This is a genomic window from Mycolicibacterium sp. CBM1 (assembly GCF_054073305.1).
Genome location: NZ_JBSXPP010000019.1, coordinates 55,495 through 111,568, shown reverse-complemented (window position 1 = coordinate 111,568; position 56,074 = coordinate 55,495). Strand labels below are relative to the sequence as shown.

At 67.9% G+C, this 56,074-nt stretch carries 51 protein-coding genes and 4 pseudogenes (2 of these 55 running past the window's edge); 16 read left to right on the top strand and 39 right to left on the bottom strand.

The window, feature by feature from the left end; translation table 11 throughout:
• Positions 1 to 595: the 5' portion of a LysR family substrate-binding domain-containing protein gene (locus ACXDF8_RS22500; protein ID WP_457225490.1), read on the bottom strand. The gene continues 119 nt to the left of window position 1, outside the view; 595 of the gene's 714 nt are visible here — the first part of the coding sequence; the start codon lies at positions 593 to 595; the stop codon falls past the left edge of the window.
• Between the two features lie 29 nt (positions 596 to 624).
• Between ACXDF8_RS22500 and ACXDF8_RS22495 the strand changes: the two genes are divergently transcribed.
• On the top strand, positions 625 to 1,011 hold the full coding sequence (locus ACXDF8_RS22495) for a DUF5997 family protein (RefSeq protein WP_457225489.1): 387 nt from the start codon (positions 625 to 627) through the stop codon (positions 1,009 to 1,011).
• Between the two features lie 75 nt (positions 1,012 to 1,086).
• On the opposite strand, the gene ACXDF8_RS22490 is transcribed toward ACXDF8_RS22495, so the two are convergent.
• The 5 genes from ACXDF8_RS22490 to ACXDF8_RS22470 all read right to left on the bottom strand — a co-directional run bounded on the left by ACXDF8_RS22490 (position 1,087) and on the right by ACXDF8_RS22470 (position 5,550).
• Positions 1,087 to 1,578 carry a nuclear transport factor 2 family protein gene (locus ACXDF8_RS22490; protein WP_457225488.1) on the bottom strand — a complete coding sequence of 164 codons (492 nt, stop codon included), beginning with the start codon at positions 1,576 to 1,578 and terminating at the stop codon, positions 1,087 to 1,089.
• A gap of 96 nt (positions 1,579 to 1,674) precedes the next feature.
• The gene (gene nrdE / locus ACXDF8_RS22485) at positions 1,675 to 3,792 is read right to left on the bottom strand and encodes a class 1b ribonucleoside-diphosphate reductase subunit alpha (RefSeq protein ID WP_457225497.1); all 2,118 of its coding nucleotides are present in this window, start codon (positions 3,790 to 3,792) and stop codon (positions 1,675 to 1,677) included.
• A 14-nt stretch (positions 3,793 to 3,806) separates the two neighbouring features.
• Positions 3,807 to 4,289, bottom strand: a complete 483-nt coding sequence (gene nrdI / locus ACXDF8_RS22480) for a class Ib ribonucleoside-diphosphate reductase assembly flavoprotein NrdI (RefSeq protein ID WP_457225487.1) — start codon at positions 4,287 to 4,289, stop codon at positions 3,807 to 3,809.
• Between the two features lie 27 nt (positions 4,290 to 4,316).
• A complete protein-coding gene (locus tag ACXDF8_RS22475; protein ID WP_457225486.1) occupies positions 4,317 to 4,559 on the bottom strand; it encodes a redoxin NrdH in 243 nt (80 codons plus the stop codon).
• A 448-nt stretch (positions 4,560 to 5,007) separates the two neighbouring features.
• A complete protein-coding gene (locus ACXDF8_RS22470) occupies positions 5,008 to 5,550 on the bottom strand; it encodes an NADPH-dependent FMN reductase (protein ID WP_457225485.1) in 543 nt (180 codons plus the stop codon).
• 87 nt (positions 5,551 to 5,637) lie between these two features.
• Here ACXDF8_RS22470 and ACXDF8_RS22465 point away from each other — a divergent pair, with 87 nt between their 5' ends.
• Both ACXDF8_RS22465 and ACXDF8_RS22460 read left to right on the top strand, forming a co-directional pair.
• Complete coding sequence (locus ACXDF8_RS22465; protein WP_457225484.1) at positions 5,638 to 6,240, top strand: TetR/AcrR family transcriptional regulator; 603 nt, start codon at positions 5,638 to 5,640, stop codon at positions 6,238 to 6,240.
• Positions 6,228 to 7,229, top strand: a pseudogene (locus ACXDF8_RS22460) (DNA polymerase IV). The gene ACXDF8_RS22465 and the pseudogene ACXDF8_RS22460 overlap by 13 nt, the downstream one beginning before the upstream one ends.
• A gap of 1 nt (position 7,230) precedes the next feature.
• On the opposite strand, the gene ACXDF8_RS22455 reads toward ACXDF8_RS22460, so the two are convergent.
• Entirely contained in the window at positions 7,231 to 8,100 is an 870-nt protein-coding gene (locus tag ACXDF8_RS22455; protein WP_457225483.1) for an SDR family oxidoreductase, read from the bottom strand.
• Between the two features lie 4 nt (positions 8,101 to 8,104).
• On the bottom strand, positions 8,105 to 8,740 hold the full coding sequence (locus ACXDF8_RS22450) for a TetR/AcrR family transcriptional regulator (RefSeq protein ID WP_457225482.1): 636 nt from the start codon (positions 8,738 to 8,740) through the stop codon (positions 8,105 to 8,107).
• 139 nt (positions 8,741 to 8,879) lie between these two features.
• On the opposite strand from ACXDF8_RS22450, the gene ACXDF8_RS22445 reads away from it, so the two are divergent.
• Entirely contained in the window at positions 8,880 to 10,361 is a 1,482-nt protein-coding gene (locus ACXDF8_RS22445; protein ID WP_457225481.1) for a cytochrome P450, read from the top strand.
• A 13-nt stretch (positions 10,362 to 10,374) separates the two neighbouring features.
• Here ACXDF8_RS22445 and ACXDF8_RS22440 read toward each other — a convergent pair whose 3' ends face one another.
• From ACXDF8_RS22440 to ACXDF8_RS22405, 8 genes are all read right to left on the bottom strand, one after another.
• Positions 10,375 to 10,854, bottom strand: a complete 480-nt coding sequence (locus ACXDF8_RS22440) for a 2-isopropylmalate synthase (RefSeq protein ID WP_457225480.1) — start codon at positions 10,852 to 10,854, stop codon at positions 10,375 to 10,377.
• 127 nt (positions 10,855 to 10,981) lie between these two features.
• Positions 10,982 to 11,794: a gamma-glutamyl-gamma-aminobutyrate hydrolase family protein gene (locus ACXDF8_RS22435; RefSeq protein WP_457225479.1), complete on the bottom strand. Its 813-nt coding sequence runs from the start codon at positions 11,792 to 11,794 to the stop codon at positions 10,982 to 10,984.
• Positions 11,791 to 12,510, bottom strand: coding sequence for a gamma-glutamyl-gamma-aminobutyrate hydrolase family protein (locus ACXDF8_RS22430; RefSeq protein ID WP_457225478.1), 720 nt, complete (start codon positions 12,508 to 12,510; stop codon positions 11,791 to 11,793). Before ACXDF8_RS22430 ends, ACXDF8_RS22435 begins: the two co-directional genes overlap by 4 nt.
• Positions 12,507 to 13,211: an ABC transporter substrate-binding protein gene (locus ACXDF8_RS22425; protein WP_457225477.1), complete on the bottom strand. Its 705-nt coding sequence runs from the start codon at positions 13,209 to 13,211 to the stop codon at positions 12,507 to 12,509. Before ACXDF8_RS22425 ends, ACXDF8_RS22430 begins: the two co-directional genes overlap by 4 nt.
• Positions 13,208 to 14,593: a glutamine synthetase family protein gene (locus ACXDF8_RS22420; RefSeq protein WP_457225476.1), complete on the bottom strand. Its 1,386-nt coding sequence runs from the start codon at positions 14,591 to 14,593 to the stop codon at positions 13,208 to 13,210. Before ACXDF8_RS22420 ends, ACXDF8_RS22425 begins: the two co-directional genes overlap by 4 nt.
• Positions 14,594 to 14,622: 29 nt before the next feature.
• A complete protein-coding gene (locus ACXDF8_RS22415) occupies positions 14,623 to 15,825 on the bottom strand; it encodes a cytochrome P450 (protein WP_457225475.1) in 1,203 nt (400 codons plus the stop codon).
• Between the two features lie 109 nt (positions 15,826 to 15,934).
• Positions 15,935 to 16,663, bottom strand: coding sequence for a PDC sensor domain-containing protein (locus ACXDF8_RS22410; RefSeq protein ID WP_457225474.1), 729 nt, complete (start codon positions 16,661 to 16,663; stop codon positions 15,935 to 15,937).
• The gene (locus ACXDF8_RS22405; protein ID WP_457225473.1) at positions 16,660 to 17,400 is read right to left on the bottom strand and encodes a FadR/GntR family transcriptional regulator; all 741 of its coding nucleotides are present in this window, start codon (positions 17,398 to 17,400) and stop codon (positions 16,660 to 16,662) included. The genes ACXDF8_RS22410 and ACXDF8_RS22405 overlap by 4 nt, the downstream gene beginning before the upstream one ends.
• A gap of 145 nt (positions 17,401 to 17,545) precedes the next feature.
• Here ACXDF8_RS22405 and ACXDF8_RS22400 point away from each other — a divergent pair, with 145 nt between their 5' ends.
• Entirely contained in the window at positions 17,546 to 19,045 is a 1,500-nt protein-coding gene (locus tag ACXDF8_RS22400) for an APC family permease (RefSeq protein WP_457225472.1), read from the top strand.
• A 123-nt stretch (positions 19,046 to 19,168) separates the two neighbouring features.
• A pseudogene (locus ACXDF8_RS22395) lies at positions 19,169 to 19,820 on the top strand (DUF305 domain-containing protein).
• A 4-nt stretch (positions 19,821 to 19,824) separates the two neighbouring features.
• On the opposite strand, the gene ACXDF8_RS22390 reads toward ACXDF8_RS22395, so the two are convergent.
• Genes ACXDF8_RS22390 through ACXDF8_RS22375 form a run of 4 tightly spaced genes read right to left on the bottom strand, consistent with a single transcriptional unit; the run spans position 19,825 to position 22,358 of the window.
• Positions 19,825 to 20,937 carry a sensor histidine kinase gene (locus tag ACXDF8_RS22390; RefSeq protein ID WP_457225471.1) on the bottom strand — a complete coding sequence of 371 codons (1,113 nt, stop codon included), beginning with the start codon at positions 20,935 to 20,937 and terminating at the stop codon, positions 19,825 to 19,827.
• Complete coding sequence (locus ACXDF8_RS22385) at positions 20,934 to 21,674, bottom strand: response regulator (protein ID WP_457225470.1); 741 nt, start codon at positions 21,672 to 21,674, stop codon at positions 20,934 to 20,936. The genes ACXDF8_RS22390 and ACXDF8_RS22385 overlap by 4 nt, the downstream gene beginning before the upstream one ends.
• Positions 21,664 to 22,071 (bottom strand): DUF302 domain-containing protein, encoded by a 408-nt coding sequence (locus ACXDF8_RS22380; RefSeq protein WP_457225469.1) that lies wholly within the window; start codon positions 22,069 to 22,071, stop codon positions 21,664 to 21,666. The genes ACXDF8_RS22385 and ACXDF8_RS22380 overlap by 11 nt, the downstream gene beginning before the upstream one ends.
• Before the next feature lie 17 nt (positions 22,072 to 22,088).
• Positions 22,089 to 22,358, bottom strand: a complete 270-nt coding sequence (locus tag ACXDF8_RS22375) for a metal-sensitive transcriptional regulator (RefSeq protein WP_457225468.1) — start codon at positions 22,356 to 22,358, stop codon at positions 22,089 to 22,091.
• A 287-nt stretch (positions 22,359 to 22,645) separates the two neighbouring features.
• Between ACXDF8_RS22375 and ACXDF8_RS22370 the strand changes: the two genes are divergently transcribed.
• A complete protein-coding gene (locus ACXDF8_RS22370) occupies positions 22,646 to 24,025 on the top strand; it encodes a rhodanese-like domain-containing protein (protein WP_457225467.1) in 1,380 nt (459 codons plus the stop codon).
• A 29-nt stretch (positions 24,026 to 24,054) separates the two neighbouring features.
• Positions 24,055 to 24,429 (top strand): thioredoxin, encoded by a 375-nt coding sequence (trxA, locus tag ACXDF8_RS22365; protein ID WP_457225466.1) that lies wholly within the window; start codon positions 24,055 to 24,057, stop codon positions 24,427 to 24,429.
• A 182-nt stretch (positions 24,430 to 24,611) separates the two neighbouring features.
• On the opposite strand, the gene ACXDF8_RS22360 is transcribed toward trxA, so the two are convergent.
• The gene (locus ACXDF8_RS22360; RefSeq protein WP_457225465.1) at positions 24,612 to 25,424 is read right to left on the bottom strand and encodes a Fic/DOC family protein; all 813 of its coding nucleotides are present in this window, start codon (positions 25,422 to 25,424) and stop codon (positions 24,612 to 24,614) included.
• A gap of 10 nt (positions 25,425 to 25,434) precedes the next feature.
• Positions 25,435 to 26,484, bottom strand: a complete 1,050-nt coding sequence (locus ACXDF8_RS22355) for a putative nucleotidyltransferase substrate binding domain-containing protein (RefSeq protein ID WP_457225464.1) — start codon at positions 26,482 to 26,484, stop codon at positions 25,435 to 25,437.
• A gap of 172 nt (positions 26,485 to 26,656) precedes the next feature.
• On the opposite strand from ACXDF8_RS22355, the gene ACXDF8_RS22350 reads away from it, so the two are divergent.
• Positions 26,657 to 28,189, top strand: a complete 1,533-nt coding sequence (locus ACXDF8_RS22350) for an amino acid permease (protein WP_457225463.1) — start codon at positions 26,657 to 26,659, stop codon at positions 28,187 to 28,189.
• An 81-nt stretch (positions 28,190 to 28,270) separates the two neighbouring features.
• Here the strand turns inward: ACXDF8_RS22350 and ACXDF8_RS22345 are convergent.
• The 5 genes and pseudogenes from ACXDF8_RS22345 to hypF form a co-directional block, all read right to left on the bottom strand.
• Positions 28,271 to 28,913, bottom strand: a pseudogene (locus tag ACXDF8_RS22345) (hypothetical protein).
• Positions 28,914 to 28,943: 30 nt separating this feature from the next.
• Complete coding sequence (hypE, locus tag ACXDF8_RS22340; RefSeq protein ID WP_457225462.1) at positions 28,944 to 30,059, bottom strand: hydrogenase expression/formation protein HypE; 1,116 nt, start codon at positions 30,057 to 30,059, stop codon at positions 28,944 to 28,946.
• The gene (gene hypD, locus ACXDF8_RS22335) at positions 30,052 to 31,155 is read right to left on the bottom strand and encodes a hydrogenase formation protein HypD (RefSeq protein ID WP_457225461.1); all 1,104 of its coding nucleotides are present in this window, start codon (positions 31,153 to 31,155) and stop codon (positions 30,052 to 30,054) included. Before hypD ends, hypE begins: the two co-directional genes overlap by 8 nt.
• Positions 31,152 to 31,427, bottom strand: a complete 276-nt coding sequence (locus ACXDF8_RS22330) for a HypC/HybG/HupF family hydrogenase formation chaperone (RefSeq protein WP_457225460.1) — start codon at positions 31,425 to 31,427, stop codon at positions 31,152 to 31,154. Before ACXDF8_RS22330 ends, hypD begins: the two co-directional genes overlap by 4 nt.
• On the bottom strand, positions 31,400 to 33,781 hold the full coding sequence (gene hypF / locus ACXDF8_RS22325; RefSeq protein WP_457225459.1) for a carbamoyltransferase HypF: 2,382 nt from the start codon (positions 33,779 to 33,781) through the stop codon (positions 31,400 to 31,402). The genes ACXDF8_RS22330 and hypF overlap by 28 nt, the downstream gene beginning before the upstream one ends.
• A gap of 287 nt (positions 33,782 to 34,068) precedes the next feature.
• Here hypF and ACXDF8_RS22320 point away from each other — a divergent pair, with 287 nt between their 5' ends.
• The gene (locus ACXDF8_RS22320) at positions 34,069 to 34,404 is read left to right on the top strand and encodes a hydrogenase maturation nickel metallochaperone HypA (RefSeq protein ID WP_457225458.1); all 336 of its coding nucleotides are present in this window, start codon (positions 34,069 to 34,071) and stop codon (positions 34,402 to 34,404) included.
• 22 nt (positions 34,405 to 34,426) lie between these two features.
• The gene (gene hypB, locus ACXDF8_RS22315) at positions 34,427 to 35,218 is read left to right on the top strand and encodes a hydrogenase nickel incorporation protein HypB (protein ID WP_457225457.1); all 792 of its coding nucleotides are present in this window, start codon (positions 34,427 to 34,429) and stop codon (positions 35,216 to 35,218) included.
• Positions 35,219 to 35,228: 10 nt separating this feature from the next.
• Here hypB and ACXDF8_RS22310 read toward each other — a convergent pair whose 3' ends face one another.
• A complete protein-coding gene (locus tag ACXDF8_RS22310) occupies positions 35,229 to 37,361 on the bottom strand; it encodes a SpoIIE family protein phosphatase (protein ID WP_457225456.1) in 2,133 nt (710 codons plus the stop codon).
• 210 nt (positions 37,362 to 37,571) lie between these two features.
• Positions 37,572 to 38,585, bottom strand: coding sequence for an NAD-dependent epimerase/dehydratase family protein (locus ACXDF8_RS22305; protein ID WP_457225455.1), 1,014 nt, complete (start codon positions 38,583 to 38,585; stop codon positions 37,572 to 37,574).
• 120 nt (positions 38,586 to 38,705) lie between these two features.
• Here ACXDF8_RS22305 and ACXDF8_RS22300 point away from each other — a divergent pair, with 120 nt between their 5' ends.
• From ACXDF8_RS22300 to ACXDF8_RS22290, 3 genes and pseudogenes are all read left to right on the top strand, one after another.
• Entirely contained in the window at positions 38,706 to 39,116 is a 411-nt protein-coding gene (locus ACXDF8_RS22300; RefSeq protein WP_457225454.1) for a hypothetical protein, read from the top strand.
• Positions 39,117 to 39,141: 25 nt separating this feature from the next.
• Positions 39,142 to 40,089 carry a thiolase C-terminal domain-containing protein gene (locus tag ACXDF8_RS22295; protein WP_457225453.1) on the top strand — a complete coding sequence of 316 codons (948 nt, stop codon included), beginning with the start codon at positions 39,142 to 39,144 and terminating at the stop codon, positions 40,087 to 40,089.
• A gap of 28 nt (positions 40,090 to 40,117) precedes the next feature.
• Positions 40,118 to 41,519: pseudogene (locus ACXDF8_RS22290) on the top strand (class I adenylate-forming enzyme family protein).
• A gap of 32 nt (positions 41,520 to 41,551) precedes the next feature.
• Here the strand turns inward: ACXDF8_RS22290 and ACXDF8_RS22285 are convergent.
• Both ACXDF8_RS22285 and ACXDF8_RS22280 read right to left on the bottom strand, forming a co-directional pair.
• Positions 41,552 to 43,708 (bottom strand): acyl-CoA dehydrogenase family protein, encoded by a 2,157-nt coding sequence (locus tag ACXDF8_RS22285; RefSeq protein WP_457225452.1) that lies wholly within the window; start codon positions 43,706 to 43,708, stop codon positions 41,552 to 41,554.
• Positions 43,709 to 43,784: 76 nt separating this feature from the next.
• Positions 43,785 to 44,552 carry an SDR family NAD(P)-dependent oxidoreductase gene (locus ACXDF8_RS22280; protein WP_457225451.1) on the bottom strand — a complete coding sequence of 256 codons (768 nt, stop codon included), beginning with the start codon at positions 44,550 to 44,552 and terminating at the stop codon, positions 43,785 to 43,787.
• Positions 44,553 to 44,669: 117 nt separating this feature from the next.
• Between ACXDF8_RS22280 and ACXDF8_RS22275 the strand changes: the two genes are divergently transcribed.
• The gene (locus ACXDF8_RS22275; RefSeq protein WP_457225450.1) at positions 44,670 to 46,211 is read left to right on the top strand and encodes a molybdopterin-dependent oxidoreductase; all 1,542 of its coding nucleotides are present in this window, start codon (positions 44,670 to 44,672) and stop codon (positions 46,209 to 46,211) included.
• Positions 46,212 to 46,299: 88 nt separating this feature from the next.
• Entirely contained in the window at positions 46,300 to 47,835 is a 1,536-nt protein-coding gene (locus tag ACXDF8_RS22270; protein ID WP_457225449.1) for an ATP-dependent DNA ligase, read from the top strand.
• A gap of 6 nt (positions 47,836 to 47,841) precedes the next feature.
• On the opposite strand, the gene ACXDF8_RS22265 is transcribed toward ACXDF8_RS22270, so the two are convergent.
• The 8 genes from ACXDF8_RS22265 to ACXDF8_RS22230 form a co-directional block, all read right to left on the bottom strand.
• Positions 47,842 to 49,119: an ATP-binding protein gene (locus tag ACXDF8_RS22265; protein ID WP_457225448.1), complete on the bottom strand. Its 1,278-nt coding sequence runs from the start codon at positions 49,117 to 49,119 to the stop codon at positions 47,842 to 47,844.
• Positions 49,120 to 49,431: 312 nt separating this feature from the next.
• Positions 49,432 to 50,058: a nucleoside/nucleotide kinase family protein gene (locus ACXDF8_RS22260; protein WP_457225447.1), complete on the bottom strand. Its 627-nt coding sequence runs from the start codon at positions 50,056 to 50,058 to the stop codon at positions 49,432 to 49,434.
• Between the two features lie 135 nt (positions 50,059 to 50,193).
• Complete coding sequence (gene derI1, locus ACXDF8_RS22255) at positions 50,194 to 50,661, bottom strand: D-erythrulose 4-phosphate isomerase DerI1 (protein WP_457225446.1); 468 nt, start codon at positions 50,659 to 50,661, stop codon at positions 50,194 to 50,196.
• Complete coding sequence (locus ACXDF8_RS22250; protein WP_457225445.1) at positions 50,658 to 52,406, bottom strand: dihydroxyacetone kinase family protein; 1,749 nt, start codon at positions 52,404 to 52,406, stop codon at positions 50,658 to 50,660. Before ACXDF8_RS22250 ends, derI1 begins: the two co-directional genes overlap by 4 nt.
• Positions 52,403 to 53,551, bottom strand: a complete 1,149-nt coding sequence (locus ACXDF8_RS22245; RefSeq protein ID WP_457225496.1) for an ABC transporter ATP-binding protein — start codon at positions 53,549 to 53,551, stop codon at positions 52,403 to 52,405. Before ACXDF8_RS22245 ends, ACXDF8_RS22250 begins: the two co-directional genes overlap by 4 nt.
• Before the next feature lie 2 nt (positions 53,552 to 53,553).
• Positions 53,554 to 54,690, bottom strand: a complete 1,137-nt coding sequence (locus ACXDF8_RS22240; RefSeq protein WP_457225444.1) for an ABC transporter ATP-binding protein — start codon at positions 54,688 to 54,690, stop codon at positions 53,554 to 53,556.
• Positions 54,690 to 55,568: a carbohydrate ABC transporter permease gene (locus ACXDF8_RS22235; protein WP_457225443.1), complete on the bottom strand. Its 879-nt coding sequence runs from the start codon at positions 55,566 to 55,568 to the stop codon at positions 54,690 to 54,692. Before ACXDF8_RS22235 ends, ACXDF8_RS22240 begins: the two co-directional genes overlap by 1 nt.
• Before the next feature lie 3 nt (positions 55,569 to 55,571).
• Positions 55,572 to 56,074 carry the 3' portion of a carbohydrate ABC transporter permease gene (locus tag ACXDF8_RS22230; RefSeq protein ID WP_457225442.1) on the bottom strand. 454 nt of this gene lie beyond the right edge of the window, so only the last 503 of its 957 coding nucleotides appear in the window; its start codon lies off the right edge, out of view; its stop codon occupies positions 55,572 to 55,574.

Genomic DNA, 56,074 nt, shown 5'->3' with positions numbered 1-56,074 from the left:
GTCCTCGTGACGAACCGGGCTTGCGGCCGCGGACGATGCCGATGAACTCCTCGACCAGTGTCGTCGGCTGTCCCTCCGGGAAGGCCAGCGCCACTGCACACATCGGCGCGTCGATGATCGGTCGATACGTGAGGTCCCTTCGGTGATGGAGTCGGGCCAGCGACTGCGGCACGATGAGCGCACCCAATCCGGCGGCGACGAGTTCGATTGCGTCGCCGGTGGTTTCGGGCCGGTGCTCGATCGGTTTGCCGGGAGCCTGTGACCAGGCGACGACGTCGTCGAGTGGCAGCAGGATCGGCTCGTCGTTGAGGTCGGCGGCGGAGATCTCGTCGGCGGCGGTGAGCAGGTGCTCGGTCGGCACCACCGCCACCGTGGTCTCCTCGTAGAGCGGGATGACCGCCAGCGCCGAGGTGTCCGTCGGTAACCTCAGCAAGGCCATGTCGACGGTCCCGTCCCGCAGGTCGGCGGCCGCGTCCGCAGCGGCGGCGGTGCGCAACCGTAGCGGGACATCGGGGTGCCGGTCGGCCCAGATCCGGGCCCACTTCGCCGGCGTCGCCCCGGGGACATACCCGAGGGTGAGCGAGGGCCGGATCATCGCCTCAGGCTACCGATAAGCTCATCGGCATGAGCAGGCCCAATGCGCAGTCCATGAAACCCGCGACGGCGGCCAAGAAGCTGGACGTGTACCTGCCTGCGACCCCGGTGGAGTTCCAGGAGAACGCGATCACCCGCGACGAGCTGGCCGCTCTGCAGGCGGATCCGCCGCAGTGGCTGCAGGATCTGCGCAAGAGCGGGCCGCACCCGAAGAACCTGGTGGCCGCCAAGCTGGGTGTCTCGATCTCGGGCCTCACCCGCGGCGGCATCACCGAGGCGCTGACCACCGAGCAGATCGAAGCACTGCTCGCCGAGAAGCCCGCCTGGCTGGTCGCCGAACGGGAGAACTACCAGAATGTGCTCAGCGAGGAGCGGCGGCTGAAGGCGCTGCGCGCAGAGGAAGCGCGCAAGGGCTGACGTGCCGGGGCCGGGAGCCGCCGCGTCACAGCGGTGCACCGACTTTCCGCTCCATCGGCGTCAAGCCGGTCGGGCCTACAAGACTCCGTCGGGAAAGTCGTGCCAGCGGCTGATCTTCCAGACGCCGTCCTGCTTGACGAACCAACCCTCGTAGTTCAGTGCTGCTACGGTCGCGAACGTAGTTCCGTTCGCGGTATTGGCCAGCAGTCCCACCACACTGGCTCGGGCTGTTGTCACCGTCTGCTCGAGGAAGACGATGTTGGACATCAGGTGGCGCCGCTGATTGCCACTGGTGCGGAAGTCGGATATCCGGTCGCGCCAGAAGCTGCGGAATTCCTCCCCGCGCTGCTCAGCGGGCGGCTGCCCGGGCAGGCCGACGACGAAGACCGCGTCGTCGGCGAACAGATCGAACCATGTCTGTGCCTGATAATTGTCGTAGGCCAACGCGTAGGTATCGACCAGATTCTTGATGGCGAGCCTGTCCGGGGCGTCGAAGTCGGTGCGGCCGGCCGGACCGGTGGCCGTGAAGGAACGCAGCGGCTCAGGGGCCGACGAATGGGTGGTCACTGTGGTCACGTTACGCGCGGCTAAGCGGCGAATGGCCAGTTGATACACACTTTTTCGCGATGCGCGTGCAACAACTGGCCACTGGCCTTCAGACCGCTACAACATGCAGGACACGCAACCCTCGACCTCGGTGCCTTCCAGTGCCATCTGACGAAGCCGGATGTAGTACAGCGTCTTGATTCCCCTGCGCCAGGCGTAGATCTGCGCCTTGTTGACGTCACGCGTGGTGGCGGTGTCCTTGAAGAACAGCGTCAGCGACAGGCCTTGGTCCACGTGCTGGGTGGCCGCGGCGTAGGTGTCGATGATCTTCTCGTAGCCGATCTCGTACGCGTCCTGGTAGTACTCCAGGTTGTCGTTCGTCAGGTACGGCGCCGGGTAGTAGACGCGGCCGATCTTGCCTTCCTTGCGGATCTCGATCTTGCTCGCCACCGGGTGGATCGAGCTGGTCGAGTGGTTGATGTAGGAGATCGAACCGGTCGGCGGAACTGCCTGCAGGTTCTGGTTGTAGATGCCGTGGGTCTGCACCGACTCCTTGAGCCGCTGCCAGTCGTCCTGATTCGGAATGCGGATCCCGGCATTGGCGAAGATCTCCCGCACCCGCTCGGTCGCCGGCTCCCACACCTGATCGGTGTACTTGTCGAAGAACTCGCCGCTGGCGTACTTCGACTTCTCGAAACCCTTGAACGTGGTGCCGCGCTCTATTGCGATCTTGTTCGACGCCCGCAGCGCGTGGTAGAGCACCGTGTAGAAGTACATGTTGGTGAAGTCGATGCCTTCTTCGGAGCCGTAGTAGATCCGCTCCCGCGCAAGGTATCCGTGCAGGTTCATCTGCCCGAGGCCGATGGCGTGCGCGTCATTGTTGCCCTGCTGGATCGACGGCACCGAGGTGATGTCGGTCTGGTCGCTGACGGCGGTCAGCGCCCGGATCGCCACCTCGATGGTCTGACCGAAGTCCGGTGAGTCCATCGCCTTGGCGATGTTCAGCGAACCCAGGTTGCACGAAATGTCCTTGCCCACCTTCGAATACGACAGATCGTCGTTGAACTCCGACGGCGTGGAGACCTGCAGGATCTCCGAGCACAGGTTCGAGTGCGTGATCTTGCCATCAATAGGATTAGCTCTGTTGACCGTATCCTCGTACATGATGTACGGGTAGCCCGACTCGAACTGCAGCTCGGCCAGCGTCTGGAAGAACTCGCGGGCCTTGATCTTGGTCTTGCGGATCCGCGCGTCGTCGACCATCTCGTAGTACTTCTCGGTCACCGAGATGTCAGCGAAGGGAACCCCGTACACCCGCTCCACGTCGTAGGGCGAGAACAGGTACATGTCCTCATTCTTCTTCGCCAGCTCGAAGGTGATGTCCGGGATGACCACACCCAGTGACAGCGTCTTGATGCGGATCTTCTCGTCGGCGTTCTCGCGCTTGGTGTCGAGGAAGCGGTAGATGTCGGGGTGGTGGGCGTGCAGGTAGACCGCGCCCGCTCCCTGCCGCGCTCCGAGCTGATTGGCGTAGGAGAACGAATCCTCGAGCAGCTTCATGATCGGGATGACGCCCGAGCTCTGGTTCTCGATGTTCTTGATCGGCGCGCCGTGCTCACGAATGTTGGTAAGCAGCAACGCAACCCCGCCGCCGCGCTTGGACAGCTGCAGTGCGGAGTTGATCGAGCGCCCGATGGACTCCATGTTGTCCTCGATGCGCAGCAGAAAGCAGCTCACCGGCTCGCCGCGCTGCTTCTTGCCCGAGTTGAGGAAGGTCGGGGTGGCCGGCTGGAAACGGCCGTCGATGATCTCGTCGACCAGCTTCTCGGCCAGCGTGGTATCACCGGCGGCCAGCGTCAGCGCCACCATCACCACACGGTCCTCGAAACGCTCCAGGTAGCGCTTCCCGTCGAACGTCTTCAGCGTGTAGGAGGTGTAGTACTTGAACGCGCCCAGGAAAGTCGGGAACCGGAACTTCTTGGCGTAGGCGCGATCCAGCAGCGTCTTGACGAAATTGCGGGAGTACTGGTCGAGCACCTCGCGCTCGTAGTAGTCCTTCTGGATCAGGTAGTCGAGCTTCTCGTCCTGGTTGTGGAAGAAGACGGTGTTCTGGTTGACGTGCTGCAAGAAGTACTCGCGCGCCGCCAGCACGTCCTTGTCGAACTGAATCTTGCCGTCTTTGTCGTACAGATTCAGCATCGCGTTGAGCGCGTGGTAGTCAGTCTCCCCCGGCAACGCGTGCGTCGAGGTTACCGGCTCTGCAGCTGTGGCCGTTGGTGACACGTGTCCTCGTCCTTCCAGAATTCCGTCAATTCCGCACGAACGGCTTCCACGTCCTCTGCGGTTCCCATCATTTCGAAGCGATACAGATACGGCACCCGGCATTTGTGCGAAACCATCGCTGCCGCAAAGCAATACTCAGCGCCGAACTGGGTGTTGCCGGCTCCGATCACGCCCCGGATCAAAGACCGGTTGTGCGGGTCGTTCAAGAACCTGATGACCTGCTTGGGGACGTATCCCTTGGCGTCATAGGTCGGGCCGTCGCCCTTGCCCCTGCCATACGTCGGCAGCAGCAGCACATACGGCTCGTGTACCTCGACGCGGTCGTGCAGCGGAATCCGGATGGCCGGCACCCCGAGCCTCTGCACGAAGCGGTGGGTGTTCTCCGAAACGCTGGAGAAGTACACCAACCGCACCGGGCGGTGGAGGCTCAGGTCGCCATCCGGATTCATCGCGTTCCCCCAGAGGCGCCTGGGCCGCTAGGCGCTCAGGACGGCGGCGCCGGCGAGGGCCTTGATCCGGTCCGGCCGGAAGCCGGACCAGTGCTCACCGCCTGCAACCACGACCGGCGCCTGCAGGTAGCCCATCGCCATCACGTAGTCGCGGGCCTCGGCGTCCTCGCTGATGTCGACGACGTCGTAGGTCAGGCCTTGGCTGTCCAGGGCCTTGTAGGTCATGTTGCACTGCACGCAGGCGGGCTTGGTGTACACGGTGATGGTCATCTGCGGTATGGCTCCTCAGCGAAACATGAAGGTGGACTCAAGTCGGTCACAGAACGGGCTGTGCGCAGGCACTCACGAACTTCCAGCGAGCTTCCGGACGTCGAAATTCCTGGGCGACGGATCCGCTCGAAACGACATCTCAGCCTCGTTTTCGGCGATCCGGCGGACCTGTGACTCTCGGGTCTGTCGGCGTCTCAGACACTACACCTAGTGGCCGACAGGGTGAAGAGATACAACATGTTCTGAATAACATTTCTGAAATTCCCTGGTCGTAAGCCCCCGACGGATGGCGTCCCGGCGTGTCGCACGTCACAACACGCCGGTGGAGCGCCTCTGCACCCAGGTCTATCAGTAGGCACCGACATCGCCGCCGCACCCGCAGCGGCGTCCCGTAAAAGCACAAACCGCCGGCGCATCAGCACCGGCGGCTTGGTGGGGCCAACCCCTGTCAGCCGACTTCGGCGGCGAGCTTGCCGACCACGTCGGCAACCGCGGCGGCCACTTCGGCGTTCTCCCTGGGATGCTTGCCGTCCAGCGCCGTGGCGGGCAGCGACAGCTTCACGTCCTCCACGACGCGCGGGCCGGCGATCCCGAACGACTTGCGCGTCTCGTCGTGCGCCCACACGCCGCCGTATTGGCCGAGCGCGGCCCCGATCACGGCCAGCGGCTTGCCCTTGAGCGCGCCGTTGCCGTACGGCCGCGACAGCCAGTCGATGGCGTTCTTGAGCACCCCAGGGATGCTCCCGTTGTATTCCGGCGTCACGACCAGCGCCGCATCAGCCTCGGCCGCCGCGGCGCGCAGGGCCACCACCACCGGCGGGGCATCGTCGGTGTCGATGTCCTCGTTGTAGAACGGCAGCTCGCCCAGCCCTTCGTAGAGCACCACATTGACCCCGTCCGGGGCGGATTCCACCGCGAGTTCGGCCAGCTGGCGGTTGATCGACGCCGCCCGAAGGCTTCCTACCAGCGTCAGCACCGTGATCCCTGCCATGTCCACAATCCTTCCGTCGTTCGACATCTTCTCACCACCCAACCGGACCGCAGTCCGATTTATTTCGCCCTGAGTTAAAGTAAGGGTGTGAGCGCCATCGACCGGGCTAGCCTGCTGCCGGTCTCTGCGCCGCAGGAGCGCGGCGACGCGGCCCGAAACCGTGCTCTGCTGTTCGAGGCGGCCCGCACTCTGATCGCCGAGCGTGGCGCCGACGCCGTCTCGATGGACGATATCGCGGCCGCCGCCGGCGTCGGCAAGGGCACGTTGTTCCGCCGCTTCGGCAGCCGCGCCGCCCTGATGATGGTGCTGCTCGACGAGGACGAGATCGCCCTCCAGCAGGCGTTTCTGTTCGGGCCACCGCCGCTGGGCCCGGACGCTCCGCCGCTCGATCGCCTAGTGGCCTTCGGGCGCGAGCGGTTGCGATTCGTCCAGACCCACCGCGCCCTGCTCTGCGAGGTCAGCCGCGACCACGACACCCGTTACGGCCCGCCGTTCGCGGTGCAGCACACCCACATTCGGGTACTGCTGTCCAGCGCAGGGACCACCGGGGATCTCGACGCCCAAACCGATGCGCTGCTGGCCCTGCTCGACGCCGACTACGTCACCCACCAGCTCGTCGATCGCGGCCAGAGCCCGGACAGTCTCGGCGACGCGTGGGAAAGCCTGGCGCGCAAGCTGTGCGGGAAGTGAGCACCGGCCAACTTCGCGACTGGGTCCTACATGTGGACCTCGATCAGTTTCTTGCCTCGGTCGAATTGCGCCGCCGCCCCGAGCTGATCGGGCTTCCGGTGATCGTCGGCGGCAGTGGAGATCCCACCGAAGCGCGCAAGGTGGTGACGTGCGCGTCGTACGAGGCCCGCGGGTTCGGTGTGCGCGCGGGGATGCCGCTGCGTCACGCCGCCCGGCGGTGTCCGGAGGCGCGTTCCTGCCCTCGGACCCGCCCGCCTACGACGAGGCGTCGGACCAGGTGATGGGCCTGCTTCGCGATCTCGGCCATCCGGTGGAGGTCTGGGGGTGGGATGAAGCGTACGTCGGTGCCCACGTGGCCGACCCGGTGGAACTGGCCGAGCGGATCCGGACCGTCGTCGCGGCCGAGACCGGACTGACGTGCTCGGTCGGCATCAGTGACAACAAACAGCGCGCCAAGATGGCTGGAACTCATGGGCAACCGCGGGGTGGACGCCCTGTGGAGCGTGGGGCCGAAAACGGCGAAAAAGCTTGCGGCCCTGGATATCACCACCGTGCGAGAACTCGCGGTCACCGATGCCGAATCGCTCACCGAGGCATTCGGGCCACGCACCGGGCTGTGGCTGCTCCTCCTGGCCAAGGGCGGCGGCGACGCCACCGTGAGCGCACAGCCGTGGATCCCCCGCTCGCGCAGCCATGTGACGACGTTCCCGAAGGATCTTACCGACCGCGCCGACATGGACGCGGCCGTCGCCGAACTCAGCCACCGTGCTCTGGCCGACGTTGTCGCGCAGACGCGGGTGGTCACCCGGGTGGCGGTCACGGTGCGCACCGACACCTTCTACACCCGTGCCAAGATCCGTAAGCTGCCGCAGCCCGGCACCGATGCAGCGGTCGTCACCGGCGCGGCCCTTCAGGTGCTGGATCTGTTCGAGCTCGACCGGCCGGTGCGCCTGCTGGGCGTGCGGCTGGAACTCGCGCCGCCGGACTGACTCAGCCCGGCGGGATGACGGTCGCGCCGCGCGGGCGCAGGGCGCGCGTGAAGAACACGTTCACTCGCGTCATCGCCACGCTGTAGGGCCACCAGGCCAGTCGCTTGGCGGCGTAGAGGGCCCGGATGTCCGGCGAGGTGTAGATCAAGTACCGGTTCTTGACGACACCGGCCAGGATCTTGTCGGCGACCTTCTCCGGGGTCACCGCATGGCCACTGAACAGTTTGACCCAGCGCTGCACCTTGGGGTGGTCGCGGTCGACCCCGGCGATCTGCACGGTCTGCACCAGCGGGGTGTCCACCGCCCCGGGCACCACCAGCGACACCCCGATACCGTGCCGGGCGAGGTCGAAACGCAACACCTCCGAGAGCCCCCGCAGCCCGAACTTGCTGGCGCTATAGGCCGCATGCCATGGCAGCGCCACCAGGCCCGCGGCGGACGACACGTTGACCAGCTGACCGCCGCGGCCGGCGGCGACCATCGGCGGCAAGAACGTCTCGATGACGTGGATGGGACCCATCAGGTTCACCTCGATCATCGACCGCCAGTGCTGGTGGGTCAGGTGTTCGACGGTTCCCCACGCCGAGATGCCGGCCACGTTCATGACGATGTCCATAGCGCCGTGGCGGGTGTGGATGTCGGCAGCGAAATGCGCGACGGCGTCGTAATCCGCGATGTCCAGGGCCCGGTGCTCGGGCACCCGGGCGCCCTCGGCCTTCGCGTCGTCGACAGTGCGGTCCAGCCCCTCGGCGTTGAGGTCGGTCAGGTACAACTCGGCGCCGCGACGGGCCAGGCGAAGGGCGGTGGCCCGGCCGATCCCGCTTGCCGCGCCGGTGATAAACACCCTCTTGCCCGCGAAGTCGTCGGCCATCGGATCAGTCGACCCGTCCGCCCCAGAGCGCGTGCAGCCACAGCTTCTCCAGAATCCGGACTGCGCGGTCGAGGTCGCCGCCGGGGCCGAGGAACGCACTTTCGCTGCACAGCGTGAAGGCGGTCGTCGCGGCCAGGGTGCGAACCAGGCCCTGGAGGTCGTCGGTGATCGGGTCGGCCGTACCGTTGCGGATTTCGGCCTCGACGATCGGCACGATCTGGTCGACGGTCTTGTCGATGAATCCGTCGAGCAGATCCCGGATCTCGGCATCGGTGTGCCGCGCGGCGTTGCACGCGGACATCACCGGATCGTTGTGGGCGTAGACAGCCGCCGCGCTGCGCACCATCCGCTGGGCGAATGCCCTGGGCGTCTCCTCGGGACCGCGCGGAGCGAACGAGTGCGTGAGCTCCTCGAGTTCCTGGCCGGCCTCACCCATGATCTGGGCGAGTACCGAGTACTTGGAGTCAAAGTAGAAGTAGAAGCCCGAGCGCGCCACCCCGGCCCGGTCGCTGATCGTGCTGACCGACAGCTCGGCGAAGGGCCGCTCCACCAACAGTTCGCGGACGGCCTGGACGATGGCATGCCGCTGTTTGTCGCCGCGGCGGCGGGGCGCCTCGACGGAATCCTGATGCGCGGTCACCCGTTTACCTTGCACCACGCCGCAGCCGAAAGGAAAACTTGACATGCGTCAAGTGGGATGGTGAGGATGGAGGTACCTGTGGTACCGGCCACACGCCGGGCCGCCCCGGATGCCTTTACCGTTTGCCCGAGGAGCGTCGATGGCCACCATCAGTACCCCGAACTACCTCCTGGACCAGGCCCGCCGCCGGTTCACCCCGACCCTGAACACCATCCCCGGGATGGGTGCGGTCGAGAAACGGCTGCGTGAGCGGGACTGGCCGCAGTTCGTGCTGGCCGAACCCCCGGCGGGTAGTGGCCTCAAAGCGGTCATGGGTGACTCGGGGCTGCCCCTGCTCGGCCACATGGTCGAGACGTTCCGTGGCGGTCCGGACTATCTGATGCAGGTCTACCGCAAATACGGTCCGCTGCACTACGCGTACTCCCCCGCCCTGCCCGCGATAACCGCGCTGGGACCCGACGCCACCCAGGCGGTGTTCTCCAACAAGAACAAGGACTTCTCGCAGAAGGGCTGGCACCCGGTAATCGGGCCGTTCTTCAACCGCGGCCTGATGATGCTCGACTTCGAAGAGCACATGTACCACCGGCGCATCATGCAGGAGGCCTTCACCCGCACTCGCCTCTCGGGCTACGTCGAGCACATCGACCGGGTGGCCTCGCAGGTGATCGCCGAGGACTGGGTGGCCAACGATCCGCGCTTCCTGTTCCACCCCGCGGTCAAGGAACTGACCCTCGATATCGCCTCGGTGGTGTTCATGGGCCACGAACCCGGCTCCGACCACGAACTGGTCACCAAGGTCAACCAGGCGTTCACCATGACCACCCGGGCCGGCGGCGCGATCATCCGTACCTCCGTCCCGCCGTTCAAATGGTGGCGTGGGCTGCAGGCCCGCAAGGTGCTCGAGGATTACTTCAGCGAGCGGCTCAAGGAACGCCGGCTTGCCGAGGGCACCGACATGCTGACGGTGTTGTGCCACACGGCCGACGACGAGGGCAACAAGTTCACCGACGACGACATCGTCAACCACATGATCTTCCTGATGATGGCCGCCCACGACACCTCGACATCGACGCTGACGACGATGGCCAACCAGCTGGCCGCCAACCCGGAGTGGCAGGAGCGCTGCCGCGACGAGTGTGCGCGGCTGGGCGACGGCCCGCTGGATATCGAGGCGCTGGAGAAGCTCGAGACGCTGGACCTGGTGATCAACGAGGCGCTGCGGATGGTCACCCCGCTGCCGTTCAATGTCCGCCAGGCCGTGCGCGACACCGAGCTGCTTGGCCACTTCATTCCGGCCGGCACCAACGTCAACGTCTGGCCCGGCCTCAACCACCGGCTGCCCGAGCTGTGGACGGACCCCGAGAAATTCGACCCGGACCGCTTCGCCGAGCCCCGCTCCGAGCACAAGCGGCACCGCTACGCGTTCGCACCGTTCGGCGGCGGTGCGCACAAGTGCATCGGCATGGTGTTCGGTCAGCTGGAGATCAAGACCGTCATGCACCGGCTGCTGCGCAAGTACCGGTTGGAGCTGGCCCATCCGGGTTATCAGCCACGCTACGACTACGCCGGCATGCCGGTGCCGATGGACGGTATGCCGATCGTGCTGCGCCCGCTGCGCTGATCGCGCCGCGGCGTCAGTTCGCCAGCAGCCGATTGGCGCAGGAGATCATCGCGCGCAGCGCCGACTCGGTGGGGTCCTCAGACCAGCCCATCGCCCATTCGCGCTGAAAGCCGTTGCAGCCCTGCATGAATGTGGCGGTGTGCCGACCCGACGTCAGCTGGTGAAAACGGATCATCTCCACGCCAATACCCCGCTCGTAGAGCATCGCGGTCAGTGCGGCGAGCGGCCCGCTGGCGTGGGCGATCGCGGTCTCGATGCGGTCGCCGATCGCCAGGGTCGCCCGGAAGCGGCGCGGCTGCGGGCCGATCCGGCTTGCGGCGCGGTCGGCGTCGTCGCACTCCCAGGAGCCCAGGCGCACCGGCCCTCCGGTGGCGCTGTACCTCGCGGTGAATGCCGACCACGGCATGGTCTCGCAGTGTTCGCGCAGTTCAGCCGGCAGCGGGCCGCGAAAGCGCGGCAGTGGTTCGGCGATAGTAGTGCTGTGCGGGGTCATGATTCGGTCTTCTCGTCGAGCGGGAGGTGACCGACGTCGTAGCTTCGACCCACAGCGGGGGGTCGGCCTGGATCAGACCCCGCTGCGGGTAGCTACTACGACGAGCGCACTGTGCACGATGGCGATGCTAGACCTCGTCACCGAGGCGCTGCAAGTGAGTTCGCGACTGCTGAGCCGCGGTGAGGAAGGCATCGAAAAGGAGCAGCCGATCGGCTTGCGGCCCGTCGTCGTCCTCGGGATGCCATTGCACGCCGAGATAGAAGCGTTCGGGGTCCTCCACGGCCTCGGTGATGCCGTCGAGTGCCCTGGCCGCGACCACCAGCCCGCGCCCGACCGTGTCAACGGCCTGGTGATGGCCTGATCGACCGGTCACCCGCGTGGCACAGAGAATCGACGCGAGCCCGGTGCCCGGCACGATGTCGATCGGCTCGTCGACGAACTCCGGTTCCCCGGGGGCGCCGTGGTGCAGCGCGAAGTCGACGATGTCGGGAATGATTGTGCCGCCGCGGGCGACGTTGAGTAGCTGCGAGCCCCGGCAGATGCCGAAGATCGGGCGGCCTGCCGCCTCCGCCGCCGCGATCGCGTCCAGCGCGTCCCGGTCCGCGCGGACGTCGACGCCATAGGTGGTCGGGTTGGGCACGGTGGCCCCGTAACAGCTCCCGTCGACGTCGCCCCCGCCGAGCAGCAGCAGACCGTCGAACTCAGCTGCGGCGGAAGGATCTTCAAGTGCCAATCCGGTGTCCCAGAGCTCGAAGGACGCACCCAGATCAACCAGTGTGGCCAGCGCCACGCGAGTGAACCTGCGGATGAGGTCGACGGCTGCGGCGCTGACGTCGGGATAGTTCAGCGAGCCGAGCACACAGATGTGCGCCCGGGGAGTCGGTGGCATCGCCAGATCGGGCATGACGTCCTCGCGACGCACCCGGCAGTCGGTGGTCATCGTTCCTGCTTTCGTTGAGCGGCCCGCTCGACGAGGTCACCGAAGATCGCGGCGTCGGTGGCCGAGACGGTATGGCGGTCTTCGGGATGCCACTGGACGGCCAGCACGTCGGCGTCGCAATGCTCGACGGCCTCCACGACACCGTCGTCGGCTGTCGCACTGACTCTCAGGCCGCGCCCCAGCCGTCCGAGCGCCTGATGGTGATAGGACGACACCTCGATGCGCGACGCGCCGACGATGCTGTACAACCGTGAGGCCTTGTCAACGTTCACCTTATGGATCGAATTATGGTGTGCAGTACTCATTTCCGCGATATGCTGCACCAGCGTGCCAGTGAGCATGACGTTGAGGACCTGCATCCCCCGGCAGATGGCGAGGGTCGGTGTGCCCAAGTCCAGCACCGCGGCGATGACGCCCAGGTCGAACTCGTCCTGGAACGCCAATCCGGCCCGGGTCTGCGGCAGCGGCTCGGCACCGTAGCGCTGGGGCTCGACGTCGGCCCCGCCGGGCAGCACCACACCGTCGAAACGCGACAGCCGGTGCGGCAGGTCGACGCATGGATCGGCGGCCGGGCCGTGCAGCACCATTGGTTCCCCGCCGGCCGCCCACACCGCTTCGCAGATCGCCTCGGCGGCAACGGTTGCCGAGAACCGCAGGATCGGCACCTGCGTGCAGCGCTGCCCGACCACGGCAACCAGTGGCCGTGGCTCCCTCACTGCCCGAACGGATAGTCGAGGGTCGGCAGCCAGGTGGTCCACACCTCGCGCAGCGCACCGGAGTCGATCAGCCGGCCGAGCGCGCCGTCGAGTTCGGCCAGCGTGTCCGGCCGGTCCTTGGCCACCGCGATCCCCCACTTGTTCGCTGTCTGCACGGTGAACGCAAGTTCGTAGTCCGGGTGGGTGGCACCAAGCGGGACGAACACGACGTCGTCGTCGATGACGGCGTCGACCTCACCGGCGCGCAACGCGGCGAGCATGTCGGCGTAGACGTCTTCGGATCCCGCGCCGAACGCCACCGGGATCGCCCCGGCGAGGGTCTGCGCCAGCGTCATGTTGGTGCTGTTCTCGATGGCCGCCACCTTGCGGTCCACCAGGTCCTGCGGGCTGTGGATGCCCGCACCGCGGCGCACCAGCACGCCTTCGTGGAAGACCGCGTACGGCCGGGTGAAATCAACCTCGGTCAGCCGCTCTGCGGTGATGCCCTGGCCGCACAGCACGGCGTCGGCGTCCCCGCGCTGCACCGCCGGGATCATGTCGACCCACGGCACCCGCACCCATTCCACCGGCCTGCCCAGTTCGGCGCCGAGCGCTTCGGCCACGCCAGGCTCATAGCCGGTGCGGCCGCGTTCCGGTGTCCACAGCGAAAACAGCGGCGGTGCTTCGGCATCCAGGCAGGCCAGCCGCAAGGGCGCGGTCACGGTGTGTCATCCCAGTACATATCTCGCTCCCAATCGGTGACGTATCCACAGAATCGGGCCCACTCGTCGGTGTGGAAGTCGACGAGCAACTCAGACAGCGCCGGCCCGAAGATTGAGGTCAGCAGGTCGTCGGTCCGGAACGCCTCGATCGCCTCGCCGAGGGTCAGCGGCAGCGCGGGGAACCGGTCGTCCTGCGCAGTGTCGTACGAGGATCCCTGCGTCGGCGGCCCGGGATCGATGGCGTTCTTCATCCCGTCCTCGCAGGCTGCCAGGATGACCGCGTGGGACAGGTAGGGGTTGACGGCGGCGTCGGGCAGCTTGTATTCCAGCCGCCCGACGGTGGACAGCCGCACCGTGCAGGTCTTGTTGTCCAGACCCCAGTCGATCCGGGACGGTGCGAATTGCCCGACGTCCCAATAGCGTTTGTAGGAGTTGACCGTCGAGCCGTTGATGAGCATCGCGCCGGCGGTGTGCGCCAGCAGACCGCCCAGGGCGTGCTTGCCGATCTCGGACAGGTGCAGGTCGCGGCGGCCCGGTTCGGCCAACACGTTCACGTCGTCACGCCAGAGGCTGAAGTTGTGGTGACAACCGTTGCCCATCATGCCCGTTCGCGGTTTGGGCATGAAGCTCGCCTGGATGCCGAGCTCCCGGGCGACCTGCTTGCAGATCTGCCGGTAAGTGGTGAGCCGGTCGGCGGTGAGGTCGGCGCGGTCGTACATGAAGTTGAGCTCCACCTGGAACTCGTCCTCGTAGTCGCCTTCGACCATGTCAAGACCGAGCGCCTGGGCGTACTCGATGACCTTCTTGACGATCGGACGGTTCCGCTCGAGATGCTCGATGTGGTAGGCCGGGCTGGATCCCGGCCGGAACTGGGCTTCTAAACCCTCACCCTGCCAAGTCATCTCGGGTTCGCATCCGGTCCGCAGCTCCAGGCCGGTCCGGTCGGTGAACCCGGCATGCAGCCGGCGCAGCAGTCCCCTGGTGTCCGACACGAACTCCGCGCCCGCACCCTCGGGCAGATGGTCGGGTTCGTAGAGCCGGCAGAACACCCGGGCGAAGCTGGTGTCCCACGGCAGAACCGCGAAGGTGTCCAGGTCCGGCAGTGCGGTGTACTCGGGGGCGTTCACCCCGCCGGCGAGCAGGATCCCCTCCCGCGTACCTTGCAGATTGGCCACAGCGGTCTGATGCTGCTGCACGCCTTTGACGGCGAGCCGTTCGAAGTGCCGGCCCGGGGCCACCTTGCCGACGACGCGGCCGGTGATGGTGATCGCTTGGAAGTAGACGAACTCCACGCCTCGCTCGGAGATGGTCTCCAGTGCGGCGGCCAGGTCGGGGCTGACGGCGTTGGCCTGGCGGTGGGCGTCCAGCGCGGTGGTGCTCATCGGGATCCTTTCGGTGCCGGATCGGGTGGTCAGGAGCCGGGGGTGAACCCGATGGGAAGCGTGTTGGGCCCGGTGTTGCCGGAATCCGGTAGCCAGCTGGCACCCGGTAGCTCGTGGGGGTCGCGCATCCGGCGGGCCAGCAGCGGCAGCGCCTCGCTCATGTCGGCGCGTGCGACGAAATGTCCGAGGCAGTAGTGCACCCCGCCACCGAAACCGAAGTGCGGCTTACGGTCTGCGGTGAGGTCGAAGCCCGGCGCGAAGACCCGGGGGTCGGTGCCTGCCGATTCGGCGTACAGATGCACGGTAGTTCCGGCCTTCAACAGCACGCCCTCGTACTCGAAGTCCTCGATGACCTCACGGGTCACCCAGCGGGTGGTGGGATTGACCCGCATGACCTCCTCGACCGCCCTGGCTCCCAGTTCGGGTCGCTGCCCGAGCAGCTGCCACTGGTCGGGATGAGCCAGGAACGTCTGCATGGCCAGTCCGAGTTGGTTGCGGGTGGTGTCGAAGCCGCCGAAGATCAACAACACCAGAGCATCTCGTAGTTCTTCATCGCTGAGCCGGCCCTCCTCGGGAGATGAGGCGTTGACCAGAGCCGTGACGAAGTCGTTGCGCGGGTTGGCCCGGCGCTCGGCGACCACCTGGTCGCAATAGGCATACAACCGGGCCAGCGCGTCGGAAATCTTGGGTAGATCCTGTTTGAGGGTCACCCCCATCGCCAGACCCAGCGTCGCGGATTCGGTGGCGATGACCTCCCACTCCGGCTCGGGAAGTCCGAGCATGATCGCGATGACGCGGGCCGAGTAGGGCTCGGCGAACTCGCTGACGAATTCACAGCGGTCGGGTTCGGCGAAATTGTCGACGAGTTCGCCTGCCAGCGCCTGGAATCGGGGCACGAGGCTGACTATGAGCTGCTGGGAGAACGCCGGGGTCATCAGCCGGCGCAGCCGCCGATGCTCCTCGCCCTCCTTGTTGAGCAGCCAGCTCGACCACCACCGGGCGAAGGGGCCGTCGGTCACGCCGTTGTGGGCCGGCCAGGCAATCGAGCCCTGACGCAGCTGCCTACTTTTCAACAGCTTGTTCATCTGCTCGTAGCGCAGCACGGCGATGCCGTAGGGAGTGGTCGCATACCAACTGCGCTCGCGAGCCTGGTGGACGACCTCAGAACTGATGGAAAACGCCGGGTCGGCGACGTCGAAGGCGGGTACCGGGTCGACAGCGGCAGACGACATGCAGATCACCTCAGGCAGCGGGGCGGGGAAACGTCGTTAAATACTCTAAAACTGTATGGTTAAAGTCAATGGCGAAACACGATCGGCTCACGCCGGTAACGGGAAGTTTTCAGACCGTCGTTTCCGGCCAGGCGATGGCCACGACCCACTCGGTGCCCAACGGCATCTCCGCAACGGCGCGGAAGCCGGTCGCAGCGCCCTCCGGACCCGGTTTCGGCATCGACGCAAGCAATGACCCGACGATCCAGCGCGGGGTGTTGGCGGCGATCACCCGCCGCTCGGTATTGACCACCACGGCGTCTTCCGCAGTCTGCCGCAGCACCTCGATGAGTGCGCGCTCCACCTCGCCGACGGACAGGTCGGCGCCCGCGACCCCGAGGAACATGCCGTCGGCGACCACCGGGATGGTCGCGGTGATGGTGTAGAGATCCGAACCGCTGTAGTCCACGTAAGGGCCGTAAGCGACCCGCTCCTGCCCCCGCTGGGCCAGTTGGTACCAGTCCATCTGGAGGTAGTCGTACACGTCGATACTGGTGGGGTCGAAGTTCAGCCGAAGCCGCGCCACCCGCTGGTGGTTGCGTTGCCACCAGGCCATGTACCGCTCACGACCGTCCACCACGGAAGGCGCGGCGACGAACCCCATTCCCCAGATCGCCTGCTCGTGGGTGAGCAGCTCGGCGAGCAGGCGTTGCAGGTCGCTGAAGTGCGCCTCGGTCAGGGCCGCGCGGGCCGGCCGGCTGCGTAGCACCTCGGTGGCGACCCGGCCCAGCAGGCCATAGATGGGTTCGAGGGCTCGCGAGGCCTGCGCGGCCAGATCGCGTGCCAGCGCGTCGCTCATCGGACCGCCCCCTCGGTCGACAGCTCGAGATTGATCCTGGTCAGACGGGCCAGTTGACCCATGACGTGGTCCTCGGCGAGCCGACGCGCCTCCATGGGGTTCTCCGAGGCCACCGCGGCGGCGATGTCGTGCTGCTGCTCGACGTGCGCGGCGACGTCGACGGGCTGGCCGATCGGCAGCCAGATCAATCCCGCCACCTCCGCCTGCAGGTTCGCCTCCCGACGGGCAAGCCTGGCCGACTGCGACGCAACCGCGACCTGGATGTGGAATCGACTGTCGGCCCGGATCCGGTCTCCCAGCGTCGCGGCCAACCCCAGTTGATCGGTCAGGGCGAACAGCCGCCGCACCGCATAGGACGCGGCGCGCTCGGCAGCCAGCCGCGCCGCCTGACCCGCGATGGCGGTGTGCTCGTCGAACAGATCACGCAGATCCGACGCACTCATCGCGGCCAAGCGCGCGGTGAGTTGGTCGACCGGCGGACCGGAGGGCCGCCGTACGAACGAGCCGCCGCTGCGACCCCGTCGCGTTTCGACGAGGTCTTGCTCGCGCAGTGTTGCCAGCGCCTCCCGCACGGTCATCGGCGCCACGCCGAACTGAGCTGCCAGGTCGACTTCGACGGGTAGCCGTTCACCGTCGTCGAGCAGCCCCAAGTGGATCGCTTCGGTGATCCGCTGCACGATCTCGTCGGCCCGGCTCACCGAGGTTTCCGGCGTGACGAGCGGCGACAGTGACGACATCGACCCCTCCTCAGCGCACGCCCGACGACGGGCCCGTCGTCGGCAACTTACCTGATCTTCGCCGATTTCCGCCGTTCCTGTTGCCGCCTAAACAATAGTTCTGTAGTTTTTGGCCACGCCCGGCCCCACGGAGGAAGGCAGTCACATGACCACATCCAGCACGCCCACTCCGCCCGACGACGGTTACTTCGGATTCCACGAGGAAGACGACGTCCGCCATCTGCACGCGCTCGGCTATCAGCCGGAGTTCAAGCGTGACATGAGTCCGTGGGCGAATTTCTCGCTGGGCTTCACCTACCTGTCCCCTGTGGTGGGCGTGTACACGTTGTTCGCCTACGCCCTGGCCACCGGCGGCCCGCCCATGATCTGGAGCTTCCTGATCGTCGGCGTGGGCCAGCTGCTGGTGGCGCTGATCTTCAGCGAGATCGTGGCCCAGTTCCCGGTGGCCGGTGGGGTGTATCCGTGGGCCCGCCGGCTGTGGGGTCGCCGCTACGCGTGGATGACCGGCTGGGTCTACATGGTGGCGCTGTTGGTGACCATCGCGTCGGTGGTGTACGGCGCCGGACCTTATGTCGCAGCCGCTTTCGGCGCCGAGGTCACGGTGAACAACACCATCCTGTTCGCTCTCGCACTTCTCGCCGTGGCGACCGTCATCAACTTCATGGGCACCAAAGTTCTTGCCACCGCAGCGATTATCGGCTTCACCGCGGAGATCATCGGAGCACTCGCAGTCGGCGGCTGGTTGTTGATCGCCCACCGTGAGCACAATCTCGGCATCGTCTTCGACCGGTTCGGCGCCGGCGGTGACGGCAACTACCTGTGGGCCTTCGCCGCCGCGGCGCTGATCGGCATTTACCAGTACTACGGATTCGAAGCCTGTGGCGACGTCGCCGAGGAGGTGCCCAACCCCGGCGGCCTGATCCCCAAGGCCATGCGCCGGACGATCTACGTCGGGGGCGCTGCGGCAACCTTCGTCTGCCTGGCACTGGTCCTGGCGGTAAGCGACATTCCTGCCGTGATCGCCGGCGAGGATGCCGACCCGGTCAGCACCGTACTCAACGCGGCGTTCGGCACTGGCGGCGCGCGAATCGTCCTGCTGATCGTGCTGATTTCGTTCCTGTCCTGCGCGATGAGCCTGCAGGCGGCCGCGAGCCGGCTGGCCTACTCCTACGGCCGCGACGGCATGATCATGGGCAGCTCGCTGCTCAAGAAGTTCTCCCCGAGCCGGCACGTTCCGCCCTACGCGCTACTGCTGGCCGCTCTCGTTCCGGCGGTGATCGTGGTCGGCTCGAAGTTCTCGACGGATGCGATCACCAAGATCATCAGCTTCGCCGCATTCGGTATCTACCTGGCGTTCCAGATGGTGGTGCTGGCCGCCCTGCGCGCCCGGCTCAAGGGCTGGGTGCCCAGCGGCAAATACACACTCGGCAAGTGGGGACTGGCCGTGAACGTCGCCGCGCTGGTCTACGGCGTCACCGCCATGGTCAACATGGTGTGGCCGCGCACGCCTGACGCACCGTGGTACGACAACTGGATCGTGGCGCTGTCCTCGGCCATCGTCGTCGGGATCGGCCTGCTGTACATGGTCGTGCATCCGCTACACGACCGCAGCACAGCCCCTTACTCCGACGCGATTCCCGAGTAGACCCCACCCACGTTCGTCGAATCTTCATCGAACGACTAGCGAAGCCGTATCAGCGGCGGCAACCCTCGAAGACAGACGGTGCGGCAGCCCGCCGCGCGTACCGGACTGAGAGGACGCATCACGATGAACACCCGTTCCATGGCCGTCGCAAGCGCCGCCGTGGCTGCGCCGATCGCACTGGCCGGCTGTAGCGGCACCACCAAGCCGGCACCGAGCGGCACCGCCCCGACTTCGGCGACCGCAGCGGCAAGCTCCACGACGGCCGCGAAAGATACTCAGGCGCATAACAACGCCGACGTGATGTTCACCCAGCAGATGATCCCCCACCACCAGCAGGCCATCGAGATGAGCGACGAGATCCTGGGCAAACAAGGCATCGACCCGCGAGTGACCGCCCTGGCCAACCAGATCAAGGCGGCACAGGGCCCCGGAAATCGAGCAGATGCAGGGCTGGCTGTCGCAGTGGGGTGTTCCCGCGATGCCGATGACGCCCGGCGGCATGGATGACATGCCCGGCCAAGACATGCCCGGCATGGATATGGGCACGGGGATGATGTCCGACGAGGACATGGCTGCGCTACGTGACGCTCAGGGCACTGCGGCGAGCCGGCTGTTCCGCACCCAGATGATCCAGCATCATCAGGGCGCAATCACCATGTCGCAGAGGGAAATCGGCCAGGGACGATACCCTGCCACGGTCGCACTGGCGAAGTCGATCGTCGACAGTCAGCAGCAGGAGATCGACGAGATGAACAAGATCCTCGCCTCGCTCTAGCGCGTCAGGCCTCGACGGCAGCGGGCACCGACGGCAGTTCGATGGTGAAGACGGTGCCGGCACCGGCTCCGGCACTGCCGACCGCGATCCTGCCGTTGTGGGCCTCGACGAGGGCCTTTGCGATGGCCAGGCCGATACCGCTGCCCCCTCTGGTGCGGCCTCGGGCCGAGTCCACCCGGTAGAAGCGTTCGAAAACGTGCGGCAGATGCTCGGCCGCGATGCCCTCCCCGGTGTCGGCCACCGTGATGACCGTGGCCGCTCCCCGCGCGACCACGTCGACATCGATTCGACCGCCGGGCGGGGTGTGACGCAACGCGTTGTCCAGCAGGTTACCCAGTACCTGACCAAACCGATCGGCGTCGATCCACAGCCGTCGGGCAGCGGGATCGAGGCTCGAATGCAGGCTGACACCGCCGACGGCCGCGCGATCTGCCACAGCTGTCAGGGCACGGCCTACGAAGGCCTCGGTGGCGGCCCAGCCGCCCGAGATCGTCGGCCCCTCCTCCGCTTGGGTGAGCGCGTTGAGGTCCTCAGATAGTCGAACCAACCGTCGGGCCTGATCCCGCATCACCGAAATAGACTCGGCGTCAACGTTTTTAACGCCGTCTTCCACCGCTTCGAGGTAGGCCTCGAGAACCGATACGGGTGTCCTGACCTCGTGTGCTAAGTCGCCGAGTAACCGCCGGCGGGTGGCCTCGACGTCCTGTAGGCGCGCGGCCATCGCATTGAACGCACCGGCCAGCGCGTCGAAGTCGGCCCCGAGGTTCGGCGGAGACACCCGGGCCTCGAAGCGTCCGTCGGCGATCCGGGCGGCGGCGGTGGACACCTCCGACAACGACCGGCGCAGCCGGCGCCCCGCATACCAGGTGACGGCGATGGCGGTCAGTGCCGCAGCGGCGATCGCAACGCCCACCGAGATCGCGGTCGCGTACGTGTAGGCCTGTTCGGCATGGAACTGTTCATGGGAGTCGGTGGGCACGCCGGCCCGGTGCAGGTGCTCGCGGAACAGCGGCGGCCCGACCAGCATGGCGACGACCGCGGTGGTGAGCGCCCCGGCCACCAGCACCAGCAGCTGCGCCAGCAGCAGCCGGGTGCTCAGCCCCGACGAGCGCCTCACCGGCCGCTGCCCATTCGGTAGCCGACGCCGCGCACCGTCGATACGAAGCGTGGTTTGGCCGGGTCGTCACCGAGCTTGCGGCGAAGGTGCCCGATGTGGACGTCGATCAGGTGTTCGTTGCCGAACCAGTCGTCGCCCCATACCGCCTCGAGTAGCTGTCGGCGGGTGTATACCAGACCCGGCCGGGACGAAAGAGCCTCCAGCACATCGAATTCTGTTCGGGTGAGATTGATGGGCTCAGAGCCGACCGCGACCTCGCGTGCTGCCACGTCGATCCGCAGATCACCGAAGACACGCGGTGGCGGTTCGGCCACCGCGGCGCTGACTGCGTCGGCCGCGTGCCGCACGGTGCGCGGCCGACGAAGCATGGCCTGGATCCGGGCGACGAGCTCACGCGGACTGAACGGTTTGGTCATGTAGTCGTCCGCGCCGACGGAAAGGCCGACGATCGTGTCGATCTCGGTATCGCGCGCGGTGAGCATCACCACGTAGGCATCGGAGAAGGTCCGGAGCTGGCGGCAGACCTCCAACCCGTCGATACCGGGCAGGCTCAGATCCAGGACGACGACGTCGGGATCGGTTTCCCGGGCCAGCCGCAGGCCCTCGGCACCGTCGGCGGCCGAGACCACCTCGAAGTGCTCCCGCTGTAGGTAACCGCCGACCACGTCGGCCAGCGACACCTCGTCGTCGACGACGAGCGCTCGGTATCCGCGCGCAGGAGCCTCGCTAGCCGTCACTGAGCGAGTCGATCGCCGCCTGCAGTTTGGTGGTCACCTCGTCGGCGACCGGCTGCAGTTCGGCCTGTCCGGTCACACCCACCAGCAGTTGGGGGTTCATCGCCTCCACGTGGACGACTCCGGCGCGATCGCTGCGCACGACGACGTTGCAGGGCAATAACAGTCCGATCTGGGGGTCGATCGTGACCGCCCGGTGCGCCAGCGGCGGATTGCAGGCACCCAGAATTACGTAGTCGCCGACGTCATCGCCGGCCGCCTCGCCCAGCTTCGCGGTGAGCGTGGCCTTCATGTCGATCTCGGTCAGCACACCGAAGCCCTGTCCGGCGAGCGCCTCCCGGGTGCGGGTCAACGCATCCCCGAACGATCCGTGCAATGTGGTCGACAGCGCGATATCCATACTCACCACTGTGCCCCCTACGCCAGTGCGAGGAACAGCTTTTCCAGCTCCGCCTCGTCCATCGGGGCGTCGCCGTTGGCCGCCGTGCCGGTCACACACTCGCGCAGACCGGTTGCGACGATCTTGAACCCGGCGCGGTCCAGCGCACGCGACACTGCGGCCAGCTGGGTGACCACGTCCTTGCAGTCGCGGCCCTGCTCGATCATCGAGATGACCCCAGCGAGCTGGCCCTGGGCCCGGCGCAGGCGGTTGAGCACCGCTGCAATGGCATCTTCATCACCAACCATGGTGAACCCTCCTCACGTCTGTTAGGTATAGCTTACCCGCGGGGGTATAACGCCACCGCCTTTCGTTTCATGCCCGCATCGCGGCGAGGACCCGACGAGTTGCGTCACGATCGGCCGGCGTCACAACCCGTATCGATTCGTGCCCACAGGAGGGCTTTTCCCTACCGGACCAGAAATACCCCTGCAGGTATCTTGCGGCCTCGGGAATGAATACCCCATGGGGTATGTTGAGGAGAGCGTGACCGCATCCCGCGGTACCGAAGACCCAACGCCAAGGAGTTCAGCCGATGATCCTCGAGCAGTACTACATCGAGTGCTTGTCGCACGCGTCCTACCTGATCGGCGACCAGACCACCGGACGCGCGGTCGTCGTGGACCCGCGCCGCGACATCGCCGAGTACCTGGCGGACGCCCAGAAGTACGGCCTTCGGATCGAAGGCGTCATCAACACCCACTTCCACGCCGACTTCGTCTCCGGACACCTCGAGCTCGTCGACGCCACCGGCGCGTGGATCGGATTCGGCGAGGCCGCCGAGACCGACTACCCGATTCGGCGTCTGGGCCATGGCGAGCACATCTCGCTCGGCGAGGTGGACCTGGAGATCCTCTCGACCCCGGGCCATACCTGGGAATCGATCAGCGTGGTGGTGCGCGAGCACGCTGCGTCGGCGCCGGTCGCCGTGCTGACCGGCGACTCGCTGTTCATCGGCGACGTCGGCCGCCCCGACCTGGTCAACATCGGTGACAGTTCGACCAGCGACCTGGCCCGCGCCATGTACCACTCGATCCACGACACGCTGTTCGCGCTCCCCGATTCGGTGACGGTGATGCCCGCCCACGGTGCCGGGTCCTCCTGCGGCAAGAATCTCTCGACTGAACTCACCTCGACGATCGGCGAGCAGCGCCGGACCAACCCGTCCGTGCAGCCGATGAGTGTCGACGAGTTCGTGGCACTGGTCACCAACGGCCAGCCCGCCGCGCCCGCCTACTTCTCGGTGAACGCCGCGATGAACAAGCGGGTCCACCCCTTGCTCAACCAGTCGCGGTCGATCCCGGAGATGGCGCCGGCGCAACTGCGCGAGGCATTGGAGGCCGGAATCCGGGTGGTCGACGCCCGCTCGGTGGACGACTTCGCCGCCGGCCACCTGCGTGGCTCGGTGAACGTCGGCTTCGACGGCCGCTTCGCCGAGACCGGTGGCATGGTCGCCGAGGTCGGCGAGACGATCGCGCTGGTCACCTACCCCGGCGAGGAACAGGACGCTGCGCTGCGGCTGACCCGGATCGGCTCGGATAATGCCGTCGGCTATCTCAACGTCGAGCACGACGGCCAGTTCCCGGACGAGCTGCGTGACCTGGTCCGCACCGCCCCGCGGACCGACGTCGCGGACCTCGACCGGCTGATGGCGCAGGACGCCGTCACCGTGATCGACATCCGCAACCCCGGTGAGCGCGACAATGGCGTGATCCCAGGTGCACTGCCGATCCCGTTGGCGCAGTTGCGGATTCGCCTTGACGACGTTCCCACCGACCGGCCGATCGTGGTCCACTGCGCCGGCGGCTGGCGCTCCAGCGTCGCCGCCTCGCTGCTGCGGGCCAACGGCTTCGACAACGTCACCGACTTGGCGGGCGGCTACAACGCGTGGGCAGAGGCCCACGTCGCCGCCTGACCGGACCGAAAACCAGAGAAGAGGAAATCATGACCACCGTGAAGCTGACCTTCGACGACTTCGAGTCGATGATCGTCGACAACCCCATCGTGCTCGTCGACTTCTGGGCATCCTGGTGCGGCCCGTGCCGCGCCTTCGCCCCGGTGTTCGACAAGTCCGCGCAGGCCCACCCCGATGTCGTGCACGCCAAGGTCGATACCGAAGCCGAGCAGGAACTCGCCGCTGCGCTGCAGATTCGGTCGATCCCGACGATCATGGCGTTCCGGGAGGGGGTCCTCGTCTACAGTCAGCCGGGCGCCATGCCACCGGCGGCCCTCGAGGAGCTGATCACCAAGATCAAGGCGCTCGACATGGCCGAGGTGCATGCGACGATTGCCGCCCACAAAGCAAAGTCCGACGCATAGTGTTGAAAATCAGAAGGAGCTGACCATGTGCTATCCCGTTGAATGTCCGCGCTGCCACAAGACCACCTGGGCCGGCTGCGGCGAACACGTCGCAGAAGTCCAACGCTCCGTGCCCGCCAATCAGTGGTGCACGTGTGCGGCCTCCCAGCCGACGCCTCGCTGAACACCGCTGGGCCACAGAGTCATTCGGCGACCGACAAGGCGCGCAGGAATACCGGAAGAAAGGGGCGGGGATTCGCCGCCCCGCCGCGCCGGTACGGCGCGCTGTCGCGCGAAGCCGCATACCATTCCGGGCGGCTGACCACCGACAGGTCCAGCCGATGCCCACAGAGTGCGGCAAGCGTATGTAGGAGCAGGGTTCCGGTGCGGCCGTTGCCCTCGCGAAACGGATGCACCTGGTTGTAGTCGGCGTACCATCCGGCGAACTCGTATGCCAGGCGGGCGCTGTCACCAGGTTCCACAGTCGCCGGAATTGCCCTGGCCCGCTGCTCCAGTCCGGCAACCGCGTCGGCGAGGTCGACCTGCCGGGCGAACACGGTGTCGCCGCGCCGCAGTTCGGTGATTCGCAGCCGTCCGGCCCAGCAGTAGACGTCGGCGAAGACGTGCTGGTGCAGCGCGCAGATGTCGAGATCCTCGGTACCGAGCCGGTCCGCGATCAGGTGCCGATGCCATTGGGCGGTACGGCCAGCCGTCGCGACGAACTCCAACTCGGCCAGCACCTCGGGAGATTCGGTGCCGAAGTTGTTGCGCAACATGGCCGTACCCGGGATCAGATACGGGCGTCGGCGGCGAAACGTACGGCGTGGTCGTTGTGGCGCGGGGTGGCGAGCGCGGTGTTCGACGAGGTAGTCGGCGAAGGCCCGCCGCCCCGAGATCACCTCGGCCAGGGTCGCCAGATGATGGTCGGTGGGCCGCCATCCCTCCAGTCGTTGTGCCGCCAGGGTCTGCTCCAGGCCGTGGCGCAGGGCGGGGGGAAGTCGGTCGACGGAGTCCATCCGGCGGGGTCTATCGCGGTATCGAAGACAGGAAGTGCAGCTTGCGCCGGACCCCGTTGACCTCGCGCGCCGCCGTTCGCACTAGGGCGCGCGCCTGCGGCGCCAGCTGTGACATCGAGACGATATCGTCGACTTTTTCACCGGCCAGCCACCGCGCCGACCGCCGCTGCCAGCGAATCCGGGACAGCGCCACGTAGGAGTCCCGCAGGCTCGCCGCGTCGTCGGCGTCGATGACCGAGGCCGCCGCCGCATCGTCGAGCCGCTCCAGGGTGGTCAACGCCGCCGATCCGGCCGACAATGCGCCCCAGCGCGCGATCTTCACGATCGGGTCGATCACAGCGGCCTTGAGGTCGGCGCGGTCGGCCTGCATGGCGAAGATCCGCAGCCGAGACGGGACCGAGGCGCGCACCCAGGTGGCGTCCTGCAGCATCGCCTTGCGCGCTCCCGGATGGCGCCCAGCGGCGTCAATCACATGCGGGCGGAGCCGCTCCCGGCGTTCGGTCGCGGTGACACTCCAGGCGTCCGCCACCAGGCCCAGCATCACCACGCCACGGTCCAGCTCCGGCTGCGCCGCCCAGCGCTCAACACCTTCGACCCAGCTCGCATCGCGCCGACAGAACCGCGGGCGGCTGCCCAGCACACCGTTGTCGTCGAGTTGCATGCCGCAGGACTCCAGCAGTGCGTGCACCTCCGCGGCCAAGGCCAACGCCCGAGTCTTGCCCGCGTCGTCGGTGTCGTCGGTAAGGGAGACCAGCGTCTCGACGTCGGAGCCGGGCACGGCCTCCCCACGCCCGCCGCTGCCGGAGACGAACCAGGTCCACCGGGGCTGCGGTCCGTCGCCCGCCGCTGCGACCAGGCGCGCGGCTGTCGCCACCGTGCTGCGGATCGCTTCCGACCAGCAGGCCGCCAGGGTCTGCGTGGGCATATGCCGGGACAGGCCGGCGGCGACAGCCTGCTGTGCTTGCTGCACCGCGGAACGCAGCGTGGCGTCGTCACCGGCGGCATCGATGTCCGCCACGGTCGCCATCAGGCTCCGGCTGGACTCCGAGTCAGCGGGCATGACGTCGATTCTCGCCTGCCCGGCCTCACACCGCGCGACCTTGGGGTGGTCACGCAGATGTGATGAGCAGGAAACAGCGCCGACAAACGCCTGCCCTAATTTCTGTCACACGACAGTTATTAGCTCCGGGTCAGCGCTGATCCGGCCGACCCGACCATAGGAGCACACCCGCATGACCGCCAGCTTCGATCCGGCGATCTCCTCCCAGGAGGACGCCGACACCCTTTCCGAACTGGGTTACACCCAGGAACTGCACCGGGGCATCGGCGGCTACGCCGCGTTCGCCTCGGGCTTCTCGTTCGTCTCGATTCTGACCACGGTGTTCGCTTTCTTCCCGCTGGGCTTCGCCCTCGGCGGGCCGGCGTTCTTCTTCACCTGGCCAATCGTCTTCGTCTGCCAGTTCTGCGTCTGCCTGGTCTTCGCCGAGTTGTCCGGCAAGTTCCCCGTCGCCGGGGCGATCTACCAATGGTCGCGGCGGCTCGCCGGCAACGCCGTCGGCTGGTTCGCCGGCTGGTTCATGCTGATCGGCTACATCGTCAGCATTGCCGCGCTGGCCATCGCCATGCAGACCGTGCTGCCGCCGATCTGGAGCGGCTTCCAGCTGGTCGGAACCGAGATCGATCCGCTGTCTGTGGACGGTGCCACCAACGGGATCATCCTGGGTTCCATCACGATCGTGCTGTGCACCATCATCAGCGCCGCCGGAGTGCGGTTCATGGCCCGCATCACCGTCACCGGCGTCACGATCGAGATCGTCGGCGTGGTGCTGATCATCGCGGCGATGTTCTTCACCGCCGAGCGCAACCCTGCCAAGGCCGTGCTGGACACCGGCGGCCACGGTAGCAGCGTGCACTACCTGCCCGCCTTCCTGGCCTCGATGCTGATGGCCGCCTACGTGATGTACGGATTCGACAGTGCCGCAGAGCTTTCCGAGGAGACCAAGGATCCGCGCCGCACCGCCCCGAAGGCGATCGTCAACGCGCTGCTGGTGTCCTTCGTCGGCGGCGGACTGATGATCCTTGCCGCGTTGATGTCGGCCCCCTCCCTGGGTGACGATCTGGCAACCGGCGGTATGGCTTGGGTGATCGAGAGCCAACTCGACACCTGGCTGGGCAAGACACTGCTGGCCCTGGTCGCGGTGGCGATGTTCTCGGCCACGCTGGCGATCCAGGCTTCGGCGTCGCGGGTGATGTTCTCCATGGCCCGCGACAACCGACTGCCGTTCGGCAAGAGCCTCGCCAAGGTCAACAAACGCACCGGCACCCCGGTGATCACCGGTATCGCGGTGAGCCTGCTGGCGATCCTGGTGCTGTTGGTCAACCTGGGTCAGTCCAGTGTGTTCGCCGCGATCGCCTCAGTGTCGGTGGTGATCGTGTACCTGGCCTACCTGATGGTGACCGTGCCCGCGTTGATCCACCGGCTGCGTGGCACCAGCCTGTCTTACGGACCGCCGGTGATGGACCTGGGCCGCTGGGGCATCCCGGTGAACCTGGTCGCCGTGGTGATGGGCGGACTGCTGGTGGTCAACATCGGCTGGCCGCGCCAGGAGGTCTACAACCCGGCGGGTGACTCGGTGGTGCTGCAGTACTTCGCGCTGATCTTCACCGCGGCAACCCTGGTCGTCGGCTACGCCGCTTACCGGGTGGTCAAGGATCGCGAGGGGGCGCCGGATCCGGTCGACGCGCTGGTCGGCAAGACGAAGTAGCGGCAAACGGGAGGTAGGCGCTTAGAGCGTGCGGTTTGGTACGCCGGCGGCGTGTCGCGTACCAAACCGCGCACTCGACATTCAGGCGAACGGGCTGTCGCCGGCGGCGACCCGCTCCCCCAGCGCGATCAGCCGGCTAGCCGAATCATGCAGCCGCACACCGGCTTCCCGGTGGGCTCGCCCGGCCAGGTACGTCGATTAGGTGCCCTCGATGACGATCGCCAGCTTGAAGCAGGCCATCGCGACATGATGCCTGGCTCGGCGTCCGGCGGACGGTGCCCGTCAAGCCAGGTCGCGAGCCGACCGACGTCGAGCGCGGCCGGGTCGTAGCGTTCATGGGAGTAACTGTCCAGCAGCGCCAGGAAGCTCGGAACCTGGCGGGCCAGAAACGATCCAGGGCGCTGCCACTCCTGCAACGGCCGGCCCTGCCACTCGGCGCGACTCAGCCCCGCCAGGGCCGCGGCGTAGTTCAAGCCGGCCCGGTGCCGGCAAGTGTCTGCAGCACCGCGATCTCGCGCTGCATGGTCCGGTTGCTGTTGGCTCGCGGGTGCGGCGGTGGACGGCGCAACACCAGCGGACACCCGTTGAGCCGCAGCCGGATGACGACGTTTTGGGTGCCGCCGGCAAGCGGTTCGACGTCGGTGACCGTCGAGCCGATGCCCTGTCGACTCGCCCAGGCCGACAGGGCCGCCACGGCCACCTCGTCCAGCGTTCCCGGGGTCACGGCGGTATGGCTCCGAGTGCCGGTCACCGCTCAGCAGATCCTTGGAAGTTGTTCGCCCAGTTCGCGTTCGATCACCCGGGTGGTGCCGAACGCGGTTCGTCCGACCACCATGCCCGGATGTTCGGCGACGACCCGGCCGATAATGACGGCATCGGCTCCCTCGGGCCGCAATCGCATGGCCGCCAGCACGGCCTCGCTGTGCGCAGGGTCGACGAACGCCACCAGCTTGCCTTCGTTGGCCACTTGCAGCGGATCCAGACCCAGGAAGCTGCAGGCCGACGACACCGTCTCGGGTACGGGAATCAGATGCTCGTCGAGTTCGACGCCGACCCCAGCCGTGCGCGCGATCTCGACCGTCGAGGCCACCAGGCCACCGCGAGTGGGATCGCGCAACGTGTGTACCGCGTTGGGATCGCCGACTGCCGCCAGCATTGCGGCCACCAGCCGGTGCAGCGCTGCGCTGTCGGTGGTCACCGTGGTGCCGAAGTCGATGCCTTCGCGCACGCTCATGATCGCGACACCGTGTTCGCCGATGTTGCCGGAGACGATCACGTGGTCACCGGGGCGGGCCTGCTCGGGTCCGATCCGGACCCCTTCGGGCACCACGCCGACGCCGGCGGTGTTGATGAAAAGCCCGTCCGCGCTGCCCTTCCCGACGACCTTGGTGTCACCGGTGACAACGCCGACGCCGGCATGCGCGGCGGCCCGGCCCATCGTCTGGGCAATAGCACCGAGGACCTCCATCTCCAGGCCCTCCTCGATGATGAAGCCGGCCGTGAGTCCCAGCGGCTGGGCGCCGCTGCAGGCGAGGTCGTTGATGGTGCCGTTGACGGCGAGGTCACCGATGTTGCCGCCGGGGAAGAACAACGGGTTGACCACGTAGGAGTCGGTGGTCAGGGCGATGCGCCCACCGGGGACGGTCAACAGTGCCGAATCGCGGGCCGGTCCGCCCGCCGATCCGAACGCCGGCAGGAACAAGTTCTCGATGAGCTCCTCGGAGAGCAGGCCGCCACCGCCGTGGCCCAGCAGGACGCGGCTGGTCTCGCGCAGCGGCAGCGGGCACACCCAGTCCGACGGATCGATGGACGTGACGGGTGTGGGGCCCAATTCCCGGGTCGCTTCGCTCCGGCCCTCCGGATCAGACATTCGCCGCCGTCTCAAGCCGACGGAACTGGTAGTACGCCGCGCACGCGCCTTCACTGGAAACCATGGTGGCGCCCAGTGGGGTCCGTGGCGTGCAGGTGGTGCCGAATGCCGGACACTGGTTGGGTTTGATCAGCCCCTGCAGCACCTCACCGGCGTGGCATTGCGCCGACTCCTGCACCTGTAGGTGTCCCACCCCGAACTTGCGCTCGGCGTCGAATGCGGCGTAGCGCGGCGACAGCGTCCAACCCGACTCCGGGATCATGCCGATGCCGCGCCACTGCCGGTCGGTCACGGTGAAGACGTCGGCCAACACCTGCTGGGCCACTACGTTACCGGTGTCGCTGACCGCGCGCGGGTAAGCGTTGCGCAGCTCGGCCGTTCCGGACTCGAGCAGGTCCACCACCTGGCGGACACCTTCGAGCAGGTCGAGCGGCTCGAAGCCCGTAACGACGATCGGGACACCGAAATGTTCGACGAGCGGGCCGTATTCGGCGGTTCCCATCACCGAGCACACGTGGCCGGCTGCCAGGAAACCCTGCACCCGATTGGTCGGCGAGCTCAGGATCGCCGTCATCGCCGGCGGAACCAGCACGTGGGAGACGAGCACCGAGAAGTTGACCAGGCCCAGCCGTTGGGCGTGCAGCACCGCCATCGCGTTGGCCGGTGCGGTGGTCTCGAACCCGACACCGAAGAACACCACCTGCTTGTCGGGGTTCTCGGCAGCCACCCGGGTGGCGTCCAGCGGCGAATACACGATCCGCACGTCACCGCCGCGGGCCCGCACGCTGAACAGGTCGCGGTGGCTGCCCGGAACGCGCAGCATGTCGCCGAACGAGCAGAAGATGACGTCCTCGCGGGCGGCGATCTCCAGCGCGCGGTCGATCATCTCCAGCGGGGTGACGCACACCGGGCAGCCGGGGCCGTGGATGAATTCGACGGCGCCGTCAAGTAGCTGATCAATGCCATTGCGGATGATCGAGTGTGTTTGGCCGCCACACACTTCCATGATCGTCCATGGCCTGGTCGCCCGGCGGCGGATGGCGTCCACCAGCGACTTGGCGGCAGCCGGGTCGCGAAACTCGTCGAGGTACTTCATGCCGGTTCCCGCCTGGTCTGCCCGTCGGAGCCGGCGAGTTCCTCCTCGAGGATGCCGAGCTCTTCGAACATCTTGAGCGTCTCGTTGGCCGACGCTTCGTCGAGCCGGGTGATGGCGAAACCCGCATGGACGATGGTGTATTCGCCGATCTCCATGTCCGGCAGGTAGGCTAGGCACACGGTCTTGGTGGTGCCGCCGAAGTCGACGGTCGACATCCGGGTCCCCGCCTCCTCCCAGATCTCGATCACCTTGCCGGGGATTCCGAGGCACATATGCCGTTCCTTTCCGATACAGCCGACGGTTGCTCGTCGAGGAGCAGCGCGGCGGCGATGGCGGCCTGGCCGAGCGCCAGGCCGCCGTCGTTGCAGGGCACCACGCGGTGCGTGAGGACCTCGAATCCGCGCTCGGTGAGCGCATCGCGAAGTCCTTGCAGCAGAATCCGATTGGCGAACACGCCGCCGGTCAGCCCGACGGTGCGAATTCCGGCTGCGCGGGCGCAGGCGGTGGCGGCCGTCGCGCTGGCGCGCACCACCGCCGCATGAAAGCCGGCGGCCAGGTCAGCGACCGGGATCGCGCGGCGCAGTCCGTCGACCAGACCGGCGATCATCGGCGCCGGGTCCAGCAGCCCGTCGGCGACGGCGAAGTCCAGCGCGACCGGACGCCCGGTGCGGGCAAGATGTTCGAGTTCGACGGCGGCCTGGCCTTCGTAGCTGACCTGCTGGCAGACGCCGAGCAGGCTGGCGACGGCGTCAAAGAGCCGACCCATGCTGGTGGTGGGCACGCAGCCCGCTCCGCGCGGGATCTGCTGGCCCAGGATGTGCAGGGCGGTCGCATCGAGAGCGGCGACCGGTGGAAGGTCGGGGCTCCAGGCGATCCCCGCGCGGGTCAGCAGGTCCAAGGCGATACGGGCCGGCTGGCGCACCGCGCCGTCACCGCCGGGCAGCGCGAAGGGGCGAAGGTGCCCGACGCGGGTGAATCGGGCCGGATCGGTGATGGCCAACAGCTCACCGCCCCAGATGGTGCCGTCGGTGCCGTAGCCGGTGCCGTCGTAGGTGATCGCGACGACCGGTGTGCCCAGGCGTCGATGCTCGGCGAGCAGTGCCACCGCGTGGGCGTGGTGATGCTGGACGGCGAGGACGGGACGGCCGCCGGCATACCGCCGCGCCCAACTGGTGGTGGCGTAACCGGGGTGCAGATCGCGGGCGATGACACCGGGGCGGCGCTCGGTCATGAACGCCAGATGCTCCAGTGCGGCCTCGAAGCAGACCTGGGTGCGGGGATCGGCCATGTCACCCAGGTGCGCCGACAGATGGGTGTGGCCGACGCCGTTATTCCCGCCGCCCATGAGGGCGAAGGTGGTCTTCAGGTCTCCCCCGGTGGCGAGGATGACGGTGTCGGTGCTCAGCCCGGTCACCGTCACCGGCAGCGGTGCGTAGCCGCGCGAGCGGCGCAGCGGCAGCGGACTGCCCTGGTCATCGATGGTGACGACGGAGTCCTCGCAGGGCACCCCGATGGGCCGGTCGTGGGTGAGCACGACGTCGGCCAACCCGTCGATCCAGCCCAGGTCCTCGTCGCGGAACACAATCGGTGAGCCGCCCTGGTTGGCCGAGGTCATCACCAGCGGAACAGGCTCAGATGTCGCCGGCCAACCGGCTCCGGCCCGCAGCCGGTCGAAGAGCTGGTGGTGCGCCGGGGAGTAGGCCAGCATCACCCCGAGGTCCCCCAGTCCGGGCGCCACCGCGTCGGCAACTCGGTCGCTCCGCCTCGGGGCCAGCACGATCGGGGCTGCCGGGGCGGTCAGCGCGGCGGCCACCGCGTCGTCGACCACCACGATGGTCCCGGCGGCCGCGAGGTCGGCGACCATCACCGCGAACGGTTTGGCCGGCCGGTCCTTGCGCCGGCGCAACTCCGCGACGACGGCGCTGTCATCGGCCCGGCAAGCCAGATGGAAGCCGCCGATGCCCTTGATCGCGACGATCTGTCCCGCCAGCAGCGCGGCCGCGGCCGCGCCGATCGGGTCGTCGTACTGCTGCGCCGCCGTATCGCCGAGTCGAGGTCGCCACATCAACCGCGGCCCGCAGTCCGGGCAGGCGACGGTCTGCGCGTGGTACCGGCGATCGAGCGGGTCGTGGTACTCCGCGGCGCACTCCGGGCACATCGGAAATCCGGCCATGGTGGTAGCCGGCCGGTCGTAGGGCAGGTCGGTGATCACGGTGTAGCGCGGACCGCAGTTGGTGCAGGTGATGAACGCATGGCCATGGCGGCGGTCGGCCGGGTCGCGCATCTCGCGCAGACAGTCTGCGCACACCGCGATGTCGGGCGGTACCAGCGTGCGCGACTGGTCGCCGCTGCGACTGGCGGTGATCCGAAAAGTCTTGTCCCCGTTCGATGTGACCCGCTGACTGCGAACGGTGTCGATGCGCGCCATCGGCGGCGGCCGGTGCCGGATGGCCGCGATCGCGGATTCGACCGCCACGGTGGGGCCCTCCAGCTCGCAGTGCACCGACCCGGCATCGTTGTACACGAAGCCACCGAGGCCGAACTCGGCGGCGATCCGGGCGACCGCCGGGCGGAATCCGACACCCTGCACCACACCGGTGATGTGCAGGCGCACGCGCACGTTCACGGGACCACCCCGCCTCAGCCCACCGGGCGCGGGGGTACAACAGTGTTCATGCTGTTCATGGCGCGCTCATGACCCTCCTGAGCAGAGACGGCCACCCGCGTCGGGGGCTGTCCGCGCCGGTAGGTGGCCACCACGCTAGTCCCGAGCCGCTATGACCACAATCACAAAATGGCGCCGAAAGTCTGCGTTTTTGCGTCCACAATGCTCTGGGCGCCCCGAGTGGGGCGTTGTAGGGTGCATGCCTGCACGATCCGGACGCGCATCAGCAGAAAGGCTACGGGCCGACTGTGCACGAACTGTCGCTGTGCCACGCCATCGCCGGGGTGGTCAAGCCGTACGCGGCGGGCCGGCGCGTCGACGTGGTCCGGGTCCAGGTCGGAGCACTGCGTCAGGTGGTCCCCGAGTCGCTGTCGTTCTGTTGGGGCCTCGTCCGCGAGAACGAGAGCATGCCGGAAGCCGAGCTGGAGCTGGAGCTGGTCGCCGCCGAAGTGAAGTGCCGCGGCTGTGGTCAGCAGTCCGAGATCACCTCACGCTGGTCGGTGTGCTGCCCACAGTGCGAGAGCGCCGACGTCGAGGTTGTGCACGGCAACGAGTTCATGGTCACCTCGCTGGACGTGACCTGAGCGGAAGTGAAAGGTAGTCACCATGGGTCGGTTTCACCGCCACGACGACGGCACCGCGCACAGCCACGACCACGACCACGACCACGACCACGACCACAGCCATGACCACGGCGACCACAGCGGCTATGCCACCGGCCCGCAGCGCATCGACGTGCTGGAGGCGATCTTCGCCGAGAACGACACCCGGGCCGACATCAATCGGGCCGCCTTCGAGGCCAACGGAATTCGGGCACTGAACCTGATGAGCTCCCCGGGATCGGGCAAGACGACGGTACTGGGCGCCACCCTCGACGAGCTCGCCGGCGACATCGCGGTGGGAGTGATCGAAGGTGATATCGCCACCGATCTCGATGCCGCCAAGCTCGGTGGCCGTGGCGCCCAGATCTCGTTGCTCAACACCAACAACGGCTTCGGTGGCGAGTGCCACCTGGATGCGCCGATGGTCAACCGTGCACTGCAGGGTCTCGACTTGCCTTCGCTGGACCTGGTGATCATCGAAAACGTCGGAAACCTGGTGTGCCCAGCCGAATTCGACGTCGGCGAGCACGCCAAGGTGATGGTCTATTCCGTGACCGAAGGCGAGGACAAGCCGTTGAAGTATCCGGTGATGTTCCGTTCGGTCGATGTCGTGTTGCTGAACAAGATCGATCTGGTACCGCACCTAGACGCCGAGGTCGACACCTATGTCGCGCGCGTGCGGGAGGTGAACCCGGCGGCGCTGATCCTGCCGATGAGCGCCCGCACCGGCGAGGGTATGACGGCGTGGTTCGACTGGTTGCGCGCCTTCGCCGCGGCGGCGACGACCGCATCCTGACGTCTTCGGGTCACGGTGTGTGGAACCGCACCCCCAACACGCAGACATCGTCGTTGCGCGGTGGCGGCGCCAGGGTCTGCGTCACCTGGCGGCAGGCGGCGGGCAGGGATTCGCCGCCGCCCCACTGCGCAACGAGGGCCTGCACCCGCGCCATTCCGACTTCGATGTCCTGCCCGCGCCGCTCGACGAGGCCGTCGGTGTACATGACAACGATGTCACCGGCAGCTATGCCGATTTCCGCCTCGGTGTAGAACGCGTCGTCGATCGGGCCCAGGACGGGTCCGTGCGCACCGGACAGCCGGGTGACTTCGCCGGTGGCGCATCGTCGCAGCAGCGGCGGTGGGTGTCCGGCGGAGGCGTAGGCCAGGGTCGCCGACGCCGGGTCGAGCACCGCCACCCCCATGGTCGCGAACTTCCCGTTGCTGGCGAACCGGGTGAAGGTGTTGAGTTCGATCAGCAGCGCAGCCGGCGACAACCCTTGCAGAGCCAGCGCCCGCCCCGCGCTGCGCAGTTGGGCCATGTCCTCGACCGCTGGAAGGCCGTGCCCGACAACGTCGCCCACGGCGAAGTACATCCGGCCGTGCGGTAGTGCCAACGCGTCATACCAGTCGCCGCCGAGGCCCTGGGCGACATCGGCGGGCTCGTAGCTGACCCCGACGTCCACCCCGTCGATCGGCGCCGGGCTGCTCGGCAGCACAGCGGCCTGCAGTACCGCGGCGCGGGCATGTTCGTCGGCGTACACCCTGGCACGTACCAGCGCCTGGCCGATCATCGTGGCGACGGCAGAGGTGTAGGCCAGCTGCGCGGTGTCCAACGGCTGCGGTTCACTCCAGGCCAGCACGACCACGCCGATAGGGGCGCCGCCGGCCGTCAGTGGCCAGCTCAACACCGACGCGCCGCCGCTAGCGACCATCCAGCCAGCCGTCTCCGGGTAACGGCGCCGGTAGTCCTCGACGGTACGGACGGCTACCGGGTTGCCGGTGCGGACCGCGTCGGTGGCCGCGGTGGACTCGTTCATCCCCACCCCTGCAGCGAAGCGCTCGACGACCGAATCGGGGTAGCCACCCATCGCCACCCACTCCAGACGGGTGCGGTCGGCGGTCAGCAGTCCGACAATCACCGTATGAGCGCCGGCGTCGTTGATCACCTGTCCCACCACAGCCTCGCCGATCTGGCTCTGGGTGAACGCACCGGAGAGCAGTTGGCCGAGGTTGGCCAGGGTCTCCAGCCGCGCCCGCTCGCGCCGTTCCGCCTTGTGCCGCCTCACGGCGACCACCCGGCCCGCCGCTTCCTGCGCCGTCAACATCGCCACCAGCACCACGACGGCGATGAACGCCTGGGTGACCCCCAACCGACCAGCGGGCGGTAGGTTCAGGCCCGCGAACGGTCCATGGCCGGCGGCGGTCATCACATTGGCGGTGACCGCCAGCACCGCTCCCGACAGCGACGCGCCGATGACGTCCAGGCGCAGGGCCGCCCACGCCATCACCGGCAGTAGCAGCAGACTCGGCGGTATGCCGATCCAGAACGCCAGCACCGACAGCACCGCGGTGGCGACGAGCATCGACGCCGCCTCGATGCGGCGCGCACGCAGGATCCCGGACTGCAAGGGCCACAGCAGGATCGGCGCACCGATCACCAGGACTCCCACCCCGTCACCGGCCCACCAGTGCAGCACGGCGGTGGGCCACCAGGCCCCACTGCGGGCCGCGATGACCGTCCCGCCGATCAGACCGCCCGCCACCGGGCCCAGCACTACAGCCCCGGCCACAAAACGCGCCAGGTCCACCCGCCTACGCAGGTCCGGTGGCCCCTTGCACCATGCCCGTACCACTCCCGCTCCGAGCAGCGGCTCTGCGACGTTGGCCGTCGCGTAGCCGGCCGCCGTCGCCAGCCCGGCCCCGTACCGCAGGTCCACGGCCAGCTCGGTGACCACCACCGCGGTGGCGATCGCCGGCCACAGCGATCTTCGGCTCAGCAGCATGGCGGCCACCGTCACGCCGGCCGGCGGGAAGAGGGCCGGGCTGATCCCGGCGCCGAAGCTGTCCCACGCCAGCGCCGCGCCGGCCAGATAAGCCACCGTGACCAGGCCGAACAACAGCGCAGCGGGACGGATCAGCGTGCGCCGATCGGACACGTTCACGCGGGTCGACCAGCCAGCCCGCGATTCATCCGACCCAAGCGCACCTCATGAGCGTAATCATCGCTGGGCAAAAATCCGACTCGGACCGGCCGATCGGTGGACACCCACCCGGTTGCCGCCCACCGCTCTATATTGATTCCGTTGCAGCCGTAGCTATTTCAATCATAGGCGCGCACCACCGAAGCTTGCGTTGCGTTCATTTCCCTCAAGTTATTCGCCCGCAGAGCTAATTGCGGTGCGGCGGCGGGCGAAGAAGTCGACCGCTTCCCGGATCGAGTCGCGAACATCGCGTGGTTGCCAGCCGAGTTCGCGGACGGCCTTGCTGTGCTCCATCGGCGCCATGATGTGCATGAGCCGAACCGTCGTAGGGTTCAGGGGCAGATCGCGACGGGCCAGTGCGCCGGCGATGCCGCCGATCACCCCTGCGGCGCGCATCACGGGCACCGGGATGCCCCAGCGGGGGCCCCGCCGGCCCGCGACGCGGGCCGCCGTGTCGTAGAGCTCCTGGTAGGACAGGTAACGCTCGGAGACGATATAGCGCTCTCCGACGCGGCCGTGGTCGGCGGCGAGCACCAGGGCGCGGGCGGCGTCGTCGATCCCGACCACTTCGGCGGACATCCGCCGCATATAGAACGGCAGCTTGCCCGCGGCCGCCGCCGCGACCAGCGCGCCGTGCGGTGTGGGTTGCCAATCCCCCGCTCCGTAGGTGTTGGACACGCACAGCGCCACCCCAGGCAGTCCCTTGTCGCGGCTGTAGTCCAATACCAGCTTCTCGGCCGCCACTCGGGACTGGATGTACCCACCGGCCTTGCGACCCCAGTCGAAGGGGGTGTCCTCGTTGACCGTTCCGCCGGTGCCCAGCCCGATGGTGCCTATCGTCGAGGTGAACACGAAGCGCCGCAGATTCGCATTCACCGCGGCGTCGAGGACGTGGCGCAGCCCCTCGACGTTGGTGCGGTATAGCGGCGCCGGGTCGCGCAGCTGGGCGCGGGTGTCGACCACGCAATAGAAGACCACGTCACAGCCGTCCATCGCCTCGGCGAGGGTGGCATCGTCGAAGATGTCGCCGTAGTGGCGTGCCACCGGCAGGCCGTCGATGCCGCGCGTCGAACTGCTGCGGCGGACCATGACCCGCACCGTGTCGCCACGGTCGACGAGCTGACGGGTCACATGCGAGCCGAGGAATCCGCTCGCGCCGAGGACCAGTTTGTCGGTGCCAGCCATCGCCGCAGCATGCCCGAGCACGTCACAGAAGACAAGATTGGCAATCTGTTCACAGCAACTTTTCGGGTGAAGTCACTATTGTCGGCCCACAGAGTCCGCACGACGAGGGAGCTCGAGGCCATGTCCCTGAACGCCACCACGCGGCCTATTGCTCGCCCGACCCCGACGACCACCGTCAGCAGGATCCAGCGCGCGACCTCGGCGCTGCTCGGCGCATTGGGCATCGCAGTGCTTGCCGTCCTGGTCGCCGCCGTGATCACGGTGTCGCACGAATCCTCACGGCAGGGCGAGCACGCCGCACCCGCGGCTGCTGCGACGCCGTCGGCGACGGCGAGCACCACCGCGGCAGCACCGACACTGGGGCAGACAAAGGCCATGACACCGCCGCCGCCGTCGTCGTGGAGCGCAACGGCGACGGCCTCAACCTTGACGACGCCGCCGGCACCCCCGGGCCGGGCGGCGCAGCGTCCGGAACCCAGTGTCCGGCAGCGACTTCACGACATGTTCCCGCACCTCGTCCCGGCGCAGTAGCACGAGGCGGGCCGCCGCTCAGTTCTTGTGTGCGGTCACCACGAGGTACTCCCACGAGCTGGCCCGATTCGGTGCCGCCGAGTGCGGCCAGATCGGCGTCGAGGGCCGCGACCGTGGCCGAGCCGTCGGCGGATCTGTCGACAGCCAGCTCGCCGCGCCCGGTGACCAGCGCACGGCCATGAGCCAGCAGTTCCGGGCACAGGTCGCTGGCCACGACCCGCGCCCCTGCCTCGGCGGCCGCGCACTGCGCACCCAACGCATGCTCGAGGTCGACCAAGTTCCGGCATCGGCACTCGAAGCGGTCGCACTCGCCGGCTACCACCACGCCCAGAACAACCCCCGGGCCGTCGCCTATGGCCGCCCGCTGGACCACGACCGGTACCAGCACAGCCGGTTGATATCCGAACCACTTCGGCTGTTCGACTGCTCGCGCGAGAACGACGGCGCCGCAGCGATTCTCGTCGTCCCCGCCGAGCGTGCCGGCGACTATCGCGGTGAACCCGCCTACATCCTGTCCGGTGTTCAGGGTGCGTCGTCCGGCTGGTCGGAGTCAGTGGAGAACGAAGATCGCTACACCAGCGCGGGATTCCATCCTGCCCTGGTGGCACGGTTGTGGCAGGGTGCCGCGGTTGGACCGCGCGAGGTCGATGTCGCCCAGGTGTATGAGAACTTCACCGGCCCGGCGGTGGCAGCGATGATCGACCACGGCCTGTGCCCGCCCGGGCCGGCCGCCGCCGACTTCATGACTGTCGAGAATCTGACCGTCGAGAACGGCGACCTGCCGATCAACACGGCCGGAGGCAATATCGCCGAAGGATTCGTCCACGGGATCGGCCTGGTCGCCGAGGCCGTGCGCCAGATTCGTGGTGGATCGGCCAATCCGGTCGCCGGCGCCGAAGTCTCCCTACTGATCGGCGGCCCCATGGCACCATTGGTCAGCTCCACCCTATTCGGCTCAACAGCCACCATCTGATCACAACCAGCACGTACGGAGGAGGACGATGGTCGCTTCAGTGGCCTCGGCATTGCGGTGGTGGGCCCGAACCGAAGGTGACCGGGACGCCCTGGTGGTCGGTGAGGACAAACTGACCTATCGCCAGTTGCACGACTGGACAAGCCGTCTGGCGCGCAAGCTGGCCGACGACGGCATCAAGCCCGGCGACCGCATCGGCTTGTTGGCACCCAATTCGTTGCGCTGGCCCGTCGCCGCGCTGGCAATCATGAAGAGTGGCGGGGTGCTGGTCCCCCTCAATTCCAGGCTCAAACCGGCCGAGATCCGCAAGATCGCCGACGACGCCGACATCAGCGCCGTCATCGCGGCACCCAGCCATCTGAGCCTGGCCGACGATGCACGTGCCAGTGGCCGCGAGTTCGTGGTGTGGGGCTTCGACAGGATCACGGCGTGCCAAGTCGGCGAGCCCGATGACTTCGTCGTCGAACCCGACGGCCAGGACCCGATCGCGGTGATCTTCACCAGCGGCTCGACCGGGCTGTCCAAAGGCGTGATCTTGACCAGCCAGACCCTGATGGGCATCGTCCTGGAGAACACCCTGACCGAGGAAGGTTTCCGGCCCGGGACCGTGACGCTGCTGGTGCTGCCGCTCGCTTTCACACCGGGACTCGTCTATGGCGTGCTGATCACAACCGTCCTCGGCGGGACGCTGATCGTAGAGCCGGAGCTGAACCCCGGCCGGGCGGTGCGGTTGATCGAACGACACTCGGTGCGAGCGTTGTTCGGGGTGCCATTGATCTTCCAGGCGCTCTCCAACACCGCGGAGTTCGCCGATGCCGACCTCAGTTCGCTGCAGACCGCCATCGTCGGAGGAGCGGCAGTCCCCTCTGACCTCCTGCGGCGCTGGGCCGACAAGGGCGTGCTACTGCGCCAGATCTACGGCATGACCGAAGCAGGTGGTGTGGCGACGGCGACGGTGAAGGCCGAGGCCCTCGAACACCCCGATTCATGCGGCGCCGGTTCAATTTTCACCGAAGTACGGGTGATGACCGACGACGGCTCGATGGCGCCACCCGGACAGCCGGGCGAGCTGGTGGTCCGGGGCCCCGGCGTAACGCCCGGCTACTGGAACGACACTCAGACCACCGCCACGGCCATCCGCGACGGCTGGCTGCACAGCGGCGACCTGGGTGTCAGCGACGAACACGGCCGCGCCCGATCCACGCTTCGGTGAGACGCCGGCCGCGATCATCTGCGTGACGCCGGGGTCCGGGTTGACCGAATCGGCGGTGGTCGAGCACTGCGAGAAGGTGTTGTCCGACTACAAGGTTCCGCGCTACGTGGTGCTGCGTTACGATCCGCTGCCCCGACTGCCCAGCGGGAAGCTCGACAAGAACGCCGTCCGAACCGAATACCGCGACATCACCGGACGTTTCGAGAAGGTGCGGTAGCCACAGCAAAGCGCCCGGCCGGCATCGAGTGCCTACGTGATCAGCGGATCCCGCGGCATACCGAGGATGCGTTCGGCGATCTGGTTGCGGGTGACCTCGGAGGTGCCGCCCGCGATGGCCATCCCGCGCGCGCCCATCGCAGCGCGGGCGGCGAGTTCACCCTCGCCAACTTCGAGCACAAGGTCCGGACCGACCAAGGCGGCGGCGATGGCCCCCTGCTCCTGAAAATGTTCGGCCAGTTTGAGTTTGGTGATGTTGCCCTCCGGCCCCGGCCCGGCTCCCTCGATGCTACGCACGACACGACGCAGGTTCAGCAACCGCAGCGCATGGTCCTCGGCCAGGAACCGGCCGACCCGCTGTCTGGCACCGACCACCCGGTCGCCGTTGCGCTTGGCCAAGTCCACCAGCCAGGCTGCCGCGGGCGCCGTCCCGCCGGCGCCGCCGCCGATGCTCACCCGCTCGTTGCCGAGGGTCGCCCTCGCCACCGTCCACCCGGCGTTCGGCTCCCCCACCACGTCCTCGTCGGGAACGAAGACGTCGTTGAAAAACACCTCGTTGAATTCCGACCCGCCGGTGATCTGCCGCAGCGGGCGCACCTCGACACCGGGGGCTTGCATGTCCAGGATCACCATCGTGATGCCTTGGTGCTTGGGGACGTCGAAGTCGGTGCGCACCGTAGCCAGGCCACGCTTGCAGTAATGCGCACCGCTGGTCCACACCTTCTGGCCGTTGATCGTCCACCCGCCCTCGACCCGGGTTGCTCTGGTCTTGACTGCGGCGGCATCCGAACCGGCGGACGGCTCGGAGAACAACTGGCACCAGATCTCTTCCTTGCGCAACGCCTTCTCGACGAATCGCTCGATCTGCGAAGGTGTTCCGTGCTGGATGAGGGTCAGGATCACCCACCCGGTGATGCCGTAGTCCAGTTTCGTGACGCCGGCGGCGGTGAACTCCTCTTCGGTCAGCAGCTGCTCGACCGCGCTGGCGGCCCGGCCCCACGGCTTGGGCCAGTGCGGCATGACGTACCCGGTGGCGATGAGTTCGTCGACTTGGGCGTTGTCGCCGAGACCGGCGATCGCACGGGCGTCGGCGCGGATCTGGGCGCGCAGGGTGTCCGCCTCGGCGGGCAGGTCCAGGCTGTTGGTCCGGCTGATCCCGGCCGCGGCCAGGTCGAAAACGTCGGTCTCGGGGGCGTCCCCACCGAGCAGGGCCCGCACAGTCAGCGCGCGCCGCAGGTGCAGATGCGCGTCGTGTTCCCAGGTGAACCCGATACCGCCATGGACCTGAATGTTGAGCTCCGCGTTTCGCACGTAGGCACCGAAGGCCAGCGTGGCCGCCGCGGCGGCGATCAGCTCGAACTGCCGGCTATCCTCCCCCGCCGCCCGCGCGGCGTCCCACACGGTGGCGACCGCCGACTCGGCGGCTACCAGCATGTTGGCGCAATGGTGTTTGACCGCTTGGAAAGTCGCGATCGTGCGGCCGAATTGCTCACGCACCTTGGCGTATTCGACAGCGGCGTCCACACAGTCCGACGCTCCGCCGGCCGCCTCGGCGGCGAACAGCGTGCGAGCGTAGGCCAGCGCCGCCGAACGCGCCCCGGCCACGATGTCGACCGCGACCCCGTCGAGCACCACCCGGCCGGATCGCCGGGTGCGGTCGAGATTTCCCGGCACCTCGACCGACACCCCGTCGGCGGAGCGCGGCACCAGCACGATGTCCTCGCCGCAGCGGAGCATCAGCAGGTCCGCCAGCCCGGCGCCGAGCACCACGCCGGCGTCGCCGGAAGCCGTCCCCCCGTCGACGGTGATGTCGCCGCCGAAGCCGACCCCCGCGGTCACCGACCCGTCGATCAGGCCGGGCAGGAGCCGGTTCTTCTGTTCCTCGCTGCCCGCGACGGACAGTACCGCCGAGGTGACCACCGTCGGCACGAACGGCCCGGGCGCCACCGCCCGGCCCAGTTCGTCAACGACGACCACCAGCTCCGGCAGACCGAATCCCGAGCCGCCGTAGCGCTCGCCGACGTGCAGGCCGAGCCAACCGAGTTCGGCTAGCGCGGGCCAGAGCGCCGGGCGGCTCTCCTCGGGGGCGTCGAGCAGTTCCCGGGCAGCCGAGCGGGCTTTCTGCGCGGTCAAGAAGGAACGCGCCACACCGCCGAGTTCACGGTGGTCGTCGGTCAGTGCGATACCCATCGGGTCCTCCTCGAGGCGGCGGTGCCTGTCGTCTAATGCCTTACCACAATGACCGACGACGAGGAGTGGGCCCGGATCACTTGGGCGCGAAGCGCTGTCCCGCGTCCAGGCGGATGCACTGCCCGTTGAGCATCGGGTTCTCGACGATCGCCGAGACCAGCTTGGCGAATTCCTCGGGCTTGCCGAGCCGCTTCGGGAAGGCCGCGTCCTTGGTCAGCGCCTTGGCGAACTCGTCCGGGATGCCCTTGGTCAGGCCGGTGGCGAACAGGCTGGGCGCGATCGCCAGCGCGCGGATCCCCAGATTGCCCAGGTCACGAGCCATCGTCAGCGACATGCCGGCGATACCGGCCTTGGCGGCGGTGTAGGCGACCTGGCCGATCTGCCCTTCGAACGCCGCGATCGAGGCGGTGTTGATGATGACGCCGCGCTCTCCGGTCTCCTCGTCCTCAGGCTCGTTCTTGGCGATGTGAGCCGCGGCGAGGCGGCTGATGTTGAAGCTGGCGATCAGGTTCAGGTCGATCGTGCTGCGGAAGGTCTCCAGGGCGTGCGGACCGTTCTTGCCCAGGGTCTTCTCGCCGACGCCGCCACCGGCCGTGGTCAGGATGACGTGCAGGCCACCGAGCGCCTCGACGGCGTCGGCCAGAACCTTCTCGGTCCCCTCGAAATCGGTGACGTCGACGGTGAAGAACGGGCCACCGACAGCGGCCGCGACCTCAGGTCCGTCGGTGCCCTCGCGGTCCAGGATCGCGACCTGCGCGCCGCGCGACGCCAGCAACTCCGCGCTGGCCCGCCCGAAGCCGGACGCGCCGCCCACGACGATCACCTTCTTGCCCGAGATCTCCATCTCATCCTCCTGTCGTCGACGCCCGGACCCCGCTGGTCCCAGAACTGGTACGCACGTTACCGCTCGTCATCAGTCGGTAAGGAATGTGGGGTCCCACCCGACGGTAGGTTGGCTTGCATGGCCACAACCGGCGTCGGTCTGCGCATGGGAGCAGGTATCGCAGCCGCCGCGGTGGCCCTGGGGGTGGCCCAGCTGGCCGCCGTCCTGTTCTCCCCGAGCGCGGATGCACGCACGGCGGTGGGCACCGCGGTGATCAATCTGACGCCGGGACCGGTCAAGGAATGGGCGATCCAGACGTTCGGCACGGCCGACAAGCTGTTCCTGTCGGTGGCGGTGATCGCGGTGGTCACGGTGCTCGCCGCCGTCGCGGCGATCGGCGAACGCTCGCGCGTGCCGACGGGCACGCTGGCGATCCTGGCCGGTGCCGCCGCGGGGAGCGCGGCCGTGCTCGCCCGGCCCGGTTCGAGTCCCGCCGATGTGCTCCCCACCCTGATCGGTGCGATCTGCGGTATCGCGGTACTGCGGCTGCTGACCTCGGGCCGGATCAATGACGGGCGGGTCACCCCGGCCACCGAGGCGGCCGGGGTGGACCCCGGCCGGCGGTTGTCGTTGGTGACGTTCGGCTTCGCCGGTTTGGGTCTGCTCAGCGGCGTCGCCGGCGCGGTGATCAGCCGGCGCCTGCAGTCGGTGTCTGGCGACCGGGAGAACTTCGCGCTGCCGTCGGTGCCGTCGCCGGCTGCACCGATCCCCGCCGACGTGACGCCCAAGGGCGTCGACCTGCCGAGCTTCATCACCGGCAACGGCGATTTCTACCGCATCGACACCGCCCTGAGCGTGCCGCAGCTCTCCCGGGCCGACTGGCGGCTGCGGATTCACGGCATGGTGGACCGCGAGATCACCTACACCTTCGACGATTTGAAGAAGTTCGAGCCGGTCGAGATGGTGGTGACGCTGACCTGCGTGTCCAACCCGGTCGGCGGCAACTTGATCTCCAACGCCACCTGGACGGGTTACCGCGTCCGGGACCTGTTGGCCGACAGCGGAATCCACGCCGACGCCGACATGGTGCTGTCGACGTCGATCGACGGGTTCACCGCAGGCACCCCGGTGCAGGCCCTGACCGACGGCCGCAGGTCCATGCTCGCGATCGGGATGAACGGCGTTCCGCTGCCCGTCGAACACGGCTATCCCGCCCGCCTCGTGGTGCCCGGACTCTACGGCTATGTCTCGGCCACCAAGTGGGTGGTCGATCTGGAGCTGACCCGCTTCGACCGGGCCCAGGCGTACTGGACCAAGCTCGGCTGGTCCGAGCACGGACCGATCAAGACCGAGTCGCGCATCGACGTGCCACGCGACGGACAGAAGGTCGCGAAGGGCCCGGTGACGTTCGGCGGCGTGGCCTGGGCGCAGAACCGGGGCGTCAAAGCGGTCGAGGTGCGGATCGACGGCGGCCCGTGGCAGCCGGCCCAGCTCGGCGCGTCCTACTCCAACGATGCGTGGCGGTTGTGGAGCTTCGCCTGGAACGCGACCGACGCCGGCACCCACTCGATCACCGTCCGAGCCACCGACAACACCGGAGTGGTGCAGACCGAGGACGAGGCGCCCCCGGTGCCCGACGGTGCGACCGGCTGGCACTCGGTGAGTTTCGAAGTTCGCTAGTACTGCTCGTCGAGATCGACGAAATGGCGCACTTCACTCGACGTAACGATGCGGTTTGTCGGTTTGGGCGAAGACCTAACCTGGATGCATGTTGCTCGGTGATGTCGCAGCCGCTTCGGCCGACGTGTCGGCAACGTCGTCGCGGCTGGCCAAGGTCGCCCGGATCGCCGATCTGCTGGCCGGTGCGGGCGAGCCGCGGCTGGTACGGATCGTGGTGTCCTGGCTCTCCGGTGAGCTGCCGCAGCGCCAGATCGGTGTCGGCTGGGCGGCGCTGCGCTCGCTGCCCTCGCCGGCGGAGGAGTCCAGCCTGACGATCTCGGCGGTCGACGCCCTGTTCAGCGAGATCGGTGCCGTGGCCGGCAAGGGATCGCAGGCGCGGCGCACCGACCTGCTCCAGCGATTGTTCGCCGCCGCCACCGACACCGAACAGGTCTTCCTGCGCCGATTGCTGTCCGGGGAACTGCGCCAGGGCGCGCTGGCCGGGGTGATGGCCGATGCCGTCGCCAAGGCCACCGGCCTCCCGGCGGCGGCGGTGCGCCGCGCGGCCATGCTCGGCGGTGACCTGCCTGCCGTCGCGGCGGCCGCGCTGACCGGCGGCACCGCGGCGCTCGACGATTTCACGCTGCGGGTGGGGCGCCCGGTCAGTCCGATGCTCGCCCAGACCGCCACCGGGGTGGCCGACGCCCTGGAGCGCCTCGGCGGCGAAGCGGTACTCGAAGCCAAGCTCGACGGAGCCCGGGTGCAGATCCACCGCACTGGCGACGAGGTCACTGTCTACACCCGCAGCCTCGACGATGTGACCGCCCGGCTGCCGGAGGTGGTCGAGGCCACGCTGGCGCTGCCGGTGACCGACCTCATCGCCGACGGCGAGGCCATCGCGCTGCGGCCCGACCGGCGCCCGCATCGCTTCCAGGTCACGGCATCGCGGTTCGGGCGATCACTCGACGGGGCCGCGGCCCGGGCCGCGCAGCCGCTGTCGGTGTTCTTCTTCGACATCCTGCATCTCGACGGGGTCGACCTGCTCGACGAGCCGACCCACGTCCGGGCGGCCGCGCTGGACGCGATCGTTGCGGCCGAGCATCGGGTCGACCGGCTGGTGACTACCGAAGTGGCTGCCGCACAGGACTTTCTTGACCGCACCCTGGCCGCTGGCCACGAAGGAGTGATGGCCAAGGCCCCGGGCTCGCCCTACGAGGCGGGCCGGCGCGGCGCGGGCTGGTTGAAAGTCAAGCCGGTGCACACCCTGGACCTGGTGGTGCTGGCCGTCGAGTGGGGTTCGGGACGGCGTACCGGCAAGCTGTCCAATATCCACCTCGGCGCCCGCGACCCGCAGACCGGTGAGTTCGTGATGCTGGGCAAGACGTTCAAGGGCATGACCGACACGATGCTGGACTGGCAGACCGCGCGCTTCACCGAGCTGGCGACGGGTCCGCTCGACGGGTACGTGGTGCCGGTGCGGCCCGAGCAGGTGGTCGAGATCGCGTTCGACGGGGTGCAGGGCTCCAGCCGCTACCCCGCCGGGATGGCGCTGCGCTTCGCCCGGGTGCTGCGCTATCGCGACGACAAGAGCCCGGCCGAGGCCGACACCGTCGACACCGTGCGCGCCTTCTACGAACGCCCCTGAGCATGGCTACACGCGGGCGAAATCAGCCTTGCCGCGGTCGAATTCGGCCAGCATGTCCGCCGTCAGCGTCGGTCTGATCTCGCCGATCGCATTGAGGTAGTCCTGCGTGGTGGCCGGCTCGCCTCGGCCGTGCTTCATCTCCCGCTCGAAAGCGGCCTGCGATCCCTTGCGGGCGGCGAATTCGATGTCGGCCGGGGTGAACAGGGCCGAGACCTCCACCAGACGGTCGACGTCGACGTAGACGCCGGCCTTGCCGAGATAGCGCTGCCACACGGCGCGCCGGGCCGGCTGATCGGGCGGGCCGACCGGGATCACGTAGTCGAACCGGCCCGGCCGCAGGAACGCCGAGTCCAGCGAGTGCACCGCGTTGGTGGCGCAGACCAGGAGCCGACTGTCCTTCTGCCGGAACGCCGGAATGAGCTTCAGCAGTTCGTTGGTGACCCCGAGCTCCGCACTCGACGCCCCGGAGCGGGCAGTGGCGATCTCCTCCACCTCGTCGATGAACAGCACCAGCTCGTCGAGTTCGGCAAGCTCGGCGAAGGCCTCCCGCAGCGAGGCCGCCAGACCGCCAGTGCCGGTGGCCGCCAGGCGGGACGGGAACAACTCCACGAACGGCCACCCCAGCCGCGACGAGATCGCCTTGGCGAAACTGGTCTTGCCGGTACCCGGCGGCCCGAACAGGATCACCGCCTTGGGCGGCTGGACCCCGTAGCGTTCGGCCACCTCCGGGTGCGCCAGCGGATCGACGATGCGGCGCTCGATGATCTGCTTCTCCTGCTCCATGCCGGCCATCTCACCGAGCAGGCCGGGGGGCAAGAGCTGGCCGCCGAGTTCGGCGAGCAGATTGGCCTGGTCGAGGCCGAGCTGCTCGACCATCTCGAAGTAGACCAGGCCCTCCCGGCGGGTATAGCCGGAGTTTTCCATCGCGGCCGCGCCGGCCGCCCCCTCGGGCAGCACCGCGCAGATGCGGCGCACGCCCTGGGCCCGCAGCCGCTGCTCCAGGTCGACGAGCAGTGCGCTGCCGATCCCCCGGTGCCGCCAGCGCGAACCCAGCGCCACCAACAGGATCCACGCCCGTTCGCCCTGGGTGCGGGCCACCGCCATGCCGACGACCTCGTCGCCGACCTCGGCCACCACCGCTGGCTGCCCGGAGCGCGCCGCCGCCATCACCTCGGCGACGGTGAACACCGGCTCACCTGTCCCCGGAGCGCGGCTCTGGTCCCAGACCTGGATGGCCTGGTCTAAATCTTCATCGTGATAATCGCGCAGTCGCCACGGCGGCATACGACACCTCCTCACCTCGTCGGTCGAGGGTGACGCAGCCGACCGACCGTCCGCATCCCCCAATAGGGTGGGGAACCTGGGTGAGAAGCGGCCCCGGAAATCGGCGCCGTTGTGACCCCGCCGATAGCCCCGAGGGACAGGATCGTTGCCGCACCGGCGGTGCCCCCACCCTGACGTTCGGGATTTCGGAGGTGCTGCACCAGGTGTTCGGCGGTTCCGCGCTCAAGGCGTTCTCGACGCCGCCGTCCCGGCGATCATCATGTCCGTCGCCGAGGTCAGCCCCAATCCGCGCTGCTGCTGACCGACGGACGGTCAGCCGAGAACCACGTCGCAGAACTGTCGTGTCGCCGCAATCAGTTGGGCATTGCGCTCATCGACGGTTTCGGCCCACGCCGCGGCCGCCGACGCCGACCGCCCGCCATCGATGTGGCGGCGCACCAACCGGTCCCGCCGCACCGGCGCCGGACAGTCGACGTAGTACAGCCGGTCCAGCAGCGGACGCACCCCGGCCCACTCCCCCTCCGGGAAGGCAAGGTAGTTGCCCTCGGTGACCACCAGCCTGCTGCCGGCGGGCACGACGTGGCCGGCGGCCACCGGCTCGTCCAGGCCGCGGTCGAAGGCCGGAACGTAGACGTCGCGCCGGCCGTAGTCGTCGACCACCCGGCGCAGCGTGGCGGCGTACCCGGCGGCGTCGAAGGTGTCAGCGGCGCCTTTGCGGTCGCGGCGGCCGAGCCGGTCCAACATGGCGTTGGACAGGTGAAAGCCGTCCATCGGCAGATACGACGCACCCGAAACCGCGTCGACGAGTGCCTGGGCCAGCGTCGACTTGCCGGCACCCGGCGGTCCGGTCAGCCCGACCACCAGCCGACCCGGCTCAGCGTCGAGCCACCCCGACAGCTCAGCTGCTAGCGATTCGGTGACGGCCACGATGCTGGCCAACCTACCCAGGGCAGACGAAAGGCCCGGTCGCTTGTCCAGGGACCGGGCCTCTCGGTGTCACGTCTCGGGGGGCGCCGCCGCGCGCCCTCCGGCACTGTTCCCACCCGCTGAAGACTTCAAACGCCTCGACTCCGATTACTGCGCGACGGGCTCATACCCGCAGATGGCGTCGACTTTCTCCGCCGACGCGCCCGCCGGGTCGAACTCGTAGCCCAGCCATTCGCGGGCCAGCCGGCGAGCCAGCTCGAGACCGACGACCCGCTGGCCGAAGCACAGCACCTGCGCGTTGTTGGACAGCACCGAACGCTCCACCGAGAAGCTGTCATGCGCGGTGACCGCCCGGATGCCCGGCACCTTGTTGGCGCTGATCGCCACACCCAGTCCGGTGCCGCAGACCAGCAGCGCCCGGTCGGCCTTGCCCTCGGCGACCATCCGCGCCGCGGCGACCGCCACATGAGGGTAGGCGGTGTTGTCGTCGGCGCCGACGCCGACATCGATGACCTCGGCGACCCTGGCGTCACCGCGCAGGTCGCCCTTGAGGGATTCCTTGTATTCGTAACCGGCGTCGTCGGCACCGACGACGATCCGAAGTCCGTCACTCATCCGTTGTCTCCCTTGGCTGTGAGCGTGAAGCACTCCGCGACGGTGCGGGCGCACATGGCCAGCGACGTAGCACCGGCATCGGGGGTTCCGACGCTGCGGTCGGCCAGCGGCCTGGCCCGCCCGACCTTGGGGCGCAGGTCCGCGGTGTCGCGGGCTGCCGCGGTGGCCACCTCGGCGGCGCACCGCCAGGCGTCCTGCCAGCTCCGCCCCGCCGCGACCTGGTGCTCGAGTTCCTCGACGAACGGCAGCAGCGCGTCGAGCATGGTCTTGTCGCCCGGCGCCGCCCCGCCGAGCCGGATCAACGCGTCGTACCCGTCGCGCATCCCGGCGGCCACGGCCGTCGCAGCCGGTCGGCCGGTGTCGCCGAGCCGGGTACCGAGCGCACCGAGCAGCGCGCCCCACAACACTCCCGACGTTCCGCCGGCCTTGGCCGCCCACTGGGTGCCCGCTGCGGTCAGGACCGACCCCTGTCCGGCGCCCCGGGCGACGGCGTCCTCGGCGGCCCGACCCGCGGCGGACGACCCCTTCACCATGCCGCGCCCGTGATCGCCATCGCCCGCGACGGCGTCGATGCGGCCCAGTTCGTCCTCGGCATCGGCCAGCATCGCGGCCATCGCGTCGAGCGCGCGGGCCACCAGCCGGCCACCCGCGCGGCCCTCGTCGTCGGCGAGATCCGCCAGATCCGCTGCAGCAGAAGCGGCCTGGGACGCCGCCGTGCGCTTGGTTGCGGGCTGACGCTCGAGCGAGCCGGCGCCCTTCTTGTAGGCCGGGGTGTCGGCCGGGGCGATCCAGTACCGTTCCAGCTCGTCGTCGAGCCACATCAGGGTCAGCGAGCAGCCGGCCATGTCGAGGCTGGTGACCAGCTCACCCACTTCGGGTTCGACGATGACGTAGCCAGCGTCGCGCAGCAGCCGCGCCACGTCCGCCCACACCACGAACAGTTCCTCGTACTTGGTGCGGCCCAAACCGTTGAGGATCACCGCGACGCGCTGCGACGGGTTGCCGACCGGAGTATCGGCCAGCACCCCGTCGACCAGGGTCGCGGCCAACGCGGCCGCGGTGGGCATGTCCTGCTCGGCTACCCCGGGCTCGCCGTGAATGCCCAGGCCCAGACCCATCTTGCCGTCGGGCACGGTGAACAGCGGGTCGTGCGCTCCGGGCAGAGTGCAGCCGGCGAACGCCACACCGAGGGTGCGAGTCGCGGTGTTCGCCGACTGTGCCACCCGAACGACGCCGGCCAGGTCCAGACCCTCCTCGGCGGCCGCGCTGGCGCACTTGAAGACGGTGAAATCGCCTGCGATACCACGTCGTTTCGCCTCGTCGCCCTTCGGTGCACTGGCCACGTCGTCGGTCACCGGGAAGTACTCGGCGTCGATCCCCTCGTTACGCAGCGCGGTGACCGCCAGTCCGAAGTTCATCACGTCGCCCGCGTAGTTACCGGTGGTCAGCAGCACTCCCGCGTCGCCGTGCGCGGCACGGCCCACCGAGGCGGCGTCCTCGGCCGAGGGCGAGGTGAAGATGTTGCCCACCACGGCCCCGTCGGCGAAGCCCGCGCCCACCGTCCCGCAGAACGCCGGGTAGTGCCCCGAGCCGCCGCCGATGACGACGGCAACCTTGCCGGGCCTGGTCTCGGTGGCACGCACCACTCCGCCGGGCACGCCGGTGACATAGGAGGCATTGGCGTCGAGGAAGCCGGCCAGCATGTCCTCGGTGAACCGGGCCGGATCGTTGAACAGTTTGGTCATCGCAGCCGATCTCCGCTGTCGATATCGAACAGATAGACCCGCTCCGGCGGTGCGGTCACGACCACCTTCTGCTCGGGTTCGTAGCTCTCCAGCGGGGTTGTCTGCACGACGATGCCCTCCTCCATGCCGGCGACCGTGCTGGTCGCGAGGCCGAACTCCAGGAGGTGCTCGAAATAGGCGATTGTGCACTCGATACCGTCACCGGCAGCGGTATCGATGGCTGCGTCCTGGGGACGGATGCCGACGGTGACCCGCGTTCCGTCGGCTACGCCCGTCACGGCCGTGGCGAGCCGGCCTGTGCCGGAGCCGATTTCGACCCAGACCCGGCCGGCCTCGGTCCGGGTGACCCCCCGCAGGGTGTTGATCTGCGGCTCGCCGACGAACTGTGCGACGAACAGGTTGGCGGGGTCGTCGAAGACCTCATCGGGCGTGCCGAACTGCTGCACGATGCCGGCGTCCATGACGGCGAGCCGGTCGGCCAGGGACAGTGCCTCGACCTGGTCGTGGGTGACGACGATGGTGGTGTAGCCGAATTCGCGTTGCAGGATCTTCAGCTCGCGCCGGACCCGTTGGCGCGCCGAGGCGTCGAGGTGGCTCAGCGGCTCGTCGAGCAGCAGCACCGGCGGGTTGCGTACCAGTGCCCGCGCCAGCGCCACGCGCTGCTTCTGCCCCGAGGACAGCCCGGCCGGGCGCAGGTTCATCAGGTCGTCCATCTCCAGCCGTCGGCTGATCGCGGCGACCATCTCCTCGGCGCCCTTGACCTTGCGGGCCTTCAACCCGTAGAGCAGGTTCTCGCGGACCGACATCGGTGGGTAGAGGGCATAGCTTTCGAACCCGACCCCGATCCCACGCTTGGCGGCGGGTAGTCGGGAGATCTCGCGATCGCCGATTCGGATGGAACCGCTTGTCACGGTTTCTAATCCGGCGATCATTCGCAGTGTGGTCGTCTTGCCGCAACCGGACGGTCCCAGCAGGGCCACCAACTCGCCAGACTCGATGGCCAGGTTGATGCCCTTGACGGCGGTGACCTGCTCCCGCCCGCGCGACGCGTAGGTCTTGACCAAATCGGTGAGGGTGAGGCTCTTGGCAGCTCCCCCAACGCCGCCAAGAGCCGGGCTCGGTTGTTCGGTGGTGCTTGTCGTGATGCTCACTGTACGGCCTCCAACGTGGTGTCGCGGTTGCCGGCCCGCAGGCTGGCGCTGTGCCCGGCCCCCTCGCCACCCTCGGCGGCGAAGACGTGGATATCGGCGTCGGCGACGGTCATCGCGACGGAAGCGCCCTCACCGACGCCTTCCCGCCCGGAAGCCAGCACGATCAGCTGCGTGCCGCCCACCTCGACGGTGAGTTCGATGTTGCGGCCCAGTCGTTCGGCCAGCTTGACCCGACCGGACAGCTGTGCGCGGGGATCGCCGTCACCAACGACGGTGATATCGCTGGGTCGCAGACCCACTCGGACGCGGTCGCCGCGCTCCACCGTCACCCCGGCCGGGACCGGCACGTCGAACGACCCGTCCCCCAGCCGGATTCGGCCGTCGTCTACCACGCCGTCGAGGATGTTGATCTCGGGCTGCCCGAGCGCGCGGGCGACGAAGGTGTCGGCCGGCCGGCGCCAGATCTGTTCCGGTGTGCCGATCTGGACCAATCTTCCGAGCCGCATTACTGCGATCCTGTCCCCCAGCGCCAGCGCCTCCTGGTAGTCGTGGGTGACATAGATGGTGGTGGTGCTCGACATCGCGCCGAGTTGCTTGAGCTCGGCACGCATAGCCGCACGCAGCTTGGCGTCGAGGTGGCTCAGCGGCTCGTCGAGCAGGTAGAGGTCGGCAGGGCGAACCAGCACCCGTCCGAGTGCGACGCGTTGACGCTGCCCGTTGGACAGTTCACGCGGAAATCGGTTGAGCAGATGGTTGATTCCCAGGGTGGCGGTGACCTGCGCGATGCGTTCGGTGCGGGCGGTGTCGCTGTACTTGCCGGTGCGGCCCGATTTGAGCGGCGACGCCAGATTGTCGCTGACCGTCTTCTGCGGGTACAACGCATAGCTTTCGAACGCCATGGCCACGTTGCGGTGGTAGGGCTCCACCCGCGTCACGTCGGCGCCGCCGATGTGCACCGCGCCGCCGTCGATGTCGACCAAACCGGCGATCGACTTGAGCGTGGTGGTCTTGCCCGCGCCGCTGGGGCCGAGGATGACGAAGAAATCGCCGTCGGCGATGTCGACGCTCACGTCGTCGACCGCGGTGACCTTGCCGTAGGTCTTGCGAAGGTTGACCAAAGAGACTGTCGCCATCAGGCTTTCACCGCCCCGAACGACAGGCCCCGCACCAGGTAACGCTGGATGGTCAGGGCGAGAATCAGTGGTGGCAGCGCGGCGATGATGGCCGCGGCCGCCGTCAGGTTGTAGTACGCCTGCCCGCCGCCGCCGAGGAACTTGGTGATCGCCACGGTCACCGTGCCGGCATTGGTGTCGGCCAGGATCAGCGGGAAGACGTAATTGTTCCAGGCGAAGATGAACGCCAGCAGGGCTGCCGCGGCGATACCGGGCCGCACGATCGGCAGCGCCACCATCAGGAACGCCCGCCGCCGGGTGTAGCCGTCGAGCAGCGCGGCGTGCTCGAGATCCTCGGGCAGGTCCTGGAAGTAGGACCGCAGGATCCAGATCACCAGCGGCATGGTGACCAGCTGCAGCACCCAGATCATGCCGACCTTGGTGTCGAACAGCCCGATCTGGTTGTAGATGACGAACAGCGGCACGATGACCATCAGTTCCGGAGCGAACCGGAACGACAGCATCTGGAACATCAGGTCTTCGCTGCCCTTGTACTTCCAGCGCCCCGCCGCATAGGCGGCCGGAATGCCGATCACCAGCGAGACGATCACGGCGCCACCGCAGTTGATCAGGCTGGTCAGCATCGCCGACTTGAAGTCCACGCTGGTCATCTCGGTGCCCTTGTCCGACAGCACGGTGGCGAAGTTGGACCAGGTCGGGCTGAAGGAGAAGTAGGTAGTGGTCTGCTGTTCGGCGTTCTTGAGCGCCAGGATGACCATCCAGGCGATCGGGAACAACGAGAAGACGAACCAGCCGACGAGGCCGACGTCGGCGGCCACCGATCCGATGGCGAGCCGCTTCTGGCCCGGCAGGAGTTCGCGTCTGCTCAACAGTGCCATGGTTTAGGACTCCGCTCCCGCAGCGCGGCGCTGCGCCTTGCCGAGCACGCTCACCAGGTAGCGCGCGGTGATGAAGACGATGATCCAGAGCAGCAGCATGTAGGTGCTGCCCCGGGAGTAGTCGAGATTGATGATCGAGTCCTCGAAGGCGCCGATCTGCAAGGTTCGGGTGGCCACGCCCGGACCGCCGGCGGTCAGCACGAAGATGTGGTCGAAGACCTTGAGGTTGTCCATGAACCGGAAGATCACGGCCACCAGGATGTAAGGCCACAGCATCGGCAGCATCAGCTTGCGGAACATGTAAAACCAACCGGCACCGTCGACCTCGGATGCTTCGAACGGCTCGCGTGGCAGCGACCGGATCCCGGCCAATACCAAGATCGCCACGAACGGGGTGAAGATCCAGACGTCGACGAGAATCACCGACCACAGTGCCGTGGTGCCTGACAGCCAGTCGAAGGTGTTGCCCAGGCCCAGAACGTGATTGAGGATGCCGAACTGGGGGT

Bases quoted from the DNA above. Each gene is read 5' to 3' on its own strand.
- ACXDF8_RS22235 (WP_457225443.1), bottom strand. From the start codon at position 55,568: ATGGCACTGTTGAGCAGACGCGAACTCCTGCCGGGCCAGAAGCGGCTC.
- trxA (WP_457225466.1), top strand. From the start codon at position 24,055: ATGACCACCGTGAAGCTGACCTTCGACGACTTCGAGTCGATGATCGTC.
- hypE (WP_457225462.1), bottom strand. From the start codon at position 30,059: ATGTCTGATCCGGAGGGCCGGAGCGAAGCGACCCGGGAATTGGGCCCC.
- nrdI (WP_457225487.1), bottom strand. From the start codon at position 4,289: ATGAATCCGGATGGCGACCTGAGCCTCCACCGCCCGGTGCGGTTGGTG.
- ACXDF8_RS22495 (WP_457225489.1), top strand. From the start codon at position 625: ATGAGCAGGCCCAATGCGCAGTCCATGAAACCCGCGACGGCGGCCAAG.
- ACXDF8_RS22380 (WP_457225469.1), bottom strand. From the start codon at position 22,071: ATGGATATCGCGCTGTCGACCACATTGCACGGATCGTTCGGGGATGCG.
- ACXDF8_RS22270 (WP_457225449.1), top strand. From the start codon at position 46,300: ATGTTGCTCGGTGATGTCGCAGCCGCTTCGGCCGACGTGTCGGCAACG.
- ACXDF8_RS22250 (WP_457225445.1), bottom strand. From the start codon at position 52,406: ATGACCAAACTGTTCAACGATCCGGCCCGGTTCACCGAGGACATGCTG.
- ACXDF8_RS22265 (WP_457225448.1), bottom strand. From the start codon at position 49,119: ATGCCGCCGTGGCGACTGCGCGATTATCACGATGAAGATTTAGACCAG.
- ACXDF8_RS22405 (WP_457225473.1), bottom strand. From the start codon at position 17,400: ATGTCGTCACTGTCGCCGCTCGTCACGCCGGAAACCTCGGTGAGCCGG.
- ACXDF8_RS22360 (WP_457225465.1), bottom strand. From the start codon at position 25,424: ATGGACTCCGTCGACCGACTTCCCCCCGCCCTGCGCCACGGCCTGGAG.
- ACXDF8_RS22305 (WP_457225455.1), bottom strand. From the start codon at position 38,585: ATGGCTGGCACCGACAAACTGGTCCTCGGCGCGAGCGGATTCCTCGGC.
- hypD (WP_457225461.1), bottom strand. From the start codon at position 31,155: ATGAAGTACCTCGACGAGTTTCGCGACCCGGCTGCCGCCAAGTCGCTG.
- ACXDF8_RS22420 (WP_457225476.1), bottom strand. From the start codon at position 14,593: ATGAGCACCACCGCGCTGGACGCCCACCGCCAGGCCAACGCCGTCAGC.
- ACXDF8_RS22275 (WP_457225450.1), top strand. From the start codon at position 44,670: ATGGCCACAACCGGCGTCGGTCTGCGCATGGGAGCAGGTATCGCAGCC.
- ACXDF8_RS22415 (WP_457225475.1), bottom strand. From the start codon at position 15,825: ATGTCGTCTGCCGCTGTCGACCCGGTACCCGCCTTCGACGTCGCCGAC.
- ACXDF8_RS22355 (WP_457225464.1), bottom strand. From the start codon at position 26,484: ATGCCCGCTGACTCGGAGTCCAGCCGGAGCCTGATGGCGACCGTGGCG.
- ACXDF8_RS22400 (WP_457225472.1), top strand. From the start codon at position 17,546: ATGACCACATCCAGCACGCCCACTCCGCCCGACGACGGTTACTTCGGA.
- ACXDF8_RS22470 (WP_457225485.1), bottom strand. From the start codon at position 5,550: ATGGCAGGGATCACGGTGCTGACGCTGGTAGGAAGCCTTCGGGCGGCG.
- ACXDF8_RS22375 (WP_457225468.1), bottom strand. From the start codon at position 22,358: ATGGTTGGTGATGAAGATGCCATTGCAGCGGTGCTCAACCGCCTGCGC.
- derI1 (WP_457225446.1), bottom strand. From the start codon at position 50,661: ATGAGTGACGGACTTCGGATCGTCGTCGGTGCCGACGACGCCGGTTAC.
- ACXDF8_RS22475 (WP_457225486.1), bottom strand. From the start codon at position 4,559: ATGACCATCACCGTGTACACCAAGCCCGCCTGCGTGCAGTGCAACATG.
- ACXDF8_RS22435 (WP_457225479.1), bottom strand. From the start codon at position 11,794: ATGACCACCGACTGCCGGGTGCGTCGCGAGGACGTCATGCCCGATCTG.
- hypB (WP_457225457.1), top strand. From the start codon at position 34,427: ATGGGTCGGTTTCACCGCCACGACGACGGCACCGCGCACAGCCACGAC.
- ACXDF8_RS22370 (WP_457225467.1), top strand. From the start codon at position 22,646: ATGATCCTCGAGCAGTACTACATCGAGTGCTTGTCGCACGCGTCCTAC.
- ACXDF8_RS22300 (WP_457225454.1), top strand. From the start codon at position 38,706: ATGTCCCTGAACGCCACCACGCGGCCTATTGCTCGCCCGACCCCGACG.
- ACXDF8_RS22330 (WP_457225460.1), bottom strand. From the start codon at position 31,427: ATGTGCCTCGGAATCCCCGGCAAGGTGATCGAGATCTGGGAGGAGGCG.
- ACXDF8_RS22410 (WP_457225474.1), bottom strand. From the start codon at position 16,663: ATGAGCGACGCGCTGGCACGCGATCTGGCCGCGCAGGCCTCGCGAGCC.
- ACXDF8_RS22440 (WP_457225480.1), bottom strand. From the start codon at position 10,854: ATGACCCCGCACAGCACTACTATCGCCGAACCACTGCCGCGCTTTCGC.
- ACXDF8_RS22240 (WP_457225444.1), bottom strand. From the start codon at position 54,690: ATGGCGACAGTCTCTTTGGTCAACCTTCGCAAGACCTACGGCAAGGTC.
- ACXDF8_RS22280 (WP_457225451.1), bottom strand. From the start codon at position 44,552: ATGGAGATCTCGGGCAAGAAGGTGATCGTCGTGGGCGGCGCGTCCGGC.
- ACXDF8_RS22455 (WP_457225483.1), bottom strand. From the start codon at position 8,100: ATGGCCGACGACTTCGCGGGCAAGAGGGTGTTTATCACCGGCGCGGCA.
- ACXDF8_RS22350 (WP_457225463.1), top strand. From the start codon at position 26,657: ATGACCGCCAGCTTCGATCCGGCGATCTCCTCCCAGGAGGACGCCGAC.
- ACXDF8_RS22285 (WP_457225452.1), bottom strand. From the start codon at position 43,708: ATGGGTATCGCACTGACCGACGACCACCGTGAACTCGGCGGTGTGGCG.
- ACXDF8_RS22445 (WP_457225481.1), top strand. From the start codon at position 8,880: ATGGCCACCATCAGTACCCCGAACTACCTCCTGGACCAGGCCCGCCGC.